Raw genomic sequence first — 57,671 nt, 5'->3', positions numbered from 1 at the left:
GAGAAATCATGGCAGACCCGAAAGGAAAAGCCATATTGGAACAGGCAATGGGTGAAATGGAAGGAATGGACGGCGAGAGTACAGAGGAACAGATGCAGGATGATTCCGGAGTGATCAACGACGAAATGATGGCGGCAATGATGGAAGCCATGCCGCTCAGACAGATGCTGAGTTTTGTACCGGGAGTGACAAAGGAAGCACTGAACCAGCTTGTTGCAGCGCTAAACGCAGCAGAATAAACATACAGATCTACAAAAAAATACCGGAACAGGGGATTCAAGTTTCCTCTGTCCCGGTATTTTTCTAGGACCACCAGGTGTCAGGCATTATTAAATTTCCTAACTCAAAAATTATTTAACAAACAACTCCCGCAGTGCTTTTCGGAATTCGAAGAAGAACAGTACTGCAGTGAATGTGACCGCCAAGAAGTCTGCAATCGGCTCAGCCATATACACAGCCATTGTCTGGTTGCTATGTAAGATTGCCGGCATGATGTAGATCAACGGAATGAGAAGGATGAATTTTCTCATAACTGCAACGATGATCGATGCTTTAGCTCTTCCGATAGATGTAAATGTCATCTGGCAGGCAATCTGGATACCGAACATAAACAGACATGCCAGATAGATGCGCAGCGCTTTTGCAGTAAATGCAAGCAATGTGGCATCGGAGGTGAACATTCCTGCAAATACCTGCGGGAAGATCATGACGCAGAGCCACAGGAAAACGGAGTATGTCAGACTGACCTTCAAAAGAAGTTTAAAGGCAGATTTGACACGATCCACATTTTTGGCTCCGTAGTTGTAGCTGATGATCGGCTGTGAACCTTGTCCGACTCCCTGCAGCGGAAGCATGGCAAACTGCATAACACTTGTCAGGATTGTCATTGCACCAACTGCGATATCTCCACCGTATTTCAAAAGAGAAGAGTTGAAACAAACGGAGATGATACTTTCACTTGCCTGCATCACAAAGATGGAAGAACCGAGAGCGAGTGAAGGCAGGATAATCTTAGACTGAAGTTTCATATTGCAAACTTTCAGTTTCAATGTTGTCTTTTTTCCAAACAGGAACGTCAGAACCCAGATGCAGGAGCAGGCCTGAGAAATAACAGTGGCAAGGGCAGCACCGCGGACTCCGAGTCCAAATCCAAAGATGAAGATCGGATCCAGGATAATATTGGTAACAGCACCGATCAATACGGAGAGCATACCGGTTTTGGCAAATCCCTGAGCTGTGATAAACGCGTTCATTCCAAGTGTGAGTTGTACAAAAAGCGTTCCGATAGCGTAAATGTTCATATAGGAAACAGCATATTCAATCGTGTTCTCACTTGCTCCAAAAGAAAGCAGGAAAGTCCGGTTTCCAATCAGAAGCACGATAGTAAGGATCGCAGATATGATGAGCTGTGTGAGAAAACAGTTGCCGAGGGTTTTCTCAGCAGACTCTGTATCTCTCTGTCCCATGAAAATAGATGCGCGCGGGGCCCCACCGTTTCCGACAAGGGCAGCGAATGCCGCTACGATCATGATCAGTGGCATACAAACACCTACGCCGGTCAGTGCAAGAGCACCTACATTTGGAATGTGACCAATGTAGATACGGTCTACGATATTGTAAAGCATGTTGATCATCTGTGCTGCAACGGTAGGCAGTGCCAGACGCAATAACAATTTACCGATAGGTTCGGTTCCTAAAAAATTCTTGTTCTCGTTCATTTCTCATTCTTCCTTTACAAATTATTTGTCTGAGTTCTGTTGCTGCATTTTGAATGCATTTTTTGCATTTTCCATCAGTTTCCGGTTCAAAAATTCCAGCTGCTCTTCCTCTTCTTTGGAAAAACCATGGAAAAGCTCTGTACGGAATGTCTCCTTTATCGTATCAATCTCATTCGTGATTGGAATTGCATCCGGAAGCAGCTCAAGATGAATCCTTCGCCGGTCATTTTCATCCGGAATCCGTTTCAGTAAAGATTTTTGAATCAGCAGTTCTACAGCCTGAGAGACATTTCCCTTGGAAAGCATCCGTAGTTCTACGATGTCAGCAGCTGTGTCACGACCCGGATTATTATAGAGAAAACTGATGATCGTTGTCTCAATCAATGTCAGCTTATGCCGTCTGCATATTTCTTTCAGCATACATTCGTACAGTTTGTTCAGTTGCCGGAATTGTACAAGAAAATGGGTTGAATTCATTATCCAAAACTCCTTTTGTGTTCAGATACAGAATGATTCGATTGAGTTCAACCAAAATGTATCACAGAACAGTTTTAAATAAAACAGTTCTAAAAAGAACTTTTAATTGTAATCATACGCACAAAAAGAGATTTGTCAAGAATAATTTGAAAAATTGTGTTACAAAATTATAATAATAAATTTATATTTATAATACGGAATACTCTTCAACTGTTAGAATAGTAAAAAAATGAACAAGCTGCATTAGGGAGGTCCGAATGAAAAAAATATCTTTAAACAAGAATTGGCAGTTTGCCAAAGGAACCATAACAATGATGGAGTTAATGATGGGAGACGCAGGAAATATAGAAAATATTGATTTGCCCCATGATGCCATGATTTATCAGGAAAGAACTCCGGCAACTGCGAATGCACATCAGACAGGATTTTATCCGGGCGGTGAATATACATACATGAAAAAGTGGGAGATTCCGGAAGCGTGGAGGGGATGTACAGTTGTTTTGGAATTTGAAGGTGTTGCAGATACCTGCCGTATTTATATGAACGGGGATCTTGTAACAGAGCATGTGAATCCATATACAGGTATTTTTGCAGACGTCAGCGGTTATCTGAAGTATGGCCAGGAAAATGAACTGAAAGTAGAAGTATGCAGTATAGAGCAGTCCAGCCGCTGGTATAGTGGTGCGGGGTTATACCGTTCTGTGTATGCATGGGTGGGAAAGACTGTGCATATTCCTGCCCAGGGGGTGCGTGTTACAACAAGAGAAGCTGACTGTGAGGCGGCAGTCGTGGAAGTAGAGGTTCCAATCTGTAATCGGGGAATGGTTTCCGAAACGGTACAGGTGGAAATTACATTGACCGGACCGAATGGGGCAGAAGCAGCCGCAGAGCACATACCGGTAACTGTTTTTGGAGAAAGCACGCAGATGTGCTGTCAGTGTTTGCTTGTAGAGCATCCTGCATTGTGGAGTGATGAAACACCAAATCTATACTCCTGCCGGATTACAATTTCTGAGGATGAAAATCCGATAGACAGTGTAAATATTTCAACAGGAATCCGTACACTTCGGCTGAATGCAAAACATGGTCTGTTGGTGAACGGTAAACCAACGAAACTGAGGGGGACTTGTATTCACCATGATAATGGGATTATCGGAGCGGCAACATTTCCAGATGCGGAGTATCGGCGTTGCCGCCAGATGAAGGAAGCCGGATTTAACGCTCTTCGAAGTGCACATCATCCGATGAGTAAGGCAATGCTGGATGCCTGTGATAAGCTGGGCGTGTTGGTGATGGATGAACTGAGTGATATGTGGACTCGGACAAAGAATCCCCATGACTATGCAAATTATTTTCCGACACATTGGAAGCAGGATGTGTGGGACATGGTGGAAAAAGACTATAATCATCCATGCGTGATTTTGTACTCGACCGGAAATGAGATTCCGGAGGCGGGCACTCAAAAAGGGGCAGAATGGAATCGGAGGATTCATGCAGAAATGAAACGGCTGGATGCCACACGCTATACGACGAACGGAATCAATGGTCTGATGGCAGGAAATGACCGAATGGGCGAAATTATGTGCCAGGCTACAGGGATGACTCCGGAGCAGCTTGAAGCGATGCAGCAGCCGGATGAGCAGAAGCGTGGAGGCGCAGATGAAATCAATGGGATGGCTGAGGTTATGGTGGGACCGCTGGCAGATGCGATTGCCACCAGTCCGATTCTGGAAGAAATGATAGGAGAATTTGCTGCGGCAAATGACATTGCCGGATATAATTATCTGACGGCATTACATGAAGAAGATCACATACGTCATCCGAATCGGGTTGTGCTTGGCACAGAGACTTTTCCGGCGGACATTGTTCATTTGTGGGATATCGTAAAGCGCAATCCACATGTGTTAGGAGACTTTACATGGACCGGATATGATTATCTGGGAGAGGCCGGATGCGGTATATTCCATTATAATGGAGGAGTGAATTTTTCAGCGCATTGGCCGGACAGACTGGCAGGTATCGGTGACATTGATATTCTTGGTGATCGTAAACCAATCAGTTATCTACGGCAGGCAGTATTTGGAATTGGCCATGCACCATCTATCGGTGTACTTCGGATGGATAAGGCAGGAATTGAAGTCGGAAAAACACCGTGGATGTGGAAGGATAACCTTGCAAGCTGGACATGGCCGGGATATGAAGGGGAAACAGCAAGTGTGGATGTTTATGCCAATGCAGATGAGGCAGAACTGTTCTTGAATGGGGAAAGTCTGGGACGAAAGTCGATTGGCGGAGTATATGTTGTGACGTATGAGGTACCTTATCATCCGGGAAAGCTAGAGGCAGTCAGTTATCTGAACGGAGTGGAGGCAGGCCGGGCTGTCTTACAGACAGCAGGGAAAGCGGTGAAGCTTAAGGTTGAAGCCGACCGGAATGAACTTCCTGCTGACGGAGAAAGTCTTACTTTCGTAAAAATCAGACTGGAAGACGCAGCAGGAAATTTCAATCGTCGGGAAAGTGCAGCAGTTACAATTAAAGTAGAGGGATGTGCTGCATTGCAGGGATTCGGAAGTGCAGACCCGAGCTGCGAAGGAAGTTACCAGTCTCATACATGGAATACCTATGACGGCAGTGTAATGGCAGTAATCCGGGCTGCAAAATGTTCGGGGAAGGCAGTCGTAACCATTTCAGCGGTAAATTTTGCAGAAGAAAAACTCGTTCTGAACATCAAATAGAAAGATGCCCCGCCTGATATATTAGTAGATTTTGTGGGTCTGATTCCGATACTGTGTCGGAGTCAGACCATATTTTTTCTTAAATACAGTCTGAAAGTAAGACTGACTGGAAAAACAAAGATAGTTACTGATTTCGCTTAATGTCTTATCCGAATATGTCAGGAGACTTTTTGCCTCTTCCAGCTTACACCGCATAATGAAGCTGCAGACATCGAAGCCGAGCTCTTTTTTGAACTTGTTTGTCAAATAAGAGCGGCTTCTTCCGATATGCTCAGCTACATCGCCAACCTGAATGGATTCGTTGATGTGGTGAGTAATAAACTGAATACACTCAAATATTTCCAGAGACATTCCCTGAGGAATTTTATTTTGCGAAACCCGTTCCGTAAAATCAATCAGCATAGAATAAGACAAGGTTTCAATGTGGGAAATATTCTGCAGCTTTTCACATTCACGGATATATACATCGGCAAGCTGGTAAGCCTGTTCCATATCCATTCCTCCGGCAATGGCACTTCTTGTAACAATTGCAACAGTTGTAATGAAAACATTCTTTTCCTGCCGGAGGGAGTTGTCAGCCATAAGACCACCCGATAATTCGGAGGGGGTGTTTAACAATGTTTTCATTTTTTCGACGTCTCCATTTTGAATATACTGCAGAAGTTTCTGTTCAAACTGGTAGGTATTATGAAAATGCTGTTCTTCCTTTGCATTCATCACCTGATTGGAATGTACATTGGAAAACTCGCTGATGCTGCTTGTGTTTTCCAGATTAAAATGCTGTCCAACAGAAATATATTCATCGTTGAAACACAGGTGAAGCCAGGCAAGTGTCTGGAGAAACTGGTTAAAGGAAATCTGAGGAATATTGACCAGAAATTGGAGTATATCCGGTTTGTGTTCCTGACTGATTGCCCATTCCTGCATGAAAGTGCGAAGTGTAAGATCTGAAATAGGTGTGCTGAATACAGGGCCAATGATGATTACGCAATCAGCATGCTCCGGCTTTATATAACCATAATAGCCGAAGGACTGCGAGATAAAATAGTCCGGGTTTTTTGTGAAATGTCGGAAACCGGACAGGATGCCTTTAAAAACAGACGGATCTTCCAAAATCGAAGGAAAGGAACAGTCATTGTCGGGTGAAGCGTGGTAATAGCCAATCGGTATGGAGGTTGATGCATAAAATAATTCACAAAATGCCTTTAAATCAGTAATCATGGAAGACTCCTCCAGGTAAAACCGTACTTTTAAACTCTCTTTGAAATGGATGTAATACTAATTATAAGGTGTTCTATTTATAAAAACAAGGACAAAATTGAAATATTGTAATCAATATTGTAATACAAAAATTATATGGTTTGATATTTTATTTTATAGATAACTCGTAACTGTGAGGGTACTGAACAGTTACGATAACTCAATGAAAGTATTTAAAAGGAGAACTCAACATGGGAATGGAAGATTTTTGGGAACAGCTTCCGACAGGAAAAGAAGATAAACCATTGCTTTTTGAAATGGGACCGCTGGAGTACGATTTTCATGATATTGACGGATTGTATTTTATGCTGGATCGTCGACTATCCGGCTGTCTGCTTATGATGTGGGCAAAGCCGATGAATCCGGATATTCAGGGAACCGTCACCTTAGATAGCAGGGTGGTATCCGGCTGTATCAACCAATATATGGAAGTTATGGGAAATATGTGGGTGCTTGGAATTCCGCTTCGGGGACTTGTGACAGAGTACGGTCGGGAATATCAACTTCACGTGGAAGGTTTTGTGGACATGGATGGGAATGAGATGAATCCGCAGGATTTTACGGTCAGAGGTGTGGAAAAAGTGAAACCGAAGCCGGAAGATGCAGCACATGAACAGATTGCACTGGAAGCCGCCAGGGAGGGAATCGTTCTTTTGAAAAATGAGGCGGAAGTTCTTCCACTGAAGAAGGGAACGGTATTGAATCTGTTTGGCAGAGGTATTCACGAATTTCGTATCGGAGCAGTGGGGGCAGGCAAAATCAATCCTCGCTACAGTGTTAATTTTGTGGAGGCTGTCAGGGAAGGAGAAGCTTATTCACTGAATGAAGAACTGGTTGAATTTTACGGCTGTGACAGGGATGAGATACCGGAGGACGAGATGTTGATGCGTGCAAAGAAATTGTCCGATACGGCAATCGTGTTCCTGACACGTGCAGCAGGAGAAAACCAGGATGCTTCCACGGCGAAAGGGGAATACTATCTGAGCGAGGCTGAAGAAGCACTTATTGCAAAAGTAACGGATACATTTGCAAAGACAATTGTGGTTTTAAATGTCGGATATCCGATTGATGTGACATTTGCAGAAAAGTATGCAGTTGCAGGACTTATATATTCGGGATTTGGTGGAATGCTTGCAGGACCGGCACTTTCGGATATCCTGAGCGGGGCTGTAAATCCGTCAGGGAAGCTGCCGGATACATGGGCAAAGGATTATTTTGATATTCCGTCGTCGAAAAATTTCTATGACTGTGTAGATAAAACACGTCTGACAGCAGATGAAAATATATATGTGGATACTTGTTACGAGGAAGACATTTATGTGGGATATCGTTATTTTACAACATTCAGGAAAAAAGTGGCGTATCCGTTTGGCTACGGATTAAGTTATACAGAGTTTTGTATCAGGCAGGAGAATATTCGATTTGACGGGGAAGTACTGGAACTGGATGTATATGTGAAGAATGTCGGGGAAAAAGCCGGAAAAGAAGTTGTTCAGGTTTATGTAGGCAAACCGGAATCAGAACTGGAGCAGCCGGAAAAAGAACTGGTATTCTTTGAAAAAACAAAGGAACTGCTTCCGGGAGAGGAACAGAAGATTCCTGTTCATGTTCCGGTGAAAGTATTGACTTCATATTCGGAAGAAAAAGCGGCGTATATTTTATCAAAAGGATATTACCGTATTTATGTGGGAAACAGTATTGAAGCAGCGGAATGCGGCGGATTCGACGAAGAAGAAACAAGAATAATCAAACAGGTAACCAATCTGCTTTGCTGCGATTACAAATTTACAAGATTATCCAAAACAAATCCGGATGATACATGGCCGACAGGAGCGCATTCCGGAGTGGTCAAAAATAAGTTGACATTTTTGCCTTATGAGAAGAGGAAACATTATCCTGCAAAGTTTGATATGGAGAAACCGGAAGAGAAGGTAACATTTGATGCTGTAAGAAAAAATCCGTCACGTGCGGCTGAGTTTGTGGCACAGATGTCACCGGAGGAACTTGCCCGCATCAGCATCTGTGCCTCGGCAGGGTGGGGAATGGAAGGTATCGGTGAGGCAGGTCGTGTATTTCAGACAGAAGGATATGATTTGCCGGACTTTCCGGTGAGCGATGGAAACAGCGGAGTCAATCTGAACATCAAAAATATTGGAATGCCGTCAGGCGTTACAATCTGTGCTTCGTTCAATAAAGAATTATCGGAAGCAATCGGGTGTGTAATCGGGGAAGAAGCGAAGGCATTGGGCATGCCGCTGGTTCTTGCACCAGCATTTAATATTCACAGAAATCCGCTAAATGGACGACAGCCGGAATATTTTTCGGAAGATCCGTATTTGTCCGGTGTCATGGCCGGATTTTATGCAAAAGGATTGGAAGGAGCCGGGATCGGAAGCTGCTATAAACATTTTATCGGGAACAACTGTGAATCTTCCAGAAAGCGAAATCAGAGTCTGATTTCCGAACGTGCAATCCGGGAAATTTATTTCCGAACTTTTGAATATGCGATGGATGTTCATATGCCAGCCAGCTTTATGACGGCGTATAATGCGGTAAACGGCTGCCCGACAGCAGCGGATGAAGAACTTCTACAGGGGCTTCTCAGAGAAGAAAATGGGTTTGCCGGTTTTGTAATGACGGATTGGACAACCTATGACAGTGTAGATGTGGCAGCAATGGTACAGGCGGGAAACTGCTGGATTACGCCGGGCTCTAATGATGATACATATACCGGTCAGATAAAGAAAGGATTGGAGAACGGTACCATAGACATGGCAAGACTTCAGGAGAATGTTACCGCTCTGATTCGTACAATGGCAAAATTTTCGTAACTGTTCAGTACCCTCACAGTTACAAATTTTCATAGAATAGAAAGAATCAGAAAAACAAAAAGAGAGAGGAAATGCATATGATTCGTGATTTGACAATAGAATACAGAAAAAATCCGATAGGAATCGATGAGAAACCACGTTTCTCATGGAAGTTGGAGAGTGAAAAGCAGGATGTTGTGCAGACAAACTACCAGATTCAGGTTGTCAGCGGAGGCCGGCTTATGTGGGACAGCGGCCGGGTGAAAAGCGACCAATCCGTTCTGGTGCCATATAAGGGTGCTGCATTGAAAGAGATGACTGTTTATCAGGTGCAGGTCAGTGTATGGGATAATTACGGAGAGCTGGGACAGGTGACAGGAAACTTTGAAACCGGTTTGATGAGAGAAGAAAACTGGAATGCAAAATGGATTACCCATACACTTCCGGCTGAAGAGACTGCATGTCCGGTATTTGTCCGCAGCTTTTCTCTGGACAGACCAGTGAAGAGAGCAAGGCTGTATGCGACTGCCTGTGGTGTATATGAGGCATTTATTAACGGAAGGAAAACAGGAGACTTGTTCCTGGCTCCGGGCTGGACATCTTATCATCACCGACTGCAGTATCAGACTTATGATATTACGGAACTCCTGGAAAAAGATAATGAGATTACGGTTACTGTAGGAAACGGGTGGTATAAGGGAGAACTCGGGTTTGATGCAAGACCAAATCTTTACGGCGACAGAACGGCTTTGCTGGCAATGGTGCGTATCGAGTACGAAGACGGGGAAATTATCTGCATCGGCACTGATACGGACTGGCATGTGGAAACAGGAGAAATTCTGTTTTCCGAGATTTATCACGGTGAGATACAGGATTATACAAAAGAAAGAAGGCAGGTAGGAAAGGCAGTTCTGTTTGAACATACGGATGATATCGGGCAGATTGTGGCGCAGGAATCCGAGCCGGTCCGGGTAACGAAACGGTTTGATGTAAAGGAAAGGATCGTGACTCCAAAAGGAGAATTGGTGTTTGATTTCGGACAGAATATGGCAGGACTGGTAGAAATACGACTTCCAAAACTTATTGGAGACAGATTAGTTATTCGATATGCAGAAACACTGGATAAAGATGGAAACTTCTATACAGAGAATCTGCGGACGGCAAGATGTACAGATACATTCGTATACGGAGAAAAGCAGGTGGGAATGCTTGTGATGCCGCACTTCACTTTCCACGGATTCCGTTATATTTGTGTGGAAGGCGCAGGAACGGAAACAGAGGCATCGGATTTTACGGCATGTGCAATGCACACAGACATGCAGCCGACAGGAACATTCACATCCGACAACACGTTGGTTAACCAACTGCAGAGTAATATACAGTGGGGACAGAGAGGCAACTTCCTCGATGTTCCGACAGACTGCCCACAGAGAGATGAACGGTTGGGCTGGACCGGAGATGCACAGGTATTCTGTGGCACAGCCTCCTATAATTTCCACACGGCATTATTTTTCCGAAAATGGCTGCGGGATATGGCAGCAGAGACCACTCCGGAGTGGGGCGTACCTCATGTTGTTCCGAATATTCTCGGAAATCAGGCGGGAGCAGCGGCATGGAGCGATGCTGCGACAATCATTCCGTGGACGATTTATAAGGTTTACGGGGATAAAGAGATGCTTGCGGAGCAATTCCCGATGATGAAGAACTGGGTGGATTATATACATGCGAGAGTCTCGAAAAACGGATTGTGGCAGAGTGGATTCCAGTATGGAGACTGGCTGGCGCTGGACATAGAATCCGGAAGCACCGACCGGACAGGCGGAACGGACAAATATCTGGTGGCAAATGCTTATTACGCATATTCGACCAGGATTGTGCGGGATGCTGCGGATGCATTGGGGTATGCAGAGGAAGCAAAAGCATACGGTGACTTATATGAAAAAATAGTAGAAGCCATTCATGTGGAATACGTGACAAGAAGCGGACGAATGGTCAGTGAGACACAGACAGCCTGTGTGCTGATGCTGTACTTTGACTTGATAAAACCGGAATTTCGTAATCGGATTTTGGAGACATTGGAGTTAAATATCGGGGCACACCATAATCATCTGACGACAGGTTTTGTGGGTACACCGTATCTGTGTCATTGTTTGTCAGAAAACGGTCTTCACGGGTTGGCGGATGAAATCTTTATGAAAGAGGATTTTCCGGGCTGGCTCTATGCAGTAAAGAAAGGCGCAACGACAATCTGGGAGCGTTGGAATTCCATTCTGCCAAATGGGGATTTTGACGAATCAGGTATGAACTCCCTGAACCATTATGCGTACGGTTCGATTGGAAGCTGGTTGTACGAAAAAGTTGCAGGAATACGCTGTATGGAACCGGGATATAAGAAAATACGGATTCAGCCGACGCTGACAAAGGGAATGACAGAGGTGTCCGCAGCTTATGAATCCATATATGGAACAATCGTAAGTGCATGGAGCTGTAGAGAAGGAAAAATCTGTGTGGATGTGCAGATTCCGGTGAATACAACGGCTGTTATCCAGCTTCCGGAGAAAGAAGCGGAATTTACGGTTGGTTCCGGCAGATATCATTACGAGTACAAAACGGATACAAATCTGAAATTCGAGAAATATTCGTTGGAGTCAACACTCGGAGAGTTGGTCGCCGAAGAACTTGGCCGCAATATGTTTGAAGAAATGATGCCGGGAATGCTGGAAGACCCGCTGATTCAGTTTGCATTGTCCATGACCATATCCGATCTGCTTGTGCAAGATGCGCAGGCAAAGCCAATGTATCTGGCAGTCATTGATGCGCTGAACGCTACAAATTCAAAATTATAAAAATTAAGCTAAAATTAAAATACAGACAAATAGGAATGTGATATTTTAAGCTTACAAGATATCAAGGAAATGTGATACGAAATGAAGGAGGGACACAATGAGTAAAAAACCATTAGGAAAGGACAAATTTGGCGTTCAGAAAGTAATGCGCGTGAAGGATTACTTCGGAGATGCTACGGGACAGTTCGCATTGAATGCGATGTCCACACTGGTAGGACAGCTTACATACTTCTATACGGATAAGGTTGGCATGGCTGCTGGGGCGATTGCAACAATGTTTATTGTCTGTAAGATTATTGACGCATTTACAGACCTGATTATGGGAAATATCATTGACCATACAAAACCGGGAAAAGAAAAATATCGTCCGTGGCTTTTGAAAGCGGGAATTCCGGCAGGTATTGTAATGGTTCTGATGTTTACGGTGCCGAAAATAGGAGATATGGGACAGATTATTTACGTGACAATAACGAACATTCTTCTGACAGCAGTATTATATACGGCAATGGCAATCCCTTATAACTCGCTTATGACCGTTCGTACGAACAGCCAGGAAGAACGAGGCATCATGGGAACATGGAGAGCGGCGACCGGTTATGTGGCAGGTATGATATTTGCAATCTGTATGATTCCGATTACGAATGCACTGGGCGGAAACCAAAACGCATGGATTAAATTTGGCTTTATCATGGGAATTATTGTAATACTGGCAGCCTTGATTTGTTATGCAACAAGCCGTGAGACAGCAACAGAGGCAGGAGCGGTAGTAGAAGCGAAAGAAGAGGATGAAGAAGTGATTCCGTTTAAGGAAGCGCTTGGAAAGCTGTTCCACAACAAATACTGGGTGATTGTTCTTGTGGTGAATCTGCTCTCATGCATTATATATGGTCTTACAGCGGGTGCGGGAGTATATTACTGTAAATGGATTTTCGGCAATGACAACCTGGTCGGCGTTCTCGGAGGAATCGGAATGATTCCGACCCTGTTAGGATTCATATTTGTAGGACCGATGATTAAGAAACTTGGTGTTGTGAAAACGCTGCTGGTGAGCTTTGCAATGGGTGCAGGAGCAAATATACTGCTTCTCTTCACAAAAGACATCTTTTTCTGCTACGCATTATTCGGAAGTATTACAACATTTGCAACCATTCCGATGATGTGTCTGGTTGGAGTTATGACGGCAATGTCAATTGATTATAATGAATATAAATATGGTGTAAGAATGGTAGCAACCTCCAACAGTGCATCCAGCTTTGGCGGTAAAGTGGGAAGCGGGCTCGGAACATCTATTATCGGCTGGTTCCTTGCGGCAGTCGGCTATGATGCTGCACTGACTGCAGCGCCGGCAGCTACAAAAATGGCAATTTACGGATTCACTATTGTAACACCGTTAGTGATATTTGTTATTATGTTTATTCTTGTAAGCAAGTTTGATCTGGAAAAAACACTTCCTGCGATGAAAGAAGAAATTGCAAAAAGAAAAGCACAGAATGCCTAAAAAAACGCCAAAAAGCTTCCTGTATAATTTAAATAGGTCAAGAGATTGACAAAAAAATACCTCAAGTAAAATTAGATTATTACTGACCGGCAAGTTGGTAAAATCTAACGAATACAAGAGGTATCTACAATGAATATTAAAGGTTCAAAGAAGAAAAATCAAGTTTTATCAGTAAATAAGAGATTCAACAGTAACGGATTTTATTCAGTGTATTGAGTGTGAATATAGCAAAAATTGCCGCTTAGTTTAGCAGACTGGGGCGGCTATTTTTGTGTCTTATTGCTTCCTATTGTGTATCCGAGACTGAAAGCTGTCAAGTATAGGCTAATAACAGCAATCAGACCTTCAAGCGTCAACATTGGCATCCCCTCCTTTAGCAAGATTTCCGTCAGCCGAGCTGGGGATTTCTATGTAATCGGAGGGGTGCTGAGTGCCGGTGGCACTCGTTTAGCACCGACCGTAACGGAGTGTAGACCACAGTCCCTCCGTAGAAGGACTAACCGCCTACCGTGTAGGTAGCACCCATAGAACGATCATAACAACCTGTGAGTGTATATGCAATCCTAAATTTGTTTTTATTGAGTGTTCACCAAAGAAGTTGTGATAACAGTATGATAACAAAATAATTCAAAATCAGAAAAACGCTCCGGATTTCCGGCTGAAAATGATAATAAAAAGACAGAAATATACGAAAAAAACGTCTTAATATGCAAGACCGATACCGCGAGGGTGGACGTACTGTAGGATCAGGACGTGTTGCTACAATCATCGAGTAATCACTGATTAATATATATTGAGTACCGCAAGGTACATGTGTCCAAACGTAAGATACCCCGGAACCGTAAGGTTTCCGGGGTTTTTCTGTTGCTTAAAGTATGATAAAATATGGAAAAAACGAATGGAGAAGGAAAGTAAACAAAGAAAAAAGTATATTTTATCACAAACTATGGAATTTGATGATTCCCATTGTTCTGCAGAATCTGATGCTGGCGCTGGTGGCGGTGGCGGACGCGTTTATGCTTGGGGGAATGGATCAGAATTATATTTCCACTGGCCTGTAGTGGTGATCTATGCATGTACCTGTATTGATGAAGTAGGAAAACTTCCATGGGTGCTGCATCATTTCCGGAAGTATAAATGGGTGAAGGATTTAACACGATAGTACTTTATATGTAAATATACAAAAATGCCCCGGAGCAATCACGCTCCGGGGCATTTTCATGTAGTGGATTTTTATTTCGTTTCAGCCTCAGCATCTTCAGCCTCTTCGTCTTCCTCTGGAGCGGCTGCGTACTCACCGATATGAACAACAACGGCATCCTCAGGTGTGATGAAGTGTACCTGTTTGCCTTCCGGAATCGGGAGGTCTTTTACATGGATGTCACGGACATCTGCAGGATAGCCGTCGAAGTCGATGACGATAGTATCCAGCAGGTTGGCAGGATCTGCTTTGTAATGAACTTCTTCTATTTCCTGTTCAACAATACCCTGAACCATATCGGTGTGCTCCAGTTTGATAGCTACGGTTGTGGATACTTTTTCACCGGCAACCAGAGCCTGGAAGTCCAGAGCCATCAACTGTTTCTCAATTGGATTATAATCAATGTTCTTTACCAGGGCATCGACTTTTTCGCCTTCGATGTCCAGATAAATCTGAGTTCCTTCTTTATTTGCTTTAATGAATTTTGCGGCCTCGGCACCATTGAACTGAAGTGCTACTGGCTCTTTCATTTCTTTTCCACTAAGAATTCCTGTGACGTAACCCTCACGTCTTAATTTTTTAGCCTTTACATTCGGGTTTCTTTTCTCTGCTTTCAATGTGATCATGTCAAATTCCTCCTCCTGATGCATGGATTCCGGTAATGTTGCTGTTCGCGCTGTTCGCAGTAACACGAATTCTGCATTTCTTTTCTGACTGGGATTATTATAGCACTTCTCAGGCTAAGTGGCTAACAAAAAGTTAGAAAATTTGAGAGAAATATTTTGTATTGTTTGACTTATACACGAAACTTCAAGAGTAAAATTAGACAAAAACATAGCCGGAATTTGAGATTTTACAGAAAAAATTAAAACAACATGAAAAATTGCACAAATTAAGCGGCAATGAAAGCCCCAAAGTTGCCATTTATTTTGGGCAGAGATGAGTAGTGAATGCAAAATCTGATTTATTAGCCTGGTTCAGGAATGGAAAGATAAGGCAGAAATTTTACCCAGGAGAAAGAATTTAACGGAATTGCATATAATTTCCGAAATAATTTAACACATACTTCACAATCACTTAGCGTAACTACGATATCTGAATATCCGGAAAACTTCTATACTAAGAACCATGCGAGCGAGGAGAGAAAGGAGATAAGTGATGTCAGAAATTGCACTTAGAAATGTATGTAAGCAATTTGATTCGGAACATTACGGTGTAAAGGATTTTAACCTTGATATACATGATAAAGAATTTGTAATCTTCGTAGGTCCGTCCGGATGCGGAAAATCCACAACCCTGCGTATCATTGCAGGCCTGGAGGAAATCACAGACGGTGAGCTGTGGATCGACGGAGAACTTTCCAATTATCTGGAACCAAAGGAGAGAGGAATGTCCATGGTATTCCAGAATTATGCTTTATATCCAAACATGACAGTTTACGGAAATATGGCCTATGCCCTGAAGATCCGCAAAATGCCAAAAGACGAGATTGATAAAAAAGTCCACGAGGTGGCAAAGATCCTGGAGATCGAGCAGCTTCTTGACCGGAAACCGGCAGCTCTTTCCGGTGGACAGAAACAGCGAGTTGCCATCGGAAGTGCTATTATCCGGAAGCCGAAAGCCTTCCTGATGGATGAGCCGCTTTCCAACCTGGATGCAAAACTCCGTGCACAGATGCGAGTGGAGCTTGTGAAATTACATAAACAGCTGGATACCACCATTATTTACGTAACACACGACCAGACAGAGGCCATGACTCTTGGGACTAAGATTGTGGTCATGAAAGACGGTCTGATCCAGCAGGTAGGAGCACCGCAGAGCATTTACGGCAATCCAGTGAATCTCTTTGTGGCAGGTTTCCTGGGTTCCCCGTCCATGAACTTTTTCCAGTGTACCGTAAAAGCAGAAGAAAACAACCGCACAGCCCTTCTTCTGGATGACGCAAAAACTGTAAAAAAAGTTTATTTGGATGGTACCAGGGGAAAACAGATCGCAGACAAATACAACGGCAGACACGTGATCCTGGGAATCCGTCCGGAAGATATTTACGAACTTGATGAGGCAAAAAAACTTGGGATCGAAAAGGACAGCGTAAATGTGGATGAGCCCGTAGTAAACCGGGAAATGCTGGGAGCGGAAGTAATCCTCTATTTTGATGAGCAGGGCAAAACCCTGGCAGTACGCCTAAATCCGGAGAATCAGACCCAGGTTGGAGAAAAAGTTTCCTTATATTTTGACATGGATAAAGCCCATGTGTTTGATCCGGAAACCGAAGAAAATCTTTTTTACAGGGAGGAGAAATAATCATGGGAAATAACAGCAAAAGTAAGATCACACCGTACTTATATCTGGTACCCTGTATGCTGATTTTTGGAGTTTTCCTGTTTTATCCGTTTGTAAAAACAATCTATTTAAGTTTGTACAAAACAAACAAAATGGGCCAGGCAAAACTGTACGTTGGCCTGGACAACTATAAAGAACTGATTCAGTCCGCATCCTTTATCAACAGCCTGAAAGTAACCCTGATCTTCGTTCTGATCGTGGTGGTCGGTGGCATGCTTCTTGGCCTGATTGCCTCAGTGCTCTGTAACAAAGCATTTCCGGGAATCCGGGTGTTCAGTACTTCCTATGCGCTGCCAATGGCTATCGCATCCAGCTCCGCGGCAATGATCTTCCAGATCATGCTTCATCCGGCAGTTGGTATTGTAAATAAGCTTCTTGGTCTGGACATCAACTGGCTGAACGATCCGAACACCGCACTGATCTGTGTGGCAGTTCTCACAGCATGGCTGAACAGCGGAATCAACTTCCTGTATTTTTCCGCAGGACTTGGAAACATTGATGAGACCATTTATGAGAGAGCTTCCGTAGACGGAGCCAGCAGTGTGCAGCAGTTTTTCAGCCTGACACTTCCGGGACTTTCCCCGATCATGTTTTACACACTGGTAGTAAATATCATTCAGGCCTTTCAGTCTTTCGGCCAGATCAAGATCCTGACAGAAGGCGGACCAAATGAGTCTACCAACGTAATCGTCTATTCCATTTACAGGGACGCATTTTTCAACTACCGGTTCGGAAGTGCGGCAGCCCAGTCTGTGATCCTGTTTATAATCATCATGATCATTACACTGATCATGTTCCGTATTGAAAAGAAGGGAGTAAATTACTGATGAGTCAGATGGAAAATGTGGCAGTTCCCGCTGTGGGAAATCTGTCAAAAGAAGAACTTCTGAAGCTGAAAGAAGCCATGAATGCAAAAGCACTCACAAAGAGAAGAGCAAGAACCGCCCTTTGTGTGGCTGCCAATGTGGTGTTTGCGGTTCTGATTCTGCTTCCGCTGCTTTACGCCATCAGTATTGCGCTGATGCCTTCTAATGAACTGTTTACTACAGAGTTAAATCTCTTTCCCAAAAATCCGACCTTTTCCAACTTTATCAATGCATTCCGCACCGTTCCGCTTCTCCGTTTTATTTTGAATTCCTTTATTATGGCGGGATGCATTACCATCGGACAGATCATTACCTGTTCTCTTGCTGCTTTTGCGTTTTCTTTCCTGGAATTCAAAGGAAAAGGTATTCTCTTCATGGTCGTGATGGCAACCATGATGGTTCCAGGAGAGGCAACGATCATTTCCAACTACCTGACCGTATCAAGCTGGGGAATGCTGGATACTTACCAGGTACTGATCGTGCCTTACCTTACATCCGCAATGGGAATTTTCCTGTTCCGTCAGTTTTACATGACTTTCCCGATCTCATTGTATGAATCGGCAAAACTTGACGGTTGCAGCAACCTGAAATTTATCGTAAAGATCCTGCTTCCGCTGACAAAATCCGCCATCGGAGCCATGGCAGTGTACACTTTCATCAATGCATGGAACATGTACATGTGGCCGCTTCTGGTAACCGGTTCCAACAATATGCGAACCGTTCAGATCGGTATCAGTATGCTGGACAGCGTAGATTCCCAGTCCATCACTCTGATGATTGCAGGTGTAGTCATGATCATTATTCCGTCTATTTCCATCTTTATCATTGGACAGAAACAGCTGATCCGTGGAATGTTCTCAGGAGCAGTCAAAGGCTGATCCCGGAGCGGACAATAATCCCGGAGCATTTTTTCCGCAGGGGAAAAGATATTGCAGCGCCGTAAGGCCTGCAGTTCATCTTATATAGAAAGAAGAAAGAAAAAAAGAAAATTTTTCAAGAGGAGAAAAAAGTTATGAAGAAAAAAATCATCGCAGCTTTTCTTACCGCAGCAATGACCATCGGTTCACTCTCCGGAGTGACTGTATTCGCCGCAGATGCTTCCACAGATGAAAACGTGGAGATGGCAGACGCTTCCGACGTAGACGGAACAACCATTACTTTCTGGCATTCCATGGGTGGTGTCAATGGCGAGGCAATTGATACACTGGTAAAAAAATTCAACGATGAGAATGAATATGGAATTACTGTAGACGCTCAGTATCAGGGCGAGTACGATGACTCCCTGAACAAACTGAAAAGTGCACAGATCGGAAACATGGGTGCAGATCTTGTACAGGTATACGAGATCGGAACAAGATTCATGATCGATTCCGGCTGGATTGTTCCCATGCAGCAGATGATCGATGCAGACAATTACGACGTATCTGAGATCGAGCCAAACCTGGCAGCTTACTACACCATCGACAATGAGCTGTACTCCATGCCATTTAACTCATCCACACCGATCATGTATTATAATAAGGATATGTTTGACAAAGCAGGCATCACAGAAGTTCCTGACAGCCTGGAAGGAATCGGTGAGATCGGACAGGATCTTCTGGACAAAGGCGGCGCAGGTGAGGTAATGTCTCTTGGAATCTACGGATGGTTCTTCGAGCAGTTTATTGGAAAACAGGGCCTTGAGTATGCGGACAATGGAAACGGACGTAAAGATGCTGCAACAGCCGTAGCTTTCGATGAGAACGGCGCTGCAAAGAACATCCTTACAGCATGGAAAGACCTTAACGACAAAGGTTTCGCACCAATCGTAGGAAAAGGCGGCGATGCAGGACTTGCAGATTTCTCCGCAGGAAAAGCAGCTATTACACTTGGTTCCACAGCTTCCCTGAAACAGATCCTTCAGGATGTAAACGGAAAATTTGAGGTTGGTACCGCATACTTCCCGAAGATCAAATCCAGCGATGAGGGTGGTGTTTCCATCGGTGGTGCATCTCTCTGGGCACTGAACAACAACGATCCGAAAAAACTCCGTGCAACATGGGAATTCGTAAAATTCCTCATTTCTCCGGAATCCCAGGCTTACTGGAACGCACAGACCGGATACTTCCCTGTAACAGTAAAAGCTCAGGACGAGCAGGTATTTAAGGATAACGTTGCAAAATATCCGCAGTTCCAGACAGCTATCGACCAGCTCCACGATTCTTCTGCAGACTATGTAGGTGCTCTGTTAAGCGTATTCCCGGAGGCAAGAGCTACTGTGGAATCCGAGATCGAGAGCATGCTCAATGGAAAAGAAGATGTGGATACAGCTGTGAAAAACATGGCAGATTCCATCAACAAATCCATCGAAGAGTATAATCTGGTGAACGAATAATTGTAAAAAGCGCGAAAATTGAAAAAGAAAAATAAACAGAAACAGATAAAAATCCCTGGAAAAATTCCGGGGATTTTTGCCATATTTACAGAGAAAAACGGTGTGATAGGAAAATATCAGAATAAAAATAAGAGGAATCTCTGGACGTAAGAGTATATATTGGCTATAATGATATGGTTAATAACAACTCCTAAGGAAGGGAGAAAAATCTGTGAACAGAAGTAAAAGAGAAGATTATAAAAGATTTGTGGTGTTTTGTCTGGCAAGCCTGATCATTATTGCACAGACTGCGATCTTTGCTTATGTGTGGTACGATTTTTACAGCAGCCTGATCCTGAAACCATTCTGGAGAAAAGGTAACTGGGTGCTGATCCTGATCTATGCACTGATCTATCTGATGTTTGCCAAGCTTTACGGAGGCCTGAAGGTAGGTTATCTGAAGAGGATCGATGTGTTTTATTCGCTGACACTGGCAAGTATCTGTACCAATGTTGTAACGTATTTTCAGATCACTCTGATCAACCGCTGGTTCCTTTCAGCCGGCCCGATCATAGAGATGACACTGGTTCAGATCGTGGTAACCATCCTCTGGATATGGGGAAGCCGTTTTATTTATTCCAAATTGTACGGAGCCAGAAGACTTCTGGTGATCTACGGCGACCGTGACCCCGGAGATGTCATCCACAAGATGAATACCCGAAAGGATAAGTACGATATCAGCGGTAAGGTACACATCCGCGAGGGAGAAGAGAAGATTCACGCCATGATGGAAAACTATGAAGGCGTGATTATCTGGGATCTTCCGTCCCAGATCCGAAACAAGTATCTGAAATACTGTTTCTCTCATTCCATCCGCTGTTATATGAGTCCGAAGATTTCTGATATCATTCTGCTGGGAACGGACAGGATCCACCTGTTTGATACCCCGCTTCTGATGTGCAGGAACCAGGGACTTTCCATGGAGCAGCGCGCAGCGAAGAGACTTCTGGATATTGTTGTTTCCGGCCTTGGAATTATTGTATCTTCCCCGATCATGCTGATCATTGCCATTGCGGTGAAGGCTTATGATGGCGGCCCGGTGTTTTATCTTCAGGATCGTCTCACTTATAAGGGAAAAGAGTTCCGTATCCGGAAATTCCGGAGCATGTGCGTGGATTCCGAGAAGAACGGAGCACGTCTTGCATCCAAGCATGACTCCCGAATCACACCGGTGGGACATGTTCTCCGTAACCTGCATCTGGATGAACTTCCGCAGTTGTTTAATGTATTTGTGGGAGATATGTCTCTGGTAGGACCCCGTCCGGAACGAGACGTGATCATGCAGGAATACGAGCAGGAGATCCCGGAATTCCATTACCGTCTTAAGGTAAAAGCAGGACTGACCGGTTATGCACAGGTCTACGGCAAATATAACACCACACCGTACGACAAGCTGAAACTGGACCTGTTCTATATTGAGAATTATTCATTCCTTCTGGACATCAAGCTTCTGTTTATGACTGTGAAGATCTTTTTCCAGAAAGAAGTATCCGAGGGTGTGGATGACGATCAGAAGAATGCCCTGAAAGATTCACAGGATAAATAGGAAATAATACGAAATCAAAAAGTGCGTGTCAGGCTGGTTCTGGCGCGCATTTTGTAAATAAAGAAAAGGGAGGTTGTTTTTATGGAAAAACCACTGGTTTCCGTGATCATGCCGGTTTATAACGGTGAGAAATATATTGGAAAAGCAATCGAGTCCGTGCTGGCACAGAAGGTTCCAACAGAACTTCTTGTCATTGATGACTGTTCCACAGACAAAACAGAATTAACCGTAATGAAATACATGGACAGCGGAAATATCCGTTATATCCGAAACAAAGAAAATATGGGAGCTGCCCGTTCCAGAAACTGGGGAGTAAAGGCCTCAAAAGGAAAATATATTGCTTTTCTGGATGCGGATGACTGGTGGGAAGAAGGAAAGCTGGAAGCGCAGGTAGAAACAATGGGACTTACCGGTTGTGATATCTGTTCTACAGGAAGAGAGCTGATGCAGCCGGATGGACATACCACAGGGAAATACATTCCGGTAAAAGAACGCATTACCTATCGTGATCTTCTGAAACATAACAGTATTAACTGTTCTTCAGTGCTTCTCCGGCGGGAAGATGCCCTTGCGTTTCCCATGGAGCATGATGACAGCCATGAAGACTATATTACCTGGCTGAGAATCCTGAAAAGAGGAGGATTTGCGGCAGGAATCAATAAGCCATATCTGAAATACCGGCTCAGCGAAGGTGGCAAGTCCAGAAACAAACTGAAGTCTGCGGCTATGACATATCAGGTTTACCGGTATGTGGGATACGGTCCTGTAAAAAGCCTGTTTTTCTTTGTTTCCTATGCAGTTCACGGAGTCTGGAAATATCGATGAAAATACTGGAAACAGATAATAATACTGGGAAATATTAAGTTTTTATTTCCAAATTCATAAATATATGTTATAATTTATTCATATTTTAGCCAAATAACCTGCGTCGCAGGCTGTTTGGCTATGAGCAAGTAGCGAAGCGGATTACGAATATCCGTATGAATAAGGTGGAAACAAATGAGACAGAGAACTGAAAGCCAGGGAGTCCCGTATTCCTATCTGGTTGATAACATTAAGGTATTGCTGATTTTTCTTGTTGTATTTAATCATCTGATTGCGTTTCAGCTGGTTAAGGCAGACGTAGTGGTGCGTTATGTGTGGTATGCAATTACCATTTTTCATATGCCTGCGTTTGTTTTTATGTCCGGCTATCTTTCCAAGAAACCGCAGGATGTACTGAAAAATGTGAAAAATCTGCTGATTCCTTATATTCTTGGATACAGTCTGACCTGGTATGCAACGATTTGGATCGGCAAACGTATTGATTATGAACTGCTTCGTCCATCCGGTACCGTCATGTGGTATGTGCTGGCACTGTTTATCTACAGACTTACCATAGAAGCACTGGGTAAGGTGCGATTTATTGTGCCGTTAAGTATCGTTTTTGCACTGTGGGCAGGAACAAGACCGGAATTTACAACTTATCTTTCCTCTTCAAGGATTGTTGTATTTTTTCCGTTTTTTGTGGCAGGCTATCTGTGGAAAAGTGATTATACCAAAGTAGTCCGTAAATTTAAGGGGAAATGGGTTCTGATTCCGATTTCGGGACTGCTTTTATATGCAATTCCAAATTTCATGATTGCAAATAAAATTCCGATAGACATTTTCAGAGGAAATCATACGTATCAGTTATCCGGAATGGATGATATCACAGGAATGCTGATCCGTCTTCTGATGTATCTGGTATCTTTTGTGCTGGTGCTTACATTCCTGGCTCTGATGCCGGATGTGAAACTTCCGATTACCTTCATCGGAAGAAATACCATGGGAATTTATTTTTTCCATTATCCGATCATGATTGTACTCAACGGACTTTTACTGCTCAGCATTCCGCAGATGCTGAATGTGTGGGTGCTGTTCGGAGTTTCCTGGATTTTTGTACTGATTCTGGGAAGTACGCCGGTTTCCTTTAGTTATAACGGTGTGCTGAATCTTCTCACACTGCTTGTGTTTAAGAGAGAAAAGCAGGTTCAGGATGAAGGTCTGGAAGAGGAATATGATGAAGATGACCGTTATGAGACTATGCTGAAGAGAAAAAAAGCAATCGAGGAACTGGCGGCCACTCTTGAGGAAGAGCATGCCGAAAAAGTCAAAGAAAAAACTTCGGGTAATACGACTCCAGATAAAAAAGAAGAATTTTTTACAGAAGAAGAGATGGAAGAGGAAGAAGAACTGCAGGAAGAAGAAATAGAAGAAACACAGGAGTTTGAGGAATTACAGGCATTGGATGAACTCCTGAACGCAATTGAACCTCAGGAAGAGATGGAAGCGCTGATGGAAAAGGAAGAACAGAAAGAGCAGGACGAATAATGAAAAGAGTCATTACTTACGGTACCTTTGATCTGTTCCACCAGGGACATTACAATATTTTGAAAAGAGCAAGGGAACTGGGGGATTATCTCATTGTAGGAGTTACCAGTGAGAGTTACGATATAGAACGGGGCAAGCTGAATGTTCAGGACAGCCTTCTGAAACGAATCGAAAATGTAAGGAAGACAGGCTTTGCTGACGAGATTATCGTAGAGGAGTACCAGGGACAGAAACTCAGCGATATTACCAAATATAACATTGATCTCCTGGTAGTAGGATCTGACTGGAGAGGGAAATTTGATTACCTCAAAAATTACTGTCAGGTTGTCTATCTGGAGCGTACCAAGAATATTTCCAGCACTAAACTCAGAAGTGAGGGGACGATTTTCAGTGTTGGAATTGTGACAGATGATACGGAAGACAACGGAATGGTTATGGAATCCAAGTTTGTAAGCGGGCTCCATGTGGAGAGTGTTTATTCTGAAGATATCTTTGTTGCAAGAGAATTCTGTGACAGATATGAGCTGGATTCTTACGGTACAGATTATGAACGTTTTCTGGGCGGACTGGATATTATTTATATCAAGTCCGCCCAGAAGAACAGAACGGACTATATAAGGCGGGCGCTGGAACGAGGGAAATATGTAATCAGTGACACACCAATGACGCTGAACCCGGAAGAAATGGAAGAACTGTTTGCGCTGGCCAGGGAACACAGGGTAGTGCTTGTGGAGAAGCTTACCCTTGTTTATCTGCGCGCTTTTACACAGCTTGTATGGCTTACCCACGGTGCACTGGTGGGAGATGTGGTAGCTGTGAAGTGTGCGGTTTCCCAGGATGATTTTGAAGGTGGAAAAAACTTCAATGAGACAGTGAGCCAGGCGCTCTGTGCATGTATCAAACTTCTTGGAAAAGACTACCTGGAAGTCAACACCAATGCGGTAAAAGGCAGTGACGGAGAATTTATCTACGACATGATTACGGTAAAGTATCCCAGGGCACTGGCAACCATAGAGATCGGAACAACGGTAGATGTGGAAAATGAACTTGTGATCATAGGAAGCAAAGGCCGGATTACAGTTCCCAATGACTGGTGGAATACCGGGTATTTTGAGGCGAAGGTAGAAGGACAGGAATTCCTGAAACGCTACAGCTTTAACTTTGAGGGAAACGGTCTTCGGTATCTGCTTCAGGAACTGATGATTATGATCCGTGACAGACGTACGGAATGTACGCGGTTTTTCTATGAAGAATCCGAAACACTGGCTGAACTTTTGAAAACGATTGATCAAAGAGGTTAACAGATGACAGAAAAACAGGAGCTTCTTTTGCAGCTCTTCCGAGAGGTTGACGCAATCTGCAAAAAGCACAATCTTAGATATGTAATGGCCGGGGGAACCCTGATCGGTGTCCTTCGAAATGAAGGATTTATTCCGTGGGATGATGATGTGGATATCTACATGCCAAAGAGCGACTGGGATAAATTTGTGGAAATCTGCAAAACAGAAATACCACAGAACAGAGCGCTCTATTGCTCAGATGTAGACAGAACTTACACCAACGGGTTTCCGAGATATGGAGGTACGGACAGCTGTGCGATCCATAAGCATCAGATTATCGGAGACGATAAGGCCGGAGAGATCATAGATGTCCTTACTCTTGATCCCATTCCGGATGATGACAGAGAGTATGAGAAGTACAGAACCCATATGATGATCTACACAGATCTTCTTAATATCAGCATGGTTGTGGGTGCAAGATGGGAAATTCCTGCTTTTCAGTATCTTTACTGGCTGTTCCGCTATAAATTTTTCGGAAAAGACAGAACCCTCAAAAAACTGGAAAAAATCATGTTTTCTTATAAAGAAGAGGAGTGCAGCCGCTACGCCATGCGCTGGGGTGGCTGCCCGTTTCTTTTTGACAAAGATATGATGTTCCCTGTGAAATATATGGATTTTGAAGGGGAAAAAGTAATGGTTCCCCACAGGACAAGCGATTACTTGATCTGGCATTACGGAGATGAATGGTCTTATATACCGCCTCATGGGGAAAGAGAATCCCATGAGTCTATTTATGTTCCGGGCGCTTCTTATCAGGAGATCCGGGATGAATATATGCCGAGAATCGACAAAAACCGAATCCGCAGGCAGATGACATTTCGGAAATTTTACTGCCTTCTGATGGCAAAAGGTGACCATAAACTGGATAAGAAACGAAACCGTATCCGTGCAGGTGTAATCGCAAAAGATCTGGGAGCAAGGTTCCTGAGATCGGAGAAATCCCTGGAAACACTGCTTCTGGAAAAACGCTACGATGTACTGAATGAGATTTTTGACAGTTATTACCGCACACAGCTCAGTGTGGAATTTATCGGACGTGAAGATTACAAGGGAATCCAGCCGTTTTATCATCCGACTCTGGTTCCTGTGGAAGACGCTGTTTTCCAGGCAGCCATGCTGACACTGATTTATACGGAACGGGTCGGCAAGGCATGGAGAATGTATGAGGTTCGCAGAAAACTGGATCACCTTACTCCGGAAATGGAACAGACCGTGGAAGACATCCGCCTGTTCCGAAAAGCAGCCACTCATTATGAATTCCGTGAGATGAAAGAAGCGGAAACAATAGTTGATGATCTTTTGAAAAAATATCCGGATGCTCCGGGATTTGTGAAATTTAAGTGCAGATTTATCATGGCACGCATGGAAGAGTCCGGGAATACTTCTGAAGCGGAAAAATTCCTGGCATCCTGCAGAAAGCTCTTTCCACAGGACGGATATTTTATGAAATATCAGGGAGATCTTTTCTGGAAAAAAGGGCTCTGGAAAGAAGCGTTATCCGGTTATGCCCGTGCAAGGGAATGCACAAACAACGGAATTGTACATCTGGAACTGGACAAGTTCTTTAAAGATAAAAAAACATCCGCAATAAAAGAATGCAGAAAACTTCTGGACGGCCATCAGAAAGACGAGGCCCTTTCCATGATGGAACTCTGGAAAAAACTGATGCCGGAAGATGAGGAAATTGACGGAGCACTTTATCTGGCAAAAGTATCTGCTGTCCGGACAAAAGCAGAACTGGAAGAACTGGTAAATGAACTTTACCTGAAAACAGGCATTTCTGATAAGATAGAAAAAGAGGCTCTTTCAGAAGAGATGCTTTACAGGGAAGCACTTACCCAGGCATGGCAGAGATTTGGATATCCGGAAGTTCTGGCAGCTTACCATACCAGACTGATTTGTACAGATGATGAAAGCGAGATGGAATATCTGGCAGAAGAAGTACGGAGCTTTCTGTTCCATAAACAGTGGCAGGGAGAAACCTATAAACTTCTCGGAGATATCCGCAGAAAACAGGGACAGACAAAAGAAGCATTTGAAAACTACTTCAAAGCCCTGGAGAATATGCAGCATCCATATCTCAAAACAGAGCTTTCCAGAATTTTTCTGGAAGATCTTTATAAGGGAAGCAGAAGAGCGGCATTTTTTGCAAAGAAAGCAGATGTCTCGGAATTTTTAAGTGTCTGGCTGGACAAATATGGAAGCCAGGAAGAGATCCAAAAGCTTCTGAAAAAGATCGTATAATTATGAAAAATCAACAGAAATGAGGCAGAGTGTATTGAACAGAGAACAGCAGAAAATACTGGAACTTCTTAAAGAAATAGATACCATATGCAGAAAAAATAAAATCACATATTTTCTATCTCCGTACTTTACCCTCTGCGCGGTAACCGGAAGACCTTTTCCGCAGAATCCCACAGCCGGGAATGTATACATGAAAACCGGCGATATGGAGCGGTTCAAAAACGCATTTGAGGAAGAACCGGAATTAAGAAGAGCACTGGAATCTATGGATAATAACAAACGCTTCCCGGGATTCTTTCTCCGGTATACAGATAAGGATACGCTGTATTACACCATGGATAACTACGGAAGATATCAATATCCCGGAATGGCGGTAAAGATTGTACCGCTGCAATGTGAGTACGGCCCGAAGAAAAAATATATGTGGAACCGGATGCGGGAAGATGGCTGGAAAAAAATCCGCGGAAAAAACGGTCAGTGGAAAACTAAAAGGGATTTTGCATGTATCTGGATGGTGCGTTTCCTTTCACTCTGTGGAAGAGGCTGGTTGGCAAAAAGTATTTTCCGGGATCTGATTCATCAGCCCCAGGAAAACGTTCAGACTTATGTGATTCGTTTCCAGAACCAGAATATTTATTATCCTGCATATATTTTTGAGAACCCACAGGAAGTGGAACTTGAGGGAGAACGTTTTTTTGTTCCGGGAGATACCGATAAATATCTCACCATTGCCTTTGGAAAAAATTACGCAGATAAGGCGCCGGAAAATTATCGTCCAGCACCTACGACCATATGCAGCGCACTGATTCCATGTGAAGAATTTATGCAGAAGTACGGCGGAGAGGCAAAAAAACTTGCCGCAGAAAGAAAAAGGCGAGAGGCCCGCAGAAAATACGGAATGAACTATAAACAGTACTTTAACCAGTGCTGGACATACGCAAAGTTCTGCGGAACAAAATATACCTGTGCAAGAGCATACAGGCAGAAAGCAGGATATATCCGCAACCTGTATAAGAACCAGGATTACGTTCAGCTGGAAAATGTTTTTTCGGAATATACAGGAATGATGAATAAATGTCTGAAGTATGATGAAATATTTGAAGCGGATCCGGAAATACTGGATATATATATGAATTATCTGGAGAAAACAGGAAGAACACCGCTTCTTGAGAAGGTAAAAGAATATGTCTAATAAGATGAAGCTTACAGATTATGTTGTAGATTTTCTTGAAAAAAAAGGAATTCATGATTTTTTTGGATATCAGGGAACCATGATTGCACATCTGGTAGATTCCATCGAGAAGAACCCGGATGCCAGAAGCCATTCCAGTTATAACGAGCAGGGAGCTGCTTTTGCGGCCTGTGGCTATGCTCAGGCGAAGGATGCCTGCGGATGTGCCTATGCTACAAGCGGCCCGGGAGCTGCCAATCTGCTTTCCGGTGTGGCTGATGCTTATTTTGATTCACTTCCGGTGATTTTTATTACCGGACAGCTCAATACCTATGAGTATTCCGGTATTGCAGGCCTTCGTCAGCAGGGCTTTCAGGAAATCGATATGGTTTCCATGGCGAAGCCGGTAACCAAGTATGCCGTACAGGTCCGTGATCCAAAAAACATCGTCCGGGAACTGAACCTGGCATGGCAGATCGCCAACACAGGACGGAAAGGCCCGGTTCTTATTGACCTGCCCATGAATGTGCAGAGAGGTGAGGTAGAAGATCCGGTTTATAATATGAAGTTTTCTGAGGAAGAGATCGAAGCAGTCGTCTATGGCAAAAATGATCCGGAAAATGGCGCTGCTTTTTACAGGGATGCCGTTGCAAAAGCGGATTCTTCCGATGCAGGGGAAGCCGCAGAATATATCCTGACCAAGATTAAAGAGGCGAAACGCCCGGTATTCATGATCGGCCACGGAGCAGATGGCGAAGCGGAAAAAATACTCACAGATCTCGCACGGGCTCATCACATTCCTGTGATCACAAGTGTACTTGCCCGGTCCGCTCTGGGCTTTAGGGATCCGCTGAATTTCGGATGTATCGGCGGTGCCTATGGACACCGGTATGCAAATATGATCGCCAATGCGAAGAGTGACCTTCTGATCTGCTTTGGAATTTCCCTCTGCACCCGTCAGATCGGAACGAAAGTTCATGAATTTGCCAAAGGAGCGGAGATCATCCGGGTGGATATTGACCCTTATAACCTTCAGAGAGAAATTCATGAGGGAAGAAAAGGGGAGAAATGTTTTTGCGTCAGTGCAGAGGATGTGGTGCGTAAACTGATAGAGCAGCAGGGACAGATCGATTCTTATGAAGAATGGCTGTCCATCTGTCAGAAGATCCGGAAAGAGCTGGAACAGGTGGATGATGGGACACCGCAGCGCTATCCGAACCGTATGATCGCATACTTAAGTGATCAGCTATCCGATACAGGAGCTGTTGCTGTGGATGTGGGACAGCATATGGTCTGGAGCTACCAGTCTTTCCACAACCAGCAGGGCCAGAAGACACTTTTTTCCGGCGGACATGGCGCCATGGGATATGCACTTCCGGCAGCGATTGGCGCTTATTATGCTACAGGAAAACCGGTTGCATGTATCTGCGGAGACGGAGCCTTCCAGATGAATATTCAGGAACTGCAGTGGGTGAAACGTGAGAATATCCCGGTAAAAATGATCGTAATGAACAATGAGGCGCTGGGAATGATCCGCCATCTCCAGAGAGATTATTTTGACTGTGTGTATGCGGATACTTCTGACGGCAGCGGATTTTCCTCCTGCGATTTTTCGAATGTGGCGCAGGCTTATGGAATCCCCGCGAAGCGTATCCAGGGAGAAGATGTGGAGAAATATGCAGGTGAGTTCCTGGAACAGAACGGACCGGAACTTCTTGAGATCATGCTGGAGCATGGAACCTACGCATACCCGAAGACCTGTCTGGGTGAGCCGATCCACAATCAGCAGCCTTATATACCGCAACCGATATTTGATGAACTGATGGAGCTATAAAATGGGAAAAATAACTGTAATCACAGGCGGAACCTCCGGAATCGGAAGAGGGATCGCCGAAAAGATTCTGGCAGAGTCAGCGAAAGAAGACAGGATCTTCATAACATATGGACATGATGAGAAGAAGGCGGCCGCTTTTCTGGAGAGCCTTCCTGAGGAAAAAAGATCTCAGGTGATTCTGATGAAGGCAGATATGTCTTCCTATGATGAGATGATGTTTTTTGTGGAAGCGCTGAAAAAGCAGACCGATCACATCAACTGGCTGGTAAGCAACGCCGGCATCAGCACCTATGCGAAATATGAGGACTACAGCTTCGAGGAGTGGACACGGATCGTAAATACCAATCTTTCCGTGCCGGTATTTATGGTCAAAGAGCTGAGATCCATGATGGTGGAAGGCGGCAGCGTTCTCTTTACCGGTTCCTATGCAGGGCAGCAGGCGTATTCTTCTTCCCTTGTATACGGAGTCACTAAGGCAGCCATCCATTTCCTGACCAAATCCCTGGTAAAGGAATTCGAGCCAAAAGGCATTACCGTCAATGCCATTGCACCGGGATTTATCGAAACCCCATGGCACAGTGCACGCACCCAGGAGAGCTACGACCGTATCAACAAAAAGATCGCTCTTCACAGGTTTGGAACTGTGGAGGAAGTGGCGGATATGGCTTATGCGGTGCTTTCCAATGGATATATGAATGGTAGCGTTGTAGATATTCATGGAGGTTACGATTACTTCTGAGAAAACTGTTAAGAAAATATTAAAAAGGCTTGACTTGCACCAGTGCTCTGTGATAAAATTGACGAGCGACATGGAAGTTAGGTCTTTTTTTTATGCCCGAAAATGACGACGGATATACGTTCCGGGCGGCGTAAAAAGGCCGTGCAAATGAAAACACTGGAGGTGGAAGTTGTGCGCGTTAAGATTACATTAGCATGCACCGAGTGCAAGCAGCGTAACTACAATATGACGAAGGAGAAAAAGAACCATCCTGAGAGAATGGAGACCAAGAAATATTGTAAGTTCTGTCATACACACACTCTGCACAAGGAAACAAAGTAATCACAGAGATTTGTGAGGTTATGCTATGGAAAAACAGAAATCTGCGGATAAGCCGCAGAAGAAAAGTTGGTTTCAGGGACTTCAGTCAGAATTTGAGAAGATTGTCTGGACAGACCGTCCCACACTGGCAAAGCAGACTGTTGTGGTCGTAATCATCACGATCATCCTGGCAGCGGTTATCAGTGTAATGGATTCCGGAATCCTGGAATGCATTAATTTCTTAATGAAGTAAGGACAAGGTGATTATATGTCAGAAGCAGCAAAATGGTACGTTGTCCATACCTATTCCGGGTATGAGAACAAGGTAAAAGCCAACATTGAAAAGACGATCGAGAACAGACACCTGGAAGACCAGATCCTGGAGGTACGTGTTCCGCTGCAGGATGTAGTGGAGATGAAGAACGGAACCTCAAGACAGGTTCAGAAAAAGATGTTTCCAGGCTATGTGCTTCTCAATATGGTGATGAATGACGATACCTGGTATGTTGTCCGTAACACCAGAGGTGTTACAGGATTCGTAGGACCGGGATCGAAGCCTGTGCCTCTTACAGAAGAGGAAATGATGCCGCTTGGTATCCAGAAACCGGATATCGAAGTGGACTTCGCAGAGGGCGACATGGTAGTCGTTACTGGTGGTGCATGGAAAGATACTGCAGGTGTGATCACAGGTATCAACATGCAGAAACAGACAGTAACGATCAATGTTGAGCTTTTCGGTCGTGAAACACCGGTAGAGATAAGTTTCACAGAAATCAAAAAAGCTGAGTAATTAAAAAACAAGGTAACAGCAAGTGGGAGGGACACACCCCCGCCAATACCACATAGGAGGTGCCGAAAATGGCAAAGAAAGTAACAGGATATATCAAATTACAGATTCCGGCTGGTAAAGCAACTCCAGCACCACCTGTAGGTCCGGCTCTTGGACAGCACGGTGTAAACATCGTACAGTTTACTAAGGAGTTCAACGCAAGAACAGCTGATCAGGGAGACCTTATCATCCCGGTTGTCATCACTGTTTACGCTGACAGAAGTTTCAGCTTCATAACCAAGACTCCGCCGGCAGCAGTTCTTCTTAAGAAAGCTGCAAACATCAAATCTGGTTCCGGTACACCGAACAAGACTAAAGTAGCTAAAGTTACTAAGGCACAGGTTCAGGAGATCGCTGAGCTGAAGATGAAAGACCTCAATGCAGCATCCATCGAGGCTGCTATGAGCATGATCGCCGGTACAGCAAGAAGTATGGGAATCGAAGTCGTAGACTAATAAATACCGAAGCTTAAGTTCGGGGTTCCCGTAGAAAAAGTGAAATTTTCAAGTGGGAGGGCTTTTCCCCGCAAATACCACAGGAGGTTATAGAAATGAAACGAGGAAAGAAATATGTGGAAGCTGCGAAAGCAGTAGACCGCGCAACATTATATGATGCACCAGAGGCTATCAGCCTTGTTAAAAAAGCAGCTGTAGCTAAGTTCGACGAGACCATCGAAGTTCACATCCGTACAGGCTGCGATGGACGTCATGCAGATCAGCAGATCCGTGGAGCAGTTGTTCTGCCACACGGAACAGGTAAAAAAGTTCGTGTACTTGTATTTGCTAAAGATGCTAAGGCAGAAGAGGCAAAGGCAGCAGGAGCAGACTTCGTAGGAGCTGAGGACCTCATTCCGAAGATCCAGAACGAGGGATGGCTTGACTTTGACGTTGTAGTTGCAACACCGGATATGATGGGCGTTGTAGGTCGTCTTGGTCGTGTACTTGGACCGAAAGGTTTAATGCCAAACCCGAAAGCTGGTACTGTAACAATGGACGTAACAAAAGCTGTTAACGACATTAAAGCAGGTAAGATCGAGTATCGTCTTGACAAATCCAACATCATCCATGTTCCGATCGGAAAGGCTTCCTTTACCGAGGAGCAGTTAAGCGACAACTTCCAGACGCTTATGGGAGCTATCACAAAGGCTAGACCTAGCACACTGAAAGGTCAGTATCTGAAGAGCGTTACAATCGCTCCGACAATGGGACCTGGTGTTAAGCTTAACCCGATTAAATTAGCTCAGTAATAAATTTTAAATACCCTGTACAGAGGAGGCTCTGCACAGGGTATTTTTTTATACATTTATACACCTTGATTTTTTTTAGCAAAAATTCTACAATAAGGCACAAACAGATTTAGAGAATTATTGGAATTTTTCTATATATAGTTTACAGATGAAATTCCAGATTATGTTAATATAAAAAAGATGGGGAAAACAGCGCAGATATGTTTTCCAAAAGGGAAATTGGCAGATGAATTTATCTGAACAGGGAGTATAAATTGAGAACAAAAAAGCGCAAAGCGAAAAAAATAAAAAAAGAAATAAACAGAATAAAAATGGCACTCTGTCTGATTGTGGAGGCCATTGTGATCCTGACACTTGTGGTAATTATCGGCTGGAACAAGGGAGTGGGAGACTGGATGGAGTCTCTGCAGAGGCCGGTAGTCCGTAAACTGGAAATGAGTGGAATCAACAGTCCCTATGCAGTGCTGATGCAGGTAAAAGGCGGGAAGATCATCGGAAATATGAAGGGCGATGAGAAGATCTATCCTGCTTCCATGACGAAGATTATGACGGTAATTGTGGCGCTTGAGAACCTGGATGATCTGGATGAGGAGATCACACTGACACAGGAAATGTTTGCGGGACTTTATGAGCAGGACGCCACACAGGCCGGTTTTCAGCCAGGTGAAACAGTCCGTGCCATTGATCTTCTTTATGGTGCCATGCTGCCCTCCGGTGCGGAGTGCTGTATCGCACTGGCGGATACCGTAGGCGGTTCCAGAGATGGATTTGTGGAGATGATGAATAAAAAGGCACAGAGGCTCGGCATGAAAGGAACCCATTTCTGTGATACGACAGGCCTTCATGATCCGGATCACTACAGCACAGTAAGAGACATAGCGGTGCTTCTGAAGTATGCGTTAAAAAACGATACATTTCGGGAAATCATTGAAAGTCCGAGGCATTCTACCGGAGTTACCAATATTCATCCCAGCGGAATTACCTATTACAGCACAATGTTCAAGAATTTATCCGATACTTCGGTAACCGGAGGAAAGATTCTGGGTGGAAAAACCGGATACACCAGCGAAGCGGGCCTCTGTCTGGCAAGTTTTGCGGAAATTTACGGAAGAGAATATATCCTGGTAACTGCCGGTGCGGCAGGAAATACAGGAAACCCTCTTCATGTACAGGATGCGGTCACCATTTATAACCGGCTTGGAAATGCTATTGAAGCCCAGATGGGAGACAGTGGCCAGTCCTGATTTCTGTTACATAAAAAGAGGTCTGCATGTAAAGCAGGCCTCTTTTTCAGTTGATAATAATATGCCTCTTTATAAGTCGGTATGTGGGTGAAGAGAAGAACTCCAACGTCCGGAAGCTCCGCATGGCAGTACCAGTCCGGTCTCCTTTACAGGAAGTCCGATCTCCTGTGATTCCACGGTTCCCTTCCACGGCTTCAGCTCTGTAGCCAGCATATAAGTCAGCACTGCAGGTGCAAGCCCTGTTGTATAGGAATTTACCAGGAAGAACAGCGGATCATCGCTTAAGATCTTTGTACAGAGTTTGATCAGCGGATGAATGGCATCCTCAATTTTCCAGATTTCACCCTTAGGTCCACGGCCGTAGGAAGGCGGGTCCATAATGATGGCGTCGTAATGGTTCCCTCTTCGGATCTCACGCTCCACAAACTTCACACAGTCATCCACCAGCCAGCGGATCGGTGCGCCGGAAAGGCCGGAAGCTGCCGCATTCTCTTTAGCCCAGGTCACCATACCCTTGGAAGCATCCACATGGGTAACGGAAGCACCAGCCGCTGCAGCAGCCAGAGTAGCACCGCCTGTATAGGCAAAAAGATTTAAGACCTTAATCGGGCGTCCAGCATTGCGGATTTTTTCACCGAACCAGTCCCAGTTTACGGCCTGCTCCGGAAAAAGTCCCGTATGTTTGAAACTGAAAGGTTTCAGGTTAAAAGTAAGATCTTTGTAATGGATCTCCCACTGATGCGGAAGATCAAAAAACTCCCACTCACCGCCACCACGGCTGCTTCTGTGATAATGTCCGTTCATATGCTTCCAGCCACGGTTCTTACGTGGAGTGTCCCAGATTACCTGGGGATCCGGACGAACCAGAAGATAGTCTCCCCAGCGCTCCAGCTTTTCTCCTTTTGATGTATCAATGACTTCATATTCTTTCCATCCATCTGCAATCCACATGATGTTTTATACCTCTTTCATACTAAATTTATATAACAGTTATATAGTAATGTTTTTTTCAGTATAGAGGAAAAACAGAAGCCATGCAAGAGAAGTGCAGGATTTTCCACGAAAGATTTGACAACAGCGCTTTTCCATACTAAAATGTACGAGAGATTTACAGAAGAAACACAGCAACCGCAGATATGAAACTGTGCACAAAAAGAGGAGAAGTAAACTTATGAAAAAATATTGTGAGATGAGCAGGGAAGAGCTACTCGATTTAAAGAAAGAACTCGACCGTGAGTTCGATGAGATCAAGGCAGAAGGCCTGGCACTGGACATGTCCCGTGGTAAACCGGCACCGGATCAGCTTGATCTTTCCATGAAAATGATGGAAGTACTTGCGGGCGATGCAGACCTGAAATGTGAGACCGGCGTGGACTGCCGTAACTATGGCGTTATCGATGGAATCCCGGAAGCTAAGAGACTTCTTGGTGAGATGTCTGAGGTAGAGCCTGAGAACATCATCATCTATGGTAACTCCAGCCTGAACGTAATGTTCGATACTATCGCACGTTCCTATTCCCATGGAGTAATGGGAAATACACCATGGTGCAAGCTTGACAAGGTAAAATTCCTCTGTCCTGTACCTGGATATGACCGTCACTTCCGTATCACAGAATTCTTCGGTATTGAGATGATCAACATTCCGATGTCTCCGAAAGGCCCGGATATGGATATGGTTGAGAAATACGTCAATGAAGACCCGGCAGTAAAGGGAATCTGGTGTGTTCCGAAATACTCCAACCCGCAGGGTTACACTTATTCCGAAGAGACCGTTAAACGTTTCGCACATCTGAAACCGGCAGCACCGGACTTCCGTATTTACTGGGATAACGCTTACAGCATCCACCATCTCTATGATGACAATCAGGATTTCCTTCTTGAGATCCTTGATGAGTGTGCAAAAGCAGGAAATCCGGACATTGTTTATAAATTTACTTCTACCTCCAAGGTAAGCTTCCCTGGTTCCGGTATTGCAGCAGTTGCTGCATCCAAGGCGAACCTGGATGACTTCCGCAAATACATGACTGTACAGACCATCGGACACGACAAGCTGAACCAGCTCCGTCACGTTCGTTTCTTCAAGGATATCAACGGACTGCATGAGCATATGAAGAAACACGCAGACATCCTTCGTCCGAAATTTGAGCTTGTTCTTGCAACACTGGATAAAGAACTTGACGGTCTCGGAATCGGTGAGTGGACCAAACCTCACGGCGGATATTTCATTTCCTTTGATGCAATGGAAGGCTGTGCAAAAGCCATCGTTGCCAAAGCAAAAGAAGCAGGTGTTGTCATGACTGGCGCCGGCGCAACCTATCCATATGGAAAGGACCCGAAAGACAGCAACATCCGTATTGCACCAAGCTATCCAAGCGTTGAGGAACTTGGCAAGGCAGCAGAGGTATTTGTTCTCTGTGTGAAGCTTGTAAGTGTGGAAAAACTTCTGGAGAAATAAATCTGTTACATCAGGCTGCCCGGTATTTCAGTGTACGTAATACCGGGCAGTTATAACTATCGGAGTGATATCATGGATGAGGAAAAAGAAAAAATGAAAACCGGCAGAAAAGTAGTTCTTGCACTGATCCTAATTCTGTTAATCCTTACAGCTGCAGCTTACGGGTACGGAGTTCATTATTTTACAGATCATTTTTTGCCAGGCTCTCAGGTAAACGGTTTTAACTGTTCCTATAAGACTGCAGAGGAAACCGAGAATCTTCTGGCAAAAGAAGTGCAGGCATATGTTCTTACCGTAGAGACAAGAAATAACGGAAAAGAGAGCATCACTGCAAAAGAAGCCGGACTGGTGTATAAACCAGGTGACGGGGCAAAGAAATTGATAAAAAAACAGGACCGCTACAAATGGTTCCTGGCTTTCAATCAGAAGAAAAAATATACACTGGAAACAGAAACCGAATACAATGACCAGAATAAATTGACAGAAACCGTAAAAAAACTGAAATGCATGCAGAAAGACAACATGGAAAAACCGGAAGACGCATGTATCAGAGACAACGGTGAAACCTATGAAATCCAGCCGGAAAAAGAAGGAACTACCCTGGATACAAAAAAAGTCCAGAAAGTGATCAGGAAAGCCATTTCCGCAGGAGATAAAAGTGTCAGCCTGGAAAAGACAGACTGCTACAAAAAGCCGTCTGTATACAAAGATGATGCCACTCTGAAAAAAGACTGTGATCAGATGAACAAGCTTACCAGTTGTGTGATCACCTACGATTTTTCAGACCGGTCCGAGCAGCTTGACCGTAACACCATCAAAGACTGGCTGACAAAAGATGCAAACGGAGATTATACAGTAGACAAAAATCAGATTGCGGCCTATGTGAACAGCCTGGGATATAAATATGATACCTTTGGCTGTACCAGAACATTTACCACGTATGATGGCCGCCAGAAAACCATCAAAGGTGGTGATTACGGCTGGGCCATTGACCAGACCACAGAAACCGAATGGCTTTATAATGCCATTCTTGCGGGAACTACAGAAGTGAGACAGCCGGCATATGCATACAGCGGACTTTGCAGAGACACCAATGATATTGGAAATACTTATGTAGAGATTGACCTGACCAACCAGAGAATGGTATTTTATAAAGATGGACAGCTTCTGGTAGATACACCGGTAGTTACCGGCTGTGTCCGAAAAGGCTATTCCACACCCACCGGATGTTTTGCCCTGGATGCCATGCGTTCACCGGCGGTCCTTAAGGGACCTGGATATGCGTCACCGGTTACATACTGGATGCCGTTTTCCGGCGGAGTTGGAATCCATGACGCAAGCTGGCGTTCACAGTATGGCGGACAGATCTACATCACAAACGGTTCCCATGGCTGTGTAAATACCCCGAAAGATCAGGCGGCAACCATTTATAATAATATTAGTGTAGGAGTACCGATCATAGTTTATGAATAAGAAATTAAAAGAAATATTAAAAGAATACGAAGAAAGAAAACACAAAATCATCAAGGGAGATGAAAGTATGAATATCGTTGTATTGGCAGGTGGAACCAGTACAGAAAGAGAGATCTCCATCGTAACAGGAACCGGTGTCTGCAAGGCACTTCGCAAAAAAGGTCATAATGCCATTCTTGTAGATATTTTCTGCGGACTGGAGCCGGTGGACTGGGATGAACCTTTTGGAGATAAAGATTATGAGGTAGATTCCGCAGCAGAGTATATGAGAAGTTTCGATGATGATATCGAAGAAATCAAACGCACAAGAAGAAGCTTTTTCGGACCAAATGTTCTGGAACTCTGCCAGGCAGCAGACATTGTATTTATGGGACTTCACGGTTCCAACGGAGAGGACGGAAAGGTTCAGGCAACCTTCGATCTTCTGGGAATCCGTTACACAGGAACCGGATACTTAAGCAGTGCCCTTGCTATGGATAAAGGCCTCACTAAGAAGATTTTCCTCATGGATCAGGTACCTACACCGAAGGGTGTTTCCATGCTGAAAGAAAACTGTACAAGAAACATCCAGGATCTTGGCATGGAATTTCCGGTTGTTGTAAAAACATGCTGCGGTGGTTCCAGCGTAGGTGTTTATATTGTAAACAACCAGAAAGAATATGAGGATGCCATTGACGGTGCTTATTCTTATGAGGATGAAGTTGTTGTTGAGGAATACATCAAAGGCCGTGAGTTTTCCGTTGCCGTTGTAGATGGAAAAGCGTATCCGATCATCGAGATCGCACCGAAGCAGGGCTTTTACGATTACAAGAACAAATATCAGGCAGGTTCCACAGTAGAGACCTGTCCGGCAGAAATTTCTCCGGAACTGACTGAGAAGATGCAGCACTATGCAGAAGCTGGTGCAAAAGCTCTCTGCATCGAAGGCTACGCACGTTTTGACTTCATGATGAAAGAAAACGGCGATATGTACTGCCTGGAGGCAAACACACTTCCGGGAATGACACCAACCAGCCTGATTCCGCAGGAAGCAAAAGTTCTGGGAATCGACTATCCGGATCTCTGCGAAGAGCTGATCCGCATTTCTCTGAAGAAATACAGAAAATAAAATATCTGACCATAACTCCTCCCGTTGACAGAACAACAGGAGGAGTTTGTGGCAAAAGAAAGGATTTTATCATGAAAAATCTTACATTGGAAAATATCACAAAAGTCTGTAACGGCATTTATCACGGACCTCAGGAAAAACTTCAGGAAGAAGTAACTGCCATCACAACAGACAGCCGTAAAGTGGAAAAAGGCGGTCTTTTTGTTCCGGTAGTTGGAGAGCGTGTGGATGCTCACCGCTTTATCCCCCAGGTGATGGAAGCAGGCGCACTTGCAACTTTATCCGAGAGAGTCCTTGAAGGTGCGGATTATCCGTACATTCAGGTAGAATCTTCTCTTCAGGCAGTAAAAGACATTGCGGAGTTTTATCTGGAGCAGCTGGAGATTCCGGTTGTGGGAATTACAGGAAGTGTTGGAAAAACCAGCACAAAAGAGGTGATCGCTTCTGTCCTGAAAGAGAAATACCGCACACTGAAAACCCAGGGAAATTTCAATAATGAGCTGGGACTTCCGCTGACTGTATTCCGCCTCCGTGATGAGGACGAGATTGCAGTTCTGGAAATGGGAATCAGTGATTTCGGTGAGATGACCCGCCTTGCAAAAATCGCGAAACCGGACACCTGCGTGATCACAAACATCGGAACCTGCCACCTGGAAAATCTTGGGGACAGAGACGGTGTCCTGAAGGCAAAAACAGAGATCTTTAAATATGTGAAGAAAAACATCGTACTCAACGGCGATGACGACAAACTCTCTACTGTAAAAGAATACAACGGCATCCAGCCGGTATTTTTCGGAAACGGAGAAAATGCTTCCGTTACCTGCGAAAATGTGGAGAGCCGCGGACTGAAAGGAATGAGTTGCGATATCTGTCTCAAGGGAAAAATGGCAGAGAACGGAGAGTTCCAGAAATTCCACGTGGAGATTCCAATGCCTGGACGCCATATGGTATCCAATGCACTGGCGGCAGCAGCTATCGGAAGACTTTACGGACTGAATGCAGAGCAGATCAAAAACGGTATCGAAAGTCTGGAACCGGTCAGTGGAAGATTCAATATGATCGAGACTGACAAGTTCATGATCGTAGATGACTGCTACAATGCAAATCCTATGTCCATGAAAGCTTCTCTGGATGTTCTTCAGGACGGACTTGGAAGAAGAGTTGCCATCCTTGGAGATATGGGCGAACTTGGAACAGACGAAGTTGCACTTCATGAGGGCGTAGGTGTTCATGCAGGCCATTGTAAGATTGATGCCTGCATCTGTGTGGGACCGCTTGCGGCACACATTGCAAAAAAAGCATCTGAGACCAATCCGGACTTAACTGTTATTCAGGAAAACAATCTGGAAAGCCTTCTTAAGAACCTGAGCACCTATGTGAAACAGGGAGACACCATCCTTGTAAAAGCTTCCCACTTCATGAAATTTGAAAATGTAGTCAAAGCACTGCAGGAAATGTAAAAAGACCGAAAACAGGGCAATCATTTGACGAACGAAAATTCTTTCCAGACCTTTCTTTCAGAGGTATACTGTTTCTAAAGGAGTTTGCACAGGAAACTGTGTGAAACCGTAGGGAAAGGGAGGAGCTTATGCTGGAGACGATCATGAAGCTGAACATCCCCCTTTACGTCATGACATCTATGGGATGTATCGGCGGCTTGGGGATGCTGGCAACGAACCTTACCTACCGAAGAATGATTCGAAATACACAGCGATTACAGAATCTGAAAGAGAAATGGCTGAACCTGTGGAAGTCAAGGGACAGGCTCTGGCACAGAATGAACCGTTTTGTATGGTATCCGTCCCTGTTTTGTACCTTTCTTCTGGCACTGTCTGTTTTTCTCAACAGCAGACTGGGACACAGAGAAGGCCTGCCTATGCTGTATCTTTATATAGGTGCGGCAGTGCCTGTGGCGTTGCTGCTTCTCCGTCAGGGACTGGATTTTTCGTACAAAGAAGAACTGGTGATGGCTTCTCTTGCAGACTACGTGGAACAGGTCCGGACCTGGGTGGAAGAAGTTCCGGTTCCCCAGAAAGCAGATCCCGTTTTGCAGGAAGAGATTGTGGATAAGATCACCAGAAGTATCCGCCAGACAGCCGCAACAGGAAGTCACTTCAGCAAGATGCTTTCTCCTGAGGAAGAAGAGATCATGAGGGAAATTATACGGGAGTTTATGAAAGAGTAGAAACAACAAAAATCTCCGGCAGATACGGTTCCTGGTATCCTGCCGGAGATTTTTTGTATATTTGTGTAAGATAAGGATTCTTTGGCTGTCTGGGTTTACAGTCTGGTTATCAGCCCATGGAGATCGGGCCGCCGCGGAGTTTGCCTGCGGTGGTAATTCTCTTGATAGCAACCATGTATGCTGCCATACGGAGTGTTACGTTTTTCTCCTGGCTGAGGGCATAAACTTCGTTAAATGCGGTAAGCATGATCTTCTGAAGCATCTTGTTGACTTCATCAAGATCCCAGGTAAGGTTCTGGATGTTCTGTACCCACTCGAAGTAGGAAACAACAACACCACCTGCGTTGGAAAGGATATCCGGGCATACGATAATTCCTCTGGAGTTCAGGATCTCATCTGCCTCAACAGAAGTCGGTCCATTGGCTGCCTCGATAATGAGTTTGGCCTGGATGCGTCCTGCGTTGTCTTCTGTGATTTGGTTCTCCAGGGCAGCCGGGATCAGAACGTCGCATTTACATGTGATCAGGCCGTCGTTGGTAACGTGGGAAACACCTTCTGCTTCGTATTTATCGAGGGTATTTCCTTCGGAAATAAATTTGCGGATTGCCGGAATATCAAGTCCGTCCTCGCAGTAAAGACCGCCGGTATAATCACTGACAGCAACAACTTTCTGGCCATTCTTATAGAAAATCTCAGCGGCAGTTCCGCCAACATTTCCCATACCCTGAACAGCGATGGATGCTTTTGCAGGGTCAATATTGTTCTTTTCCATGCACTGGTAAGCGATGATGGTAACGCCACGTCCGGTAGCTTCCACACGGCCTACGGAGCCGCCGATCTCGATCGGTTTTCCGGTAACAACACCTGGAACAGTATGGCCGGTGAACATGCTGTAAGTATCCATGATCCATGCCATAACCTCACCATTTGTATTAACATCCGGAGCTGGGATATCTTTATCCGGTCCGATAATCGGAAGGATACGTGTGGTGTAACGACGGGTAAGACGGATCAGCTCCGCTCTGGAAAGCTTGGACGGATCAACTTTGATACCGCCTTTGGCACCGCCGTAAGGAATATTTACAACGGCACATTTAAAGGACATCCATGCTGCAAGAGCTTTTACTTCGTCCATGTCGGAATTCTGATGGTAACGGATGCCACCCTTGCACGGTCCACGTGCGCTGGAATGCTGAACGCGGTATCCTTCAAATACCTTAATGGAACCGTCGTCCATACGGATCGGGATAGAAACCTTAAGTTCACGTTCCGGGTAGCAAAGTGTTGCGTAATCTTCGTAGCTGAGACCAAGAGCCTCTGCAGACTGCTTCAGGACAGAGAGCATATTGTCGTAAGGATTATACTTTTTATCTGCCATTGTTACCACTCCTTTGAAAATAAATATTTTTTCTCTTTCGTTTAAGAATAATATTATTCATCTGATGAGCTGAGTATAGCACGCTGTATCTGAAAAGTAAATAATTTTATTCATGAAAATATATATAAAAATATTTATATCTTTTTGGCGCTTTTCCATAAGCCTGTGATAAAATAAAAAAACCAAACGCTTTACCAGCGATAACGATGACGGGGAGGATCTTTCATGGAAAATCAGTTACAGAATCTGATTATTTCAGCACAGCTGACACCAAAGGAAAAAGAAGTTGCAGATTATGTTCTCGAGAATCTGCAGAAATGCTGTTTTATGACATCAACAGAGCTGGCCGGAGAGCTGAACGTGAGCTATTCCTCCGTGATCCGGCTTACCAAAACTCTGGGATTTACCGGATATCCGGATTTTCAGAGCTTTCTGCGGGAAACTTATGCAGAACAGTCCAGAGACGTGGATACCGGAATTCTCATCCCTGCAGAGCGTATTGAAGCAATTAAGAAAAAAGAGCACAAGGCAACGGTACAGGATACCGTATGTGCCTACACTCTCAGCAATATTCAGAGTACCATCGCCAGCAACACGGAAGAGCAGTACCGTAAGGCCAGCAGTATTCTTATCAACAGTGATGTGAAATATATTTTTTCCTCAAGAGGATCTACCTGTGTGGGAGAATTTCTGAATACCATCCTAAGACAGACCCTTCCCCATGTGTACAATTACGGAAGCCACGGTCAGAATATGTTTGATTTTGCCAGTGATCTTAAGAAGGGAGACGCAGCTGTTTTTATTACCTATTCCAGATATTCCAGGCTGATGTATCTCACTGCAGAAATGGTACATAAGCAGGGAGCTTCCATCATCCTTCTGACAGACAAACCTACCTGTGAAGCAGCCAAGTTCGCAGACGTGGTTCTGACTGCCAGGGGCGACAGCAGTGAATTTTATAATTCCTATGTGGCAGGAATGTTTGCCGCAGAAATGCTCTGTGCATATATCTGCAGGGAGACAAATTACTCCAATCAGGAGCTTCTGGAACGCATTGACGAATATACGTCACAGATCGGGAATTTTTGACAGAAACATCATAGAAAAAGCATTATTGACATACTTTCCGGCAGAAACGGCAGGGAATTGTAGCCTTTAAAAGTCTGGATTTTATGATATGCAGATGATATAATCTTTACATAATATCTGTATATAAGTAAGGACGCGGGAAGTATGAAAGAGAACAATCAAAAGATTCAGAAAAAAAGCTGGGGTATAATAATCGCTGTTTTAAGTGTATGTATTATTGCTACAGCTTTTTTTGATTATGTAAACATCAATCTGGCAGGAAAAATCCCGATTCTGGACAAAATACTGGAGTTTGCGGGAATATCAGAAGAGTATCTGAAAATTTCCCCAAGTGAACTGATCTCCCATACATCCAGTGCACAGGATATTCTTGGAGAACTGGGAATCGACAGGGGTGGAGTATTCTGGAAACTTGCAGTATTTCTGTTTCTCCCTTATGTTTTTGCGGTCATTTCGGCAGTTTTTGGATTTTCTGACAAAACATCCTCGGAAGTTGTATCAGCAGTATCTGCGCTTCTGGGAATTGTAAGCCTGTTTGTGGACTACCTGCTGATTATTCCACACAGCATAGCAGCAGTAACAGCGGAATACAAGGTTTCCGGACTTCTGAAACAGGTGCTGGATGTGGACATAGAAAAGACAGTCAGGACGGCAGTGGCAGAGTCCTTCTGTGCCGGGTTCTGGATCTGCGTGGCCCTGTTTGCGGGAATTGTTGTTGTTTCTGTTGTGCGGATGCTACGGGAGCAGAAAGAGGAGGATACCGTGGATGAGGAAGAACAGAAACCGGTTCTTCGATGTATGTTTGGAAACATGAAGAACATGGAGATCGAAATGGGAGAATCCGAAATCCTGGTAGGAAGAGATGTACGCAGATGTGCGCTGATTATGACGGAACCGGGAGTGGATAACGTGCACTGTATGATCCGGTTTAATAGTGAAAGTAATGACTACGGGATTGTTGACATTTCCAGTACGGCAACCTGTATTTTCAGAAATAATGATGTAGATGGAGAAGCAGTTCCTCTTCAGAAAGGTGTGATGTGCACCGTGGAAAGAGGAAGCTGGATTGCCGTGGGAGACCGGGATAATCTTCTGCAGCTTCTCTGAGATACAGAAGGAGAAAAGTGTGGAACAGAAAAAATATCTCATTATCATTGATAATTTTGGAAAAATTCAGGAAGTTCCTCTGGAATCTTTTGGAAAAGACCGTCTGATACTGGGATCAGATCCCGTACAGTGTGATATCGTCATTCGTTCGAATATTATTTCTCATGTACATGGAAAACTGAAATTTATGGGCCCCAGGGTGCTGTTTGCAGATCTGAACAGTACCAATGGAACCATTGTGGAAACAGACGGATATCAGAAGTATCTTCATGGAAATACAACATACCATGAGCTGAAAAGCGGAAGTATCTTAAGAGTCCAGTCCAGACAGAGCACGCCGGACAAATCTATCGTAATTCTGTATACAAACGTATCAGAAAAGGGCGTATGGCGAAAAGCACCTCTGCTTTCCGGCAGGCTTTCCATTGGACGTGGGGACGGAAATGACATCATCTTAAACCATCCTTGCATATCAAGAAAACATGCCTGTATTATAAAAGAGGGAAAAAGGGCAGTACTTGTGGATAACAGTTCCAACGGAATTTTTCTCAACGGAAAAGTTGTAAACGGAAAAGCAGTACTCCATGAGAAAGACGTTATTACCATCTTGAACAGTACATTGCTGTACACCGATGGAAATGTATTCTACAAGACATCCAGACAGGGTACCCATATTGATGTCACCGATGTAAACAAATACGTTGGAAAAAATAACAAAAAAATACTGGATCAGGTAAGCTGCCACATCGGAAGCAATGATTTTGTGGCAATTATCGGAGGTTCCGGTGCAGGAAAAACAACACTGATGAACGCAATCAGTGGTTTTGACAAAAAATTTGCAGGAAATATCAAATATAATGGAGTGGAGCTCAAACCCCATTTCAATGAGTGGAAGAGCATTATCGGCTACGTTCCCCAGGAGGACATTATTTTTGAAAACCTGACGCTGCGTAGGATGTTGTCTTATACCGCTGACCTGAAAATGCCCTCCGACACCTCAAAAGCAGAAAAAAACAAAAGAATCGATCAGGTACTGGGAATGGTGGAACTCATCCAGCATCAGAACACCCTGATCCGGAAGCTTTCCGGCGGACAGAAAAAACGTGCCAGCATAGCCGTGGAACTGCTTGCTGATCCGAGTGTATTTTTCCTGGACGAGCCTACATCCGGCCTGGATCCGGGAACAGAACAGAAACTGATGATTACCTTAAGCCGCCTTTCCAAAACACAGGGAAAAACAATCGTCATGGTTACCCACACCACACAGAGCCTGGAACTCTGCGACAAGGTTATTTTTATGGGACAGGGCGGAAGGCTCTGCTTCTGCGGAACTACGGAAGAAGCCAAACGTTTCTTCAATACGCAGAATCTGGTAGACATCTACAATATGATCACAGAGGAGCCTGTGGCATGGGCGCAGAAATACAGACAGGCATCCCAGAACGAAGAATACATCCAGGAAAAAGGCGGCGACGAGATACGGAAAAAGAAAAAATCCGTACAGATCCGGCAGCTTCCGATCCTTACCCTTCGTTATATGGAACTTCTGAAAAATGATCTTCCGAGACTGGCGATTCTGTTTTTGCAGCCGATTTTGATCGCACTGCTGTTGTCAGTGGTTGCCAATGACAAGGTTTTTGATATTTATGAAGACACGAAAACATCGGTGTACAAGGGGTACAAACAAGATAAAATAGAAATGAGGGGCGATAGAGCGGAAATGTCAGATTTTCCACTCTATCTGAACACGGTCGCTGGTGGCCTTGATCGTAGAGATCAAACCATCGGCGGCTTTTCTTTTGTCGTCAAAATCTATACTGTCCCAGTTGTCGAGATAATAGGATAACTTCTTTATCTGCTGGGGAGATATGGTTTCAACGCTCAATTCGGCGATTGCCTTTGAAATGGTCTGGCGTCGGGTGTCCAGTTCTTCAATTTTTTTGTTGGCGTAGGCAAGCAAGGTCGCATTGGCTCCGGTCAGCGTATCCAGCAGCTTTTCAATTTCTGCCTCCACCTGTGCCAGCTCCACTTGATAGGCGGTCAGCTTCGGATTGACTTTTTCCTCCCTGCCGTGGAGTATCTGAAAGTCTTTGAACTTCTCCTGCATGGCCGAGAAAATGAATTGCTCAAATTCTTCTTTGCGGATTTTCCCGCAGCCCGGACAACCTTTGTTTTCCGTCCGTTTGGTGCAGCGGAAATAGCCTGTACTGTTTGGTACATGGGTGGCTTTCAGCGCATACCCACAATGCCCGCATTTGATTTTTCCGGCCAACCAAGTATTTTTCGGTTTCCGCCCCTGCTGGAAGGTGGTATTTGCCATGAGCTTTTTCCGGCATTTCAGCCATGTGTCAGAGGAAATGAGTGCTTCGTGGGGAGCGATAACAAGTATCTGGTCTTTTAAGCACCTGTCCTTGTCCTCCTTCACATCCCGTCCCTGATAAAGATAGCAGCCGTTTGTTCCGGCAAAGTCAGAAGCGTCATTGATAATCGCTGCGCCCTGGCTTTTGAAAAATTCGTACAGCTCCAAATCGGCCTGTGCGTAAACGGGGTTTCTTAAAAGCTGGGAAAGAAATGTACGGAACATGGATTTGCCATAAATTTTTATGTCATGTTCCTCGAAGTATCGGGTAATATCTCCGAAGGAGGTTTCCGGTTCAGCGTACATTTCAAACATCAGCCGAACATGGTCGGCAGCTACGGGGTCGGCAACCATTTTCTTTGTGCGGATACCCTCTACCACAGTAGGCTCTAACTGATAACCGTATGGTGCCTGTCCGCTCATGTGGAAACCTTTCAGACACCGGGAATAGTAGGCGTCTGTGACACGCTTCTGAATTGTCTCCCGTTCAAGCTGGGCGAATACAATGCAGATATTCAGCATGGCCCGGCCCATCGGGGTCGAAGTATCAAACTTTTCTGTGGATGATACAAACTCCACATCATACTCTTGAAACAGCTCCATCATCGTTGCAAAGTCCAGAATAGAGCGGCTTATACGGTCCAGTTTATACACGATGACCCGCCTGACCTTTCCCTTGCGGATCTCGCCCAACAGCTTTTGAAACTCCGGCCTGTCCGTATTTTTACCGGAATAGCCTTTGTCCTTGAATACCCGGCAGCTACCACCTTTCAATTCATACTTGCAAAAGTCGATCTGACTTTCAATGCTGATGCTGTCCTTGCGGTCTACTGACTGTCTTGCGTAAATACAATCTTCTCTGATAAATTCCATATTGGGCTCCTTTCCTTGTTGGAATGGAGCTACCAACCTTACAACTATATTATACCATCAGCAGCCCCGGACAACAATGTTGCGAATAATTAGGGAAATCTGTCCCCATATTTGCGGAACACCTCATAAAGACAACGCTCAATTTCTTTTTTGCGCTGTGCTTTCTCCTTCGGGGGAAGTACCGGCGTGAGGCTTTCCAGCACAATGATCTTCCCTTGAAATGCGACAGACTTTGTTTCTCGTTCATAAGTGACAGCTTGCGTCATTGAAAACCTCCTTTGCGAAAGTGCGTGTATATGCCTGCCTTTCCCACTTGTCCCGTGGGGAAATGTCAAAAGACGGCACCCAGCAGGTGCCGCCCTTTGAGCTTTCTCCACTTCGGGTCGATGTGACCCGAGGTCAGTAAGGACTGGAATGGTACTTTTCTTTGGCGTCCTCCACGCTGTTGAGGTCAAATACTTCATAAAGCTGCCCCACAACATGCCGTATATCTTTCTTTGAAAATCCGCAGTCCTCCATTGCCATAATGACATAACCACGGCAGGCGTCATTGCTCCATTCGTCCGGTTCCAAGCCGGGGATCATTCCAAACGCATTTCCCATAAAATGCTCCTTTTTTGAAAAGATGGGGAGCCACGCCGGATCGGTTGGCCTATCATCAGACAGCATTACCGGGGGCTCCCCATAGGTTTTCACTTCATTTCAGACACATCGGACGGACATAGGCTTCATGCCCCATAGTATTTCAACTCTCCCCATTCTGATGGCAAGGCGTTCTCATTGCCTGCGACGGCTCACGGCTTGCAAGGCCGCTTCAACGCTCGGACTGTGACTAAACGCAAGTATCCGGGGCCTGCGCCTGTTCCGGTGGAGCCAGCCTTGCCCCACCTATGGCATGGACCTGTTCGCTCGCTCAGTTTTACAAAGACTGTATTCTCTGAAATCCGAGGTCATGGCGGGTCTGTCACACAGCGCGTTCCCCTTCGTATCCGGGTGTCTTTTTATTCAATTTTCAATCTGCATGAGGCTTGTCTGAACCTCGGGTCATTGTGATCCGAAGTGTTTTGCCTCTCATAAACCATTTCATTTTCCGGTCTAAATCGGTACGCCTTACAAAGAATTTTTCAAAATTTTTTCTAAGCGCCGCAGACCTCGCTCGATTGCGACACGAACCACTTTTTCATGGACGCCCTCTGCCCGGGCAATGTCCTGTTTGGTCATGCCGAGAATGAAATGAGCATAAATCCGTTTTGCCTGTTTGTTCGGCAGACTGGCAATCGCCGCATGAAGCTCCTGCATGGTCACTTTCCGCTCATACAGTTCATGGGGAGATAAGGCGACAAAGAGAGCTTCATGCTCCAGCCCGTCATCCCGATCAAGGGAATAGTAGGCTTTGTGGCGGTATGTACGCAGCCGGTAGGCAGCCTCTTTACGATCAAACTCTTTGAACATTTCTGCAACTTCTTCCGATACTTCCATGAAGCAATCCGATGTATAGAATGGGTAATAGTCCCGCAAATTGATAATAGCCATATTGACCTCCGTTTCGGTTGTTGGTTGACGAGTGACCGAAACGAAGGCGGCGGGGAGCGGCACCGGGGAATGACTTCGGGCCAACCTGACCCGAAGCAGCCCCATAAGAACACAAAAGCGCCCGGGCGGCATGAAGCCACACGGACGCATGAAATTACACATTCATTTATGTATTGTCTGATTTCACATTCATAACCAGACTGTCCCGGAGGGGGAGCTACGCTTTTTTTAGCTGGTGCAGATCATGGGTACTGTGAAAAAAGACAAAAATAGACACGGCGGCAATCCTCCTTATATGCCGCCGTGGATTTACACGGTATTAGGTCGTCGTTGGTTTAAGGTAGACGAAAAGAAACGGCGGCTCTGAAAATCAAAGCCGCCGCTTCATAGGCGCATGGAAATGTGTCTGCTTTACGACGGCTTTTTTTCTTTACCGTCGTCCGGCAGATAATTTCAATATTCGGTTAGAGTATCGTTATTGACGTTAATTTCTACTAATATGACCTCTGGACGATTATTAAATCGGAATGGAATAATACTATTTCCAAGGCCACGGCTAACAACCATATTTGTCTTTCCGTCTGTATAAAGGCCGGAATCATATTTAGGAAACAGCCCTTGATTGGGGGCAACGAGCCCCCCAATAAAAGGTAATCGAAACTGCCCTCCGTGTGCATGACCACATAAAACCAAATCAACACCACAGCATACATAGGTTTCAAATAACTCTGGCCGATGTGATAGCAGTATAGTGTAACTGTTTTCGTCATCAATAAGGCTATTCAATTTTGTGTTGACCATGGCTGGCGCTTCATTAAACATATCGCCCTTAATCGTAAAGTCAGAATCAGAAAGCCCGATAAGGGTAATCATTTCGTTGTTATGCACTAACTGTATTGCTTCATCTTCAAGGACAGTTACGCCAGACGCTTCAAGCCCTGTTTTGAATTGATCATAATGTGAGAAGTTAGCTTCGTGGTTTCCAGTTACAAAGTAGACAGGGGCTATTTGAACAGCTTGTTTTACAAAATCAAACGCAATCTCAATGTCTGTATGTCCAGCATCGATTAAATCTCCAGTTATCACAATAATATCCGGTTCGTGTTCAGACAGCAATTCTATCAATTCTGTATTGCTTTCTCCAAATTCAGCATTATGCAAGTCGGACACTTGTGCAATCCGAAAATTAGAAAAGGCAGATGCTATGCGATCGCTGGAGATATTAACCATACTTACCATCAATGCTGAATTGCCCCATATAGTATAGATTATCAAAACCAGCAGTATAGTTGTTAATACACAAATCTTCACCAATACTCTGGTGGAAAGGATTTTTTTCATTTTTTCCTCTCTTTCATCAACTTAATTATAAAAAAATCAGCTTACAAACAGGTGAATTTCAACTTACGAATTTGTAAGACAAAAGTGGGCGGCTTCTAAAGCCACCCGCTTCAAAAGTAGAATTACTGTGCGCTGATTGTATCAACAATGGACATATTGCGTATTCTCTTGATTGGCCCATGCACAGCCAGAATTACAGAGCTTATGACAATCAACAGAATAACAGCTACCTCTGGTAATGGAGGAGTCCAAGCATCCCCCCATCTATAACTTATCAACATTCCAAACAATAGCTTGTTACAAAACAGTCCCAACACCGTACCAACTACACCGCCGATTATGGTATAGGTGAAGGCTTCTGCAACAATCATTTTACTTAGCTGTCCCATGCTAACGCCGATGGCACGGAAAGCGCCATACTGTTTCAACCGTGCAGACACACTCATGGAAATACTATTGATTATGTTAAAAATTGTAATCATTGCAATTAGGACGAGGAATCCATAGATGAACAGCCAAAAACAATAGTAAGTTCCCATGGTACTGCTGTTACCCATGCGTTCATCAGCGAAAGTAAATGAGGAATCTACCATTTGGCGGATCACATAAACATCTTCGTCTGTTGTGCCTTTCACTAACTGCACATCAATAACCGTATATTTCGACTCGCCAGTAATTTGTTCAAATGTATCCTCTGAACAAATAATTGTTCCAACACCGGCGGCACTGTAAAACGGACAGTCGGACAACATTCCCACGATTTGGATTTCTTTACTTTGTCCGTTTGTATTCAACGATACAGTATCGCCTATTTGTATTGTGTTCTGCGAATTATAAACAATTAAGCCCGTCCCTAAATCAGTTTGCACAGATTCCAGAGAACCCTCTAATAAATAGTCCTTTGCCCAATCAAATTGATACTGCTCATAAGAGATTAAATCCATCTTTTTTTCAATACCGTTTGTGACAGACGGAACCTCGTATGCAAATTTTCTTCCATACGCTAAATCCACAACAGGATTTTCCTTTAGATCATCAAGTAATGCTTTGTCAATAGCACAGGCGTTATCAGGACTTATGATAGATAAATCTGCTGTCCAAGGTTGGAGCGGTGTTAAGGTATGCTGCATGAACTCAACTGTTACAGAGAATGAAAGGAAAAGGATAATACTGAGAGCAAATGAGCTTGTCATCAAAAACAGATTTTTCCGATTTGCTTTTGCATGATAAATTCCAAGTGCTGTATCAATCTTAAGCAGTTGTGTATTAGCAGCATTTCTTGCAGGCTCCAAGTCGTTTGCATTACCGGAAACCGCTGCCAACGGAGATACTTTTGCTGCTTTCTTTGCCGGAGAATAGGCAGCGAACAAAACCGTTACCAAGCCCACAACGATTCCTGCAAGAATACTTGGTACGCTAAATCCGAATGTAGGCATCGCTTTGAAAAATTCCGGACTTAGGAAACGCAAAATCGCACATAAGACCCAAATGACAACTATACCGATGGAAATACCCACAGGGATTGCCAAACGGCACCAACTAAGCGCCTCTTTCCGTACTAAGCGCATAACCTGTTTTGGTGTTGCACCGATACAGCGCATAAGGCCGAAAAATTCGGTACGCTGGGCTACATTGCTGTTCAGGCTGCTTGCAATCATCATAATACCAGCTAACATTACCAGTGCAAACAATACAGCCGCAGCCAAGTAAACCTGTAACAAAAAGGGAACGCGGCTTTGTCCAAGCAATCCAAGCAGATTGTTGTTGGAAGATATTTGTTCATTCGATAAATTGCATTGTTCTTTCAAATCTGCAATTTTCCCTTGTATATTTCTTGTGTTTGCAAATTGAGTAAAAAACATAATGCCGTAATCATTCGGCTCCCCGTCTGATACATTCGGATAAATCGCGCAGTAATCCTCTGTGTTCAAAATGATGCCGTAGGAGTCGCCACTCATGATCGAGGCAGTATTATTCATAAATCCTGATATGGTAAAATTCAGTTTATCGCCATCAGGAGTTTCTACGGCAATGGAATCACCAATCGCAACACCCATTATCTGCTTTGCATTTTCAGTCACCAACGCTTCATTACTTGTCTGTGGAAAAACACCTTCTTCAAGTTGGTCAGTCCAGATTTCAGTTATATAGCTTTCATCACAACCGCATATCGCTACATCTTTTCCACCCAAAGTGTAGCCTAAATCTCCACGATAATTGAGTACGCCATACGGTGAAAATACTTCAATATCAGGGCGTGAAGCAATAATTGCTGCTTCTTCATTGCTGATATTCTTAATGGCAATATGCCAATTCCCAGACTCCTGCTGTGCCTGCAAAATCTGGCTGCGGATGAACATATCTGCCATTCCAAAAATAGTTGTAACCAGAAATACCGCCAGCACAATGCAGAAAATAGACATTCTGCTTTGCTTCTTGTGGATTTTTGCGGATATGGGAACAAGGTCAAGATAATGCTTCATTTGTTTTTCCTCCCAAATCCGTCAAAACGCCATCTGATACCCGGAACACCCGATCAACGGATGCAGTCAAATCCTTATTGTGGGTAATCATCAGGATTGTTTGCTGATAGCGACGGGACGCCTGCGTAAGCAGGGCGATAACATCCTGACTATTCTTGCTGTCCAGATTGCCAGTAGGTTCATCTGCCAGAATCAGTTTGGGCTTTGTGATTAACGCCCGGCCAATGGCAACACGCTGCTGCTGTCCGCCGGATAGTTGGCTCGGCAGGTGATGTCGACGCTCGGTAAGTCCCAAGAGTTCCAAAATTTCTTCTACTGCTGCCGGGTCTGGTTTGCGATAGTCCAAAAGAAGCGGAAACATGATATTCTGCTCCACATTCAGCTCGGAAACCAACTGAAAGGATTGGAAGATAAAGCCGATATTACGACGGCGGAAAATCGTGCGCTGTTCCTCTTTCATGGAAAACAGGTCTTGTTCATCAATCCAAATGTGGCCGGAAGTAGGGGTATCCAAAGCTCCAATACAGTTCAGTAATGTGCTTTTGCCAGAACCGGATTCACCCACAACGGCAGCAAATTCGCCTTTATCCAGGGAGAAGGAAACCTTCTTCAACGCTTCGACTTTCGCCTCACCCTTGCCATAAGTTTTACATAAATCTTGTACTTTCAATATTTCCATAGTCATCAGTACCTCCTTTCTCAAAAGGATAGCAAAAACAGCTTACAAGCAGGTGAATTTGACCTTACAGATCCGTAAGGAAAGATAGTGTAAACAGCGTACCTTTTCCGACTTCACTTTGTACGGAGATAACACCGTTTTGACCCTCAATAATGGACTTGGCAAGGGGAAGCCCCAGCCCGATTCCTTGTGTATCAAGGGAATGTTTGCTGCGATAAAAGCGTTTAAAGATATGGTAAATATCTTCCGGGACTATGCCGTTACCATTATCAGAAATAAAAATCCGAAACATAGCAGGAGTGCGCTCCCATGTAATACGGACAATACCGCCAGCTTGCGTGTGATCCAGTGCATTTTTTACAATGTTTCCAATCGCTTCACCTGTCCATTCCATGTCACAAATAAGCTGCTGTTCACCATCGCCATCTATCTGAATCTGCTTGCTTTCGCTTTTAGCCCTTGTGGTTAGGTCATTGACTGAATGAGCTATCAGCTCGGACACACGGCAACTTTTTTTCTCAAAAATGATGTTTCCCGTATCCAGTCGGGTTATCTTCAACATGGATAAGATTAACTGCTCCATACGCTTTAGAGAAATACCCATCTTCGCCGCAAACTGTTTGACCGTTTCTGCATTTTCTGGCTCACTTTCAATGATCTCCTGATACATAGTGAGGGCTGCCAGAGGCGTTTTGAGCTGGTGAGATATATCGGATATGGTGTCTTTCAAAAACTCTTTTGCTTTACGTTCTGTTTCATTTTTGGATTGGAGCATAGTTGCAAGCTGTTCTATCGAAGAAAACACTTGGTAGATAGCCCCCTCATAATTCTGCGGTAAATGACAAGAGTAATCCCCGTTGATGTAATTTAGCAATATTTTGTCGGCCTGTTGATACAATCGCTTCCTTTTCCAGAAAAAAATAAATATTCCTATGGCAAGCACAAAGAGAAAAAATAGCACAGTGCATAGCATGGTGCAGAAAGCGGAACGCTGAAATTGATTGAAATAAGGCCGCATACTGCTTTCTGACTGTTTTCCCAAACCCGCAGCCGCTAATAATGACCTACCATCGTCACTGATGTCTGTGTTCGTAAAGGCAACTGCAACCACTTCTTTCGGAACACCCTGTTCCAAAAGTGAGGATGAAACCGCTTCATCATGTTTGAGCCATAGGACTTCCGCATCGTTCACCTGATAAATAGTCAAAACGGTTGCTGTACCTACAAACAGCAGAGCAAACAAAGTCAAAAATAGCAGGAACCCTTTAATCTGTCTATCTTGGTACAAACTCATATAGACATCTCTTTCCATTGGTAGCCGAACCCACGAATGGTTATAAGGTGTTCTGGATGGGACGGATTGGTTTCCACTTTTTCACGAAGCCGCCGTACATAGACGGACAGGGTATTATCATCAACAAAATTTCCTGTATCATCCCACAGCTCATTTAGAATGATGTCCCTTGTCACAACGCGATTTGCGTTTCTTACCAGCAGACAAAGCAAACGATATTCGGCGCTTGTCAAATCCAATGCTTTTCCCTTTAAGGTTGCACGGCTACCCAACAGATCAATGGTAATGTCGCCACATTCCATAGAAGTGTTTTTTTCGCTTTTGGAAACTCCGGCCCGACGCAACAGCGCCCGGATGCGGGAACACAATTCCCCCAGTTTGAAAGGCTTGGTGATATAATCGTCCCCACCGCTATCTAATCCACGAATTATGCTGACTTCTTCATCCGATGCAGTCAGGAATATAATCGGTATCTGCTGATTTTCTTTTCTTACTCTTTCGCATACGTCAAATCCTGTTCCATCTGGCAGAGTAACATCCAAAATCAATAAATCGTATCGGTCGAGTTCGGATAAGTATTGTTTTGCTTCACATACTGTACGGGCAACTTCAACATCAAATTCATTCTTTTTCAAAGAGTAGACCAAGCCATCTATTAGACTGACATCATCCTCCAATAGCAATATTCTATTCATGTTTTAATTCCTTTCCTTGTTTTGTCCTCATATCCACAGGTTTCTCCGCGTCTTTCGGGATCAACCAGATTGTAGCCATCTTCACAGCGCCGGGAATACGGCCACCGGCGCAATAATAGTTTATCCGTCGAGGGGTCACGCCCCACTTTTCGGCAGCCTCTTTCAATGTCATATAGTCCATTTCGCACCTCCACAGGATATATTATTAGGGTTGAGCAAAACGCGCGTTTTGCAAAGTTGAGTCACAATATATAGAGCTCAAATGAGCTGGATAGTACTATTTAATGTATAGCCTTATGAGCAAATCGGAGTTTTGCTCAACCCTATATATTATAGTTCTCTGCCTCGAATAATACAAGTTAGAGCCTACACGGATACGAAATAAAATACTACTTAATGTAAAATTTCATTACATTCTCATAATCCAACCCGAAATGTAGAATGATATAGGGTGATATGAAAATGAACCAAGATGAAAGAAGGTTTGACTTCCACGGCCTCGGGGCGGCTCTCAAACGAGCCAGAGAAGAAAAGGGATGGACACAAGCCTATGTTGCGGAATTAGTAGACCGTGACTCCCGTACCATTATGAATATTGAGAACAAAG

Annotated in this window: 48 protein-coding genes and 1 pseudogene (1 of these 49 running past the window's edge); 33 read left to right on the top strand and 16 right to left on the bottom strand. The window is 44.4% G+C overall.

The features are described 5' to 3' along the window. Nucleotides 1-239: the 3' portion of a glycoside hydrolase family 3 C-terminal domain-containing protein gene (locus G5B06_RS02650; protein WP_117943785.1), read on the top strand. 2,059 nt of this gene lie to the left of the window's left edge; only the last 239 of its 2,298 coding nucleotides appear in the window; its start codon lies off the left edge, out of view; its stop codon occupies nt 237-239. A gap of 111 nt (nt 240-350) precedes the next feature. Here G5B06_RS02650 and G5B06_RS02645 read toward each other — a convergent pair whose 3' ends face one another. Both G5B06_RS02645 and G5B06_RS02640 read right to left on the bottom strand, forming a co-directional pair. Continuing rightward, nucleotides 351-1,718 (bottom strand): MATE family efflux transporter, encoded by a 1,368-nt coding sequence (locus tag G5B06_RS02645; RefSeq protein WP_117943786.1) that lies wholly within the window; start codon nt 1,716-1,718, stop codon nt 351-353. 21 nt (nt 1,719-1,739) lie between these two features. Next, nucleotides 1,740-2,195 carry a MarR family winged helix-turn-helix transcriptional regulator gene (locus tag G5B06_RS02640; RefSeq protein WP_180201242.1) on the bottom strand — a complete coding sequence of 152 codons (456 nt, stop codon included), beginning with the start codon at nt 2,193-2,195 and terminating at the stop codon, nt 1,740-1,742. Between the two features lie 257 nt (nt 2,196-2,452). On the opposite strand from G5B06_RS02640, the gene G5B06_RS02635 reads away from it, so the two are divergent. Beyond that, on the top strand, nt 2,453-4,930 hold the full coding sequence (locus G5B06_RS02635) for a glycoside hydrolase family 2 protein (protein WP_117998137.1): 2,478 nt from the start codon (nt 2,453-2,455) through the stop codon (nt 4,928-4,930). A gap of 21 nt (nt 4,931-4,951) precedes the next feature. Here G5B06_RS02635 and G5B06_RS02630 read toward each other — a convergent pair whose 3' ends face one another. After that, a complete protein-coding gene (locus G5B06_RS02630) occupies nt 4,952-6,151 on the bottom strand; it encodes a helix-turn-helix domain-containing protein (protein WP_117943789.1) in 1,200 nt (399 codons plus the stop codon). 230 nt (nt 6,152-6,381) lie between these two features. Between G5B06_RS02630 and G5B06_RS02625 the strand changes: the two genes are divergently transcribed. The 4 genes from G5B06_RS02625 to G5B06_RS02610 all read left to right on the top strand — a co-directional run bounded on the left by G5B06_RS02625 (nt 6,382) and on the right by G5B06_RS02610 (nt 14,506). Beyond that, a complete protein-coding gene (locus tag G5B06_RS02625) occupies nt 6,382-9,021 on the top strand; it encodes a glycoside hydrolase family 3 protein (RefSeq protein WP_117943790.1) in 2,640 nt (879 codons plus the stop codon). Between the two features lie 77 nt (nt 9,022-9,098). Further along, complete coding sequence (locus G5B06_RS02620) at nt 9,099-11,846, top strand: alpha-L-rhamnosidase (protein ID WP_117943809.1); 2,748 nt, start codon at nt 9,099-9,101, stop codon at nt 11,844-11,846. A 97-nt stretch (nt 11,847-11,943) separates the two neighbouring features. After that, nucleotides 11,944-13,344, top strand: coding sequence for an MFS transporter (locus G5B06_RS02615; protein ID WP_117943791.1), 1,401 nt, complete (start codon nt 11,944-11,946; stop codon nt 13,342-13,344). Nucleotides 13,345-14,242: 898 nt separating this feature from the next. Then, a complete protein-coding gene (locus tag G5B06_RS02610) occupies nt 14,243-14,506 on the top strand; it encodes a hypothetical protein (protein ID WP_173762038.1) in 264 nt (87 codons plus the stop codon). Between the two features lie 71 nt (nt 14,507-14,577). Here G5B06_RS02610 and G5B06_RS02605 read toward each other — a convergent pair whose 3' ends face one another. Then, complete coding sequence (locus G5B06_RS02605) at nt 14,578-15,171, bottom strand: 50S ribosomal protein L25 (RefSeq protein ID WP_173762052.1); 594 nt, start codon at nt 15,169-15,171, stop codon at nt 14,578-14,580. Nucleotides 15,172-15,703: 532 nt separating this feature from the next. Between G5B06_RS02605 and G5B06_RS02600 the strand changes: the two genes are divergently transcribed. From G5B06_RS02600 to G5B06_RS02515, 18 genes are all read left to right on the top strand, one after another. Further along, the gene (locus tag G5B06_RS02600) at nt 15,704-16,849 is read left to right on the top strand and encodes an ABC transporter ATP-binding protein (RefSeq protein WP_173762053.1); all 1,146 of its coding nucleotides are present in this window, start codon (nt 15,704-15,706) and stop codon (nt 16,847-16,849) included. A 2-nt stretch (nt 16,850-16,851) separates the two neighbouring features. Beyond that, on the top strand, nt 16,852-17,715 hold the full coding sequence (locus tag G5B06_RS02595; protein WP_173762054.1) for a carbohydrate ABC transporter permease: 864 nt from the start codon (nt 16,852-16,854) through the stop codon (nt 17,713-17,715). Continuing rightward, a complete protein-coding gene (locus G5B06_RS02590) occupies nt 17,715-18,632 on the top strand; it encodes a carbohydrate ABC transporter permease (RefSeq protein WP_173762055.1) in 918 nt (305 codons plus the stop codon). Before G5B06_RS02595 ends, G5B06_RS02590 begins: the two co-directional genes overlap by 1 nt. Before the next feature lie 134 nt (nt 18,633-18,766). After that, nucleotides 18,767-20,128 (top strand): ABC transporter substrate-binding protein, encoded by a 1,362-nt coding sequence (locus tag G5B06_RS02585; protein ID WP_148445455.1) that lies wholly within the window; start codon nt 18,767-18,769, stop codon nt 20,126-20,128. 211 nt (nt 20,129-20,339) lie between these two features. Beyond that, the gene (locus G5B06_RS02580) at nt 20,340-21,713 is read left to right on the top strand and encodes a sugar transferase (protein WP_173771241.1); all 1,374 of its coding nucleotides are present in this window, start codon (nt 20,340-20,342) and stop codon (nt 21,711-21,713) included. Nucleotides 21,714-21,794: 81 nt separating this feature from the next. After that, nucleotides 21,795-22,538, top strand: a complete 744-nt coding sequence (locus G5B06_RS02575) for a glycosyltransferase family 2 protein (protein ID WP_148445451.1) — start codon at nt 21,795-21,797, stop codon at nt 22,536-22,538. Between the two features lie 174 nt (nt 22,539-22,712). Beyond that, nucleotides 22,713-24,065 carry an acyltransferase family protein gene (locus tag G5B06_RS02570; protein ID WP_173771239.1) on the top strand — a complete coding sequence of 451 codons (1,353 nt, stop codon included), beginning with the start codon at nt 22,713-22,715 and terminating at the stop codon, nt 24,063-24,065. Beyond that, nucleotides 24,065-25,366 carry an adenylyltransferase/cytidyltransferase family protein gene (locus tag G5B06_RS02565; RefSeq protein WP_148445447.1) on the top strand — a complete coding sequence of 434 codons (1,302 nt, stop codon included), beginning with the start codon at nt 24,065-24,067 and terminating at the stop codon, nt 25,364-25,366. The genes G5B06_RS02570 and G5B06_RS02565 overlap by 1 nt, the downstream gene beginning before the upstream one ends. Before the next feature lie 3 nt (nt 25,367-25,369). Next, nucleotides 25,370-27,649, top strand: coding sequence for a LicD family protein (locus tag G5B06_RS02560; protein WP_148445445.1), 2,280 nt, complete (start codon nt 25,370-25,372; stop codon nt 27,647-27,649). Nucleotides 27,650-27,683: 34 nt separating this feature from the next. Then, nucleotides 27,684-28,841, top strand: a complete 1,158-nt coding sequence (locus G5B06_RS02555; RefSeq protein ID WP_173771237.1) for a LicD family protein — start codon at nt 27,684-27,686, stop codon at nt 28,839-28,841. Further along, nucleotides 28,834-30,654: a thiamine pyrophosphate-binding protein gene (locus G5B06_RS02550; protein WP_244094521.1), complete on the top strand. Its 1,821-nt coding sequence runs from the start codon at nt 28,834-28,836 to the stop codon at nt 30,652-30,654. Before G5B06_RS02555 ends, G5B06_RS02550 begins: the two co-directional genes overlap by 8 nt. Nucleotide 30,655: 1 nt before the next feature. Further along, complete coding sequence (locus tag G5B06_RS02545) at nt 30,656-31,393, top strand: SDR family NAD(P)-dependent oxidoreductase (RefSeq protein WP_173771235.1); 738 nt, start codon at nt 30,656-30,658, stop codon at nt 31,391-31,393. 171 nt (nt 31,394-31,564) lie between these two features. Continuing rightward, nucleotides 31,565-31,714: a 50S ribosomal protein L33 gene (gene rpmG / locus G5B06_RS02540; RefSeq protein WP_044961412.1), complete on the top strand. Its 150-nt coding sequence runs from the start codon at nt 31,565-31,567 to the stop codon at nt 31,712-31,714. A gap of 25 nt (nt 31,715-31,739) precedes the next feature. After that, on the top strand, nt 31,740-31,946 hold the full coding sequence (secE, locus tag G5B06_RS02535; protein WP_021976010.1) for a preprotein translocase subunit SecE: 207 nt from the start codon (nt 31,740-31,742) through the stop codon (nt 31,944-31,946). A 15-nt stretch (nt 31,947-31,961) separates the two neighbouring features. Beyond that, nucleotides 31,962-32,483 carry a transcription termination/antitermination protein NusG gene (nusG, locus tag G5B06_RS02530; protein WP_015525332.1) on the top strand — a complete coding sequence of 174 codons (522 nt, stop codon included), beginning with the start codon at nt 31,962-31,964 and terminating at the stop codon, nt 32,481-32,483. Nucleotides 32,484-32,551: 68 nt separating this feature from the next. Then, the gene (rplK, locus tag G5B06_RS02525) at nt 32,552-32,977 is read left to right on the top strand and encodes a 50S ribosomal protein L11 (RefSeq protein ID WP_015525333.1); all 426 of its coding nucleotides are present in this window, start codon (nt 32,552-32,554) and stop codon (nt 32,975-32,977) included. Nucleotides 32,978-33,072: 95 nt separating this feature from the next. Then, on the top strand, nt 33,073-33,768 hold the full coding sequence (gene rplA, locus G5B06_RS02520; protein ID WP_015525334.1) for a 50S ribosomal protein L1: 696 nt from the start codon (nt 33,073-33,075) through the stop codon (nt 33,766-33,768). 254 nt (nt 33,769-34,022) lie between these two features. Continuing rightward, complete coding sequence (locus G5B06_RS02515) at nt 34,023-35,012, top strand: D-alanyl-D-alanine carboxypeptidase family protein (RefSeq protein ID WP_330384889.1); 990 nt, start codon at nt 34,023-34,025, stop codon at nt 35,010-35,012. A 69-nt stretch (nt 35,013-35,081) separates the two neighbouring features. Here G5B06_RS02515 and G5B06_RS02510 read toward each other — a convergent pair whose 3' ends face one another. After that, a complete protein-coding gene (locus G5B06_RS02510; protein WP_148445438.1) occupies nt 35,082-35,963 on the bottom strand; it encodes a class I SAM-dependent methyltransferase in 882 nt (293 codons plus the stop codon). 220 nt (nt 35,964-36,183) lie between these two features. Here G5B06_RS02510 and G5B06_RS02505 point away from each other — a divergent pair, with 220 nt between their 5' ends. The 5 genes from G5B06_RS02505 to G5B06_RS02485 all read left to right on the top strand — a co-directional run bounded on the left by G5B06_RS02505 (nt 36,184) and on the right by G5B06_RS02485 (nt 42,233). Next, nucleotides 36,184-37,467 carry an aminotransferase gene (locus G5B06_RS02505; protein ID WP_173762063.1) on the top strand — a complete coding sequence of 428 codons (1,284 nt, stop codon included), beginning with the start codon at nt 36,184-36,186 and terminating at the stop codon, nt 37,465-37,467. A 72-nt stretch (nt 37,468-37,539) separates the two neighbouring features. After that, nucleotides 37,540-38,940, top strand: a complete 1,401-nt coding sequence (locus tag G5B06_RS02500) for a L,D-transpeptidase family protein (RefSeq protein WP_173762064.1) — start codon at nt 37,540-37,542, stop codon at nt 38,938-38,940. Between the two features lie 67 nt (nt 38,941-39,007). Next, nucleotides 39,008-40,048, top strand: a complete 1,041-nt coding sequence (locus G5B06_RS02495; protein ID WP_148445825.1) for a D-alanine--D-alanine ligase family protein — start codon at nt 39,008-39,010, stop codon at nt 40,046-40,048. Nucleotides 40,049-40,119: 71 nt separating this feature from the next. Then, entirely contained in the window at nt 40,120-41,508 is a 1,389-nt protein-coding gene (locus G5B06_RS02490; protein WP_148445428.1) for a UDP-N-acetylmuramoyl-tripeptide--D-alanyl-D-alanine ligase, read from the top strand. A 128-nt stretch (nt 41,509-41,636) separates the two neighbouring features. Continuing rightward, nucleotides 41,637-42,233 (top strand): hypothetical protein, encoded by a 597-nt coding sequence (locus G5B06_RS02485; protein WP_148445425.1) that lies wholly within the window; start codon nt 41,637-41,639, stop codon nt 42,231-42,233. A gap of 109 nt (nt 42,234-42,342) precedes the next feature. Here G5B06_RS02485 and G5B06_RS02480 read toward each other — a convergent pair whose 3' ends face one another. Next, nucleotides 42,343-43,611, bottom strand: a complete 1,269-nt coding sequence (locus G5B06_RS02480; protein ID WP_148445422.1) for a Glu/Leu/Phe/Val family dehydrogenase — start codon at nt 43,609-43,611, stop codon at nt 42,343-42,345. 225 nt (nt 43,612-43,836) lie between these two features. Here G5B06_RS02480 and G5B06_RS02475 point away from each other — a divergent pair, with 225 nt between their 5' ends. The 3 genes and pseudogenes from G5B06_RS02475 to G5B06_RS18895 all read left to right on the top strand — a co-directional run. Beyond that, the gene (locus G5B06_RS02475) at nt 43,837-44,700 is read left to right on the top strand and encodes a MurR/RpiR family transcriptional regulator (RefSeq protein ID WP_173762065.1); all 864 of its coding nucleotides are present in this window, start codon (nt 43,837-43,839) and stop codon (nt 44,698-44,700) included. Between the two features lie 144 nt (nt 44,701-44,844). Continuing rightward, nucleotides 44,845-45,807 carry an FHA domain-containing protein gene (locus G5B06_RS02470; RefSeq protein ID WP_173762066.1) on the top strand — a complete coding sequence of 321 codons (963 nt, stop codon included), beginning with the start codon at nt 44,845-44,847 and terminating at the stop codon, nt 45,805-45,807. Between the two features lie 19 nt (nt 45,808-45,826). Then, nucleotides 45,827-46,963: pseudogene (locus tag G5B06_RS18895) on the top strand (FHA domain-containing protein); the annotation flags it as partial. A 567-nt stretch (nt 46,964-47,530) separates the two neighbouring features. Here the strand turns inward: G5B06_RS18895 and G5B06_RS18890 are convergent. The 10 genes from G5B06_RS18890 to G5B06_RS02420 form a co-directional block, all read right to left on the bottom strand. Further along, nucleotides 47,531-49,039 (bottom strand): recombinase family protein, encoded by a 1,509-nt coding sequence (locus G5B06_RS18890; RefSeq protein WP_238134525.1) that lies wholly within the window; start codon nt 49,037-49,039, stop codon nt 47,531-47,533. 89 nt (nt 49,040-49,128) lie between these two features. Beyond that, the gene (locus G5B06_RS02460; RefSeq protein WP_165483719.1) at nt 49,129-49,305 is read right to left on the bottom strand and encodes a hypothetical protein; all 177 of its coding nucleotides are present in this window, start codon (nt 49,303-49,305) and stop codon (nt 49,129-49,131) included. Nucleotides 49,306-49,438: 133 nt separating this feature from the next. Next, entirely contained in the window at nt 49,439-49,642 is a 204-nt protein-coding gene (locus G5B06_RS02455) for a hypothetical protein (RefSeq protein ID WP_119224249.1), read from the bottom strand. Nucleotides 49,643-50,149: 507 nt separating this feature from the next. Then, complete coding sequence (locus G5B06_RS02450; protein ID WP_154259463.1) at nt 50,150-50,572, bottom strand: RNA polymerase sigma factor; 423 nt, start codon at nt 50,570-50,572, stop codon at nt 50,150-50,152. A 453-nt stretch (nt 50,573-51,025) separates the two neighbouring features. After that, nucleotides 51,026-51,913 (bottom strand): metallophosphoesterase, encoded by an 888-nt coding sequence (locus G5B06_RS02445; RefSeq protein ID WP_173771231.1) that lies wholly within the window; start codon nt 51,911-51,913, stop codon nt 51,026-51,028. Nucleotides 51,914-52,035: 122 nt separating this feature from the next. Beyond that, nucleotides 52,036-54,396: an ABC transporter permease gene (locus G5B06_RS02440; protein ID WP_173771229.1), complete on the bottom strand. Its 2,361-nt coding sequence runs from the start codon at nt 54,394-54,396 to the stop codon at nt 52,036-52,038. Next, complete coding sequence (locus G5B06_RS02435) at nt 54,380-55,075, bottom strand: ABC transporter ATP-binding protein (protein WP_041254460.1); 696 nt, start codon at nt 55,073-55,075, stop codon at nt 54,380-54,382. Before G5B06_RS02435 ends, G5B06_RS02440 begins: the two co-directional genes overlap by 17 nt. A gap of 64 nt (nt 55,076-55,139) precedes the next feature. Next, the gene (locus tag G5B06_RS02430; RefSeq protein ID WP_155175846.1) at nt 55,140-56,369 is read right to left on the bottom strand and encodes a sensor histidine kinase; all 1,230 of its coding nucleotides are present in this window, start codon (nt 56,367-56,369) and stop codon (nt 55,140-55,142) included. After that, the gene (locus G5B06_RS02425) at nt 56,366-57,064 is read right to left on the bottom strand and encodes a response regulator transcription factor (RefSeq protein ID WP_173771227.1); all 699 of its coding nucleotides are present in this window, start codon (nt 57,062-57,064) and stop codon (nt 56,366-56,368) included. The genes G5B06_RS02430 and G5B06_RS02425 overlap by 4 nt, the downstream gene beginning before the upstream one ends. Further along, nucleotides 57,057-57,245 (bottom strand): helix-turn-helix domain-containing protein, encoded by a 189-nt coding sequence (locus tag G5B06_RS02420; protein ID WP_012741668.1) that lies wholly within the window; start codon nt 57,243-57,245, stop codon nt 57,057-57,059. The genes G5B06_RS02425 and G5B06_RS02420 overlap by 8 nt, the downstream gene beginning before the upstream one ends. Nucleotides 57,246-57,520: 275 nt before the next feature. Here G5B06_RS02420 and G5B06_RS18885 point away from each other — a divergent pair. Next, a partial coding sequence (locus G5B06_RS18885) for a helix-turn-helix transcriptional regulator (protein WP_244094522.1) occupies nt 57,521-57,671 on the top strand: 151 nt, incomplete at its 3' end.

This window comes from Blautia luti, from assembly GCF_013304735.1.
In the GTDB taxonomy this organism is placed as follows: Bacteria; Bacillota; Clostridia; order Lachnospirales; family Lachnospiraceae; genus Blautia_A.
The sequence above is the reverse complement of the archived record's forward strand: the minus strand, read 5'-3'. Positions and strand labels throughout refer to the sequence as shown.

What these genes read in the sequence shown, in the direction of transcription:
- G5B06_RS02645 (WP_117943786.1), bottom strand. Translation starts at nt 1,718, where the DNA reads ATGAACGAGAACAAGAATTTTTTAGGAACCGAACCTATCGGTAAATTG.
- G5B06_RS02640 (WP_180201242.1), bottom strand. Translation starts at nt 2,195, where the DNA reads ATGAATTCAACCCATTTTCTTGTACAATTCCGGCAACTGAACAAACTG.
- G5B06_RS02635 (WP_117998137.1), top strand. Translation starts at nt 2,453, where the DNA reads ATGAAAAAAATATCTTTAAACAAGAATTGGCAGTTTGCCAAAGGAACC.
- G5B06_RS02630 (WP_117943789.1), bottom strand. Translation starts at nt 6,151, where the DNA reads ATGATTACTGATTTAAAGGCATTTTGTGAATTATTTTATGCATCAACC.
- G5B06_RS02625 (WP_117943790.1), top strand. Translation starts at nt 6,382, where the DNA reads ATGGGAATGGAAGATTTTTGGGAACAGCTTCCGACAGGAAAAGAAGAT.
- G5B06_RS02620 (WP_117943809.1), top strand. Translation starts at nt 9,099, where the DNA reads ATGATTCGTGATTTGACAATAGAATACAGAAAAAATCCGATAGGAATC.
- G5B06_RS02615 (WP_117943791.1), top strand. Translation starts at nt 11,944, where the DNA reads ATGAGTAAAAAACCATTAGGAAAGGACAAATTTGGCGTTCAGAAAGTA.
- G5B06_RS02610 (WP_173762038.1), top strand. Translation starts at nt 14,243, where the DNA reads ATGGAGAAGGAAAGTAAACAAAGAAAAAAGTATATTTTATCACAAACT.
- G5B06_RS02605 (WP_173762052.1), bottom strand. Translation starts at nt 15,171, where the DNA reads ATGATCACATTGAAAGCAGAGAAAAGAAACCCGAATGTAAAGGCTAAA.
- G5B06_RS02600 (WP_173762053.1), top strand. Translation starts at nt 15,704, where the DNA reads ATGTCAGAAATTGCACTTAGAAATGTATGTAAGCAATTTGATTCGGAA.
- G5B06_RS02595 (WP_173762054.1), top strand. Translation starts at nt 16,852, where the DNA reads ATGGGAAATAACAGCAAAAGTAAGATCACACCGTACTTATATCTGGTA.
- G5B06_RS02590 (WP_173762055.1), top strand. Translation starts at nt 17,715, where the DNA reads ATGAGTCAGATGGAAAATGTGGCAGTTCCCGCTGTGGGAAATCTGTCA.
- G5B06_RS02585 (WP_148445455.1), top strand. Translation starts at nt 18,767, where the DNA reads ATGAAGAAAAAAATCATCGCAGCTTTTCTTACCGCAGCAATGACCATC.
- G5B06_RS02575 (WP_148445451.1), top strand. Translation starts at nt 21,795, where the DNA reads ATGGAAAAACCACTGGTTTCCGTGATCATGCCGGTTTATAACGGTGAG.
- G5B06_RS02570 (WP_173771239.1), top strand. Translation starts at nt 22,713, where the DNA reads ATGAGACAGAGAACTGAAAGCCAGGGAGTCCCGTATTCCTATCTGGTT.
- G5B06_RS02565 (WP_148445447.1), top strand. Translation starts at nt 24,065, where the DNA reads ATGAAAAGAGTCATTACTTACGGTACCTTTGATCTGTTCCACCAGGGA.
- G5B06_RS02560 (WP_148445445.1), top strand. Translation starts at nt 25,370, where the DNA reads ATGACAGAAAAACAGGAGCTTCTTTTGCAGCTCTTCCGAGAGGTTGAC.
- G5B06_RS02550 (WP_244094521.1), top strand. Translation starts at nt 28,834, where the DNA reads ATGTCTAATAAGATGAAGCTTACAGATTATGTTGTAGATTTTCTTGAA.
- G5B06_RS02545 (WP_173771235.1), top strand. Translation starts at nt 30,656, where the DNA reads ATGGGAAAAATAACTGTAATCACAGGCGGAACCTCCGGAATCGGAAGA.
- secE (WP_021976010.1), top strand. Translation starts at nt 31,740, where the DNA reads ATGGAAAAACAGAAATCTGCGGATAAGCCGCAGAAGAAAAGTTGGTTT.
- nusG (WP_015525332.1), top strand. Translation starts at nt 31,962, where the DNA reads ATGTCAGAAGCAGCAAAATGGTACGTTGTCCATACCTATTCCGGGTAT.
- rplK (WP_015525333.1), top strand. Translation starts at nt 32,552, where the DNA reads ATGGCAAAGAAAGTAACAGGATATATCAAATTACAGATTCCGGCTGGT.
- rplA (WP_015525334.1), top strand. Translation starts at nt 33,073, where the DNA reads ATGAAACGAGGAAAGAAATATGTGGAAGCTGCGAAAGCAGTAGACCGC.
- G5B06_RS02510 (WP_148445438.1), bottom strand. Translation starts at nt 35,963, where the DNA reads ATGTGGATTGCAGATGGATGGAAAGAATATGAAGTCATTGATACATCA.
- G5B06_RS02505 (WP_173762063.1), top strand. Translation starts at nt 36,184, where the DNA reads ATGAAAAAATATTGTGAGATGAGCAGGGAAGAGCTACTCGATTTAAAG.
- G5B06_RS02500 (WP_173762064.1), top strand. Translation starts at nt 37,540, where the DNA reads ATGGATGAGGAAAAAGAAAAAATGAAAACCGGCAGAAAAGTAGTTCTT.
- G5B06_RS02495 (WP_148445825.1), top strand. Translation starts at nt 39,008, where the DNA reads ATGAATATCGTTGTATTGGCAGGTGGAACCAGTACAGAAAGAGAGATC.
- G5B06_RS02490 (WP_148445428.1), top strand. Translation starts at nt 40,120, where the DNA reads ATGAAAAATCTTACATTGGAAAATATCACAAAAGTCTGTAACGGCATT.
- G5B06_RS02485 (WP_148445425.1), top strand. Translation starts at nt 41,637, where the DNA reads ATGCTGGAGACGATCATGAAGCTGAACATCCCCCTTTACGTCATGACA.
- G5B06_RS02480 (WP_148445422.1), bottom strand. Translation starts at nt 43,611, where the DNA reads ATGGCAGATAAAAAGTATAATCCTTACGACAATATGCTCTCTGTCCTG.
- G5B06_RS02475 (WP_173762065.1), top strand. Translation starts at nt 43,837, where the DNA reads ATGGAAAATCAGTTACAGAATCTGATTATTTCAGCACAGCTGACACCA.
- G5B06_RS02470 (WP_173762066.1), top strand. Translation starts at nt 44,845, where the DNA reads ATGAAAGAGAACAATCAAAAGATTCAGAAAAAAAGCTGGGGTATAATA.
- G5B06_RS18890 (WP_238134525.1), bottom strand. Translation starts at nt 49,039, where the DNA reads ATGGAATTTATCAGAGAAGATTGTATTTACGCAAGACAGTCAGTAGAC.
- G5B06_RS02460 (WP_165483719.1), bottom strand. Translation starts at nt 49,305, where the DNA reads ATGACGCAAGCTGTCACTTATGAACGAGAAACAAAGTCTGTCGCATTT.
- G5B06_RS02455 (WP_119224249.1), bottom strand. Translation starts at nt 49,642, where the DNA reads ATGGGAAATGCGTTTGGAATGATCCCCGGCTTGGAACCGGACGAATGG.
- G5B06_RS02450 (WP_154259463.1), bottom strand. Translation starts at nt 50,572, where the DNA reads ATGGCTATTATCAATTTGCGGGACTATTACCCATTCTATACATCGGAT.
- G5B06_RS02445 (WP_173771231.1), bottom strand. Translation starts at nt 51,913, where the DNA reads ATGAAAAAAATCCTTTCCACCAGAGTATTGGTGAAGATTTGTGTATTA.
- G5B06_RS02440 (WP_173771229.1), bottom strand. Translation starts at nt 54,396, where the DNA reads ATGAAGCATTATCTTGACCTTGTTCCCATATCCGCAAAAATCCACAAG.
- G5B06_RS02435 (WP_041254460.1), bottom strand. Translation starts at nt 55,075, where the DNA reads ATGGAAATATTGAAAGTACAAGATTTATGTAAAACTTATGGCAAGGGT.
- G5B06_RS02430 (WP_155175846.1), bottom strand. Translation starts at nt 56,369, where the DNA reads ATGAGTTTGTACCAAGATAGACAGATTAAAGGGTTCCTGCTATTTTTG.
- G5B06_RS02425 (WP_173771227.1), bottom strand. Translation starts at nt 57,064, where the DNA reads ATGAATAGAATATTGCTATTGGAGGATGATGTCAGTCTAATAGATGGC.
- G5B06_RS02420 (WP_012741668.1), bottom strand. Translation starts at nt 57,245, where the DNA reads ATGGACTATATGACATTGAAAGAGGCTGCCGAAAAGTGGGGCGTGACC.